Genomic DNA, 56,416 nt, shown 5'->3' with positions numbered 1-56,416 from the left:
GCCGGTCTCCTCTTCGAGCCACTTGCGGGCGCGTTCGACGCCCTTGCGGGCGATTCGGTCGGGGTGGCCGGCGGCGACGAGGAGGGCGGTGTCCGCCTGCACGGCGTTGGGGAGCGACGTCCCGGTCAGGAGGGCTTTCCGGGCCGTCGAGGTGATGACGTTGATGTTCTCGCCGGCGTCCTCGTCGGCCTTCGCGGAGGCGTAGCCGAGCGAGGCGATGCCGCCGGTTTTGAGCGTGTTGATAATTTCCGAGGAGTCGACGACGCTCTCGCCGACGCCTTCGACGGCCTCACCGGCGGCCAGCAACAGGCCGACGCGCTCGGCGATGCGGTTGTTGATGGTGTCGAACCCTTCTTCGACGGATTCACCGGAACTGTGCCACGCGTCGTTGTCGATGAGGAGGAGGGAATCGGCTTCGCGGGTGAAGGTTTTGAGCGAGCGACCGGCGTTTGCTTGGTAGATCGCTCCCTCGTCGCGCCCGGGGAGGACACCGAGCCCGTAGATGGGGATGTCGTGGATTCGCTGGAGTTTCCGGGTGAGCATCGGCGCGCCACCGGAGCCGGTGCCACCGCCGAGGCCGGCGACGACGATGATAGCCTCGGCCTTGCTGGTGATTCGACCGTCGAGTTCGTCCATCACCTCGGTTGCCTCTTGCTGCATGATTTCGGCACCGAGTTCGTTGTCGCCACCGACACCGTGCCCTTTCACTCGGTCCTGACCGATGAGCATCGTGTCGATGTCGAGGTTTTGGAGGTCGGCGCGCGCGGTGTTGACCGCGAACGCGCCCATCACGGCACCGAATTCGCGGTTGTAATCGAACTCTGCGAGGGCCTGGGCTATCTTTCCGCCTGCTTGACCCACGCCAATCAGGGCGACCTTCATGTCGCCACCATCGTGACACCCACTATTCAAGCCTGCGGCGTAGGGTTCCCGAGCGTTCAAATGGGAACGGGCGGCCAGCACCGCCATGGTCGACATCGACGAGGTGGACGAGCGACTTCGTGCGGTGGAACGGGCACTGACCGACGACGGGCGGGACGGCACGGCACCCGAAGACGTGGCGTCACTCGCGGCGCGGCTCGATGCCGTCGAGGAACAGGTCGACGCACTCACCGACCGGGTGGACGAGTTGGCGGCCAGCACACAGGCCGTCCGTGGCTACGTCGGGAACGTCCGCTCCGTCAACCGTGACATCGAGCAACGGGCCGACGCCGCGCTCGCGGCGGTCGAGTCGCTCGAAACACGAGTCGAGGAGTCCAATGGGGAGAGTCAGGGAGCCGAGAGCCGTCACGAACCACGGCAACGAACCGGCCGACCACACGGAGCAGGGGGCACCGATGGTGCTGATTCCGGTGGCACGGACCAGAACAAGGACGTTGCGGGGCGGACCGCACGGCGCGTGATGGCGGAAGCGGCAGACCGGAACCAAACCGACGGGCCGGGGGACGAACCACCACGGCGACAGCGGCGGCGGGGCGGGCGTCCACCCGAGGAAGACGGGGAGACGGACCGAACCGACGACGGCGGACTGCTCGCCGGTCTGCGCGGGACGCTCTGATGCTCCGGGTCGTCCTCGCGGCCGTCCTCGCGTCGGCACTCGTCGGGACGGGGTTCGCCGCCCTCGACACCGCCTCCCGTGACCGGGGGAACGCGCGCGTCGCCGCGAGTGCCGAGCGCGTCACCGCCGCAGTGGCGGACCTGCGGGAACGGGCGGCTCCCGTCCCGCCGGACAGTCCCGGCGCGCGGCGAGTGGTGACCGTCCGACTCCCGGCACGGGACTACGCCACGGTTCCGGTGGAGTATTTCACAATCGGAGGGCGACCGGGCGAGGCACCGAACGGGGACGCCCCGGCAATAGCGTGGCAGGTCGAGGGTAGTCACGAGCGGACGCGTCAAGTGTCCGGTGCCCGCGTTGTCGGGGTGGATTCCCGGTCACCGCCGGGGCGGTTGGTTCTCGAAGCGGCCGGTCGGCACCGGCTGGCACTCACGCTAGTGGAGCGTGACGGACGGGAGACGGTTCTCGTCCGGCGACTCGAACGCGGCCCGAACGATTATACGTGAGAGCGAGGCCAGCGGCGGCCATGTCTCGACTGTTCGGTCGGTTCGCCGGTTCGGACGACGAACGCGACTGCGGCTGTGACCCGGCGTTCGAGGACGAGCGACTCGTCGTCGACGCGGACGGCTGTCCGGGAGCGGGACGGCTGGCGACCGAACCCGACTGCCGACGCACCGTCGTCGAGTACCTCCGTGAGCGCGACGCCGAGTCCATCACCACCGTCTCGGCTGGCATGGAGTGTGCCTACGAAGGTCCCGCCGCCGCGTTCCTCGTGGCCGCCGGTCGGTTCGCGGAGGCAGTCGCGGTCCACGACGCGGACCTCGCGATGCGGGCCTGCGTCGACCCGCTCGGGGCCGCACGCGCGGCGACCGGCCGCGCCGGCCCGGTGGCGACGCTCGCCGCCGAGACTGGGTTGACCGCGGGCGCGGCCCGTGCTGACGGCTACCGGGAGTTGCTCCGGCCGTACGTCGGCCCGACGGTCAGCCGGGCACGCATCGCCGCTCGGCCACCCGCCGACGCGAGCCTCGTCTCCGTCCGCGACATCGACACCGGCGCGACGGTCCGGGTGTACGACCGGTCCGACAGCGGGACCCGGCGGTACCACCTCGAACCAGTCGAACACGGGTTGGACCCGGACGCGACGGCGACGCTCGCGGCGGCGTACGACCGTCTCGCGTCGGGGGCGGTCGATGGCGGCGAGCGCGCACCCGGACGTGCGGTCAGGCGCGTCGCGGACGGAGACAGTGACGTGGCGACGCTGGAGGCGATACTCGGGAAACATACGACCGGATACGGGGTGTTGACCGACCTGTTCGCCGACGAGCGCGTCTCCGACGTGTTCGCCACCGCGCCGACGGCCGACAACCACCTGCGCGTCCGGTACGACGGGGACCTGCTGACGACGAACGTCCGCCTGACCGAGCAGGGCGTCTCGGCACTGGCGTCCCGGTTCCGTCGGGAGAGCGGCCGCGCGTTCTCGCGGGCGAGTCCTACGCTCGACGCGACGGCCGAGGTCGGTGGCCGCCGCCTCCGCGTCGCCGGGGTGAGCGACCCGGTCAGTGACGGCGTGGGGTTCGCCTTCCGTGCCCACGAGCGCGAGGCGTGGACGCTCCCCGCGCTGGTCGAAAACGGGACACTCCCGGCGGACGCGGCGGCACTGCTCTCGCTCGCCGTCGAACGCGATGCCGCGACGTTGCTGGCGGGGACCCGCGGCGCGGGGAAGACGACGCTTCTCGGCGCGCTCCTCTGGGAACTCCCTGCCACGACGCGGACCGTCGTCATCGAGGACACGCCGGAACTCCCGGTCGAGGCACTCCAGCGTGCCGACCGGGACGTACAGGCCCTCCGGACGGACGACGGCGGCGGCGGCGTCTCGCCGACGGCCGCGCTCAGAACCGCGCTCAGACTCGGGGAAGGCGCGCTCGTCCTCGGCGAAGTCCGCGGGGAGGAAGCGAGCGTCCTCTACGAGGCGATGCGCGTCGGCGCCAGCGGGAGTGCGGTACTCGGAACCATCCACGGCGACGGCGGCGCGGCCGTCCGCGAGCGGGTCGTCGCGGACCTCGGCGTCCCGGCCTCCTCGTTCGCCGCGACGGACCTCGTCGTGACCTGCGAACCGTACGAGACACCGGACGGCCGGGCGCGGCGGGTCAAATCCATCGAGGAAGTCGTCGCTGGACCCGACGGCCCCGCGTTCGTCCCGCTCTACGAACTCGCCGACGGTGCCCTCGTAGCGACCGGCGAGATAGCGCGGGGGAACAGTCGACTCGCCGAGACCCTGACACGTTCGGCGGAGGCCTACAACGACGTTCGTAAGCGACTCGATGCCCGGGCGTCGTGGCTCGCGTCGCTCGCCGACGACGGACGGACGGACACGGAGGGGGTCTGCACCGCACACGCGCGGCGTCGTGCGGGGACAGCATGACCGGGGGCTGGACCGCGCTGACGTGGCTGGCACGGCTCTACCCGGCCGATGTCGAGTCGAGCGACACGCTCGACCGGTCGCTCGGGTTCCTCGACGCCCCAATTCCACCAGAGACAGTCGTCAGGGCTGGTTACGGTGCGGCAGTGGCGACCGTCCCCGTCGTCGCCCTCGGACTGCTCGTCGTCCCGCCGCCACTCCTGCCGCTCGGCCTGTTGGTCGCGCTGGCCTGTCTCCTCGGCGTCGTCCACGCCGTCCACACCGCACCGCAGTTGCTTGCGACCGCACGCCGGACGCGGGCACTGGGGGACGCGCCCGCGCTCGTCGGGCGTGTCGTCCTCCGGATGCGCATCACACCGACGACGGAGACGGCGGCGGCGTTCGCGGCGGCGGAGGGACACGGACCGCTCGCCGACAGCCTCGCGGACCACGTTCGCCGCGCCGCCGGGCGGGCGGGGTCGGGCCTGCCGACGTTCTCCGCGGAGTGGGCGGAGTGGTTCCCGGCACTCCGGCGGGCACTCCTGCTCGTCGAGTCGGCGGACACCGCGCCAGCGAGCGAGCGCGAGCGGACGCTGGACCGGGGTCTCGAAGTCGTCCTCGACGGTGCGCGCGAGGAGATGGCCGAGTTCGCCGCCGGCTTGGAGGGGCCGACGACGGGGCTGTACGCGTTCGGCGTGTTGCTTCCGCTGGCACTCGTCGCGCTGTTGCCAGCCACGCGGATGGCCGGCGTCGCCGTGCCGCTCCCGCTCGTCGTGTTGCTCTACGACGTCCTGCTCCCGTGTGTCGTCCTCGCCGCGAGCGCGTGGCTCCTGTCGCGGCGGCCGGTGACCTTCCCGCCGCCTCGCATCGAGCGGCCGCACCCGGACCTGCCAGAGCGACGGTGGCCAGCAGTCGGCGTCGGCGTCGCCGGTAGCGTCGTCGGCTGGGTCGGTAGCACGGTGCTCGTCGGCGGGTGGACCGGCCCCCTCGCCGCGCTCGGGGTGGGTCTCGGGTCGGGACTGGTGGTCCACTACCGGGCGGTGAAGGCGGTCCGGGACAGGGTTCGAGCGGTCGAGGCGGGACTGACCGACGCGCTGTACTACATCGGGCGACGCGTCGAGGAGGGCCACGCCGTCGAGACGGCCATCGCCGCCGCGGCCGAGGAGGTGCCGGACGCGACGGGCGACGTGTTGGCCGACGCCGCGCGCCGTCAGCGACAACTCAAAGTCGGCGTCCGGGAGGCGTTTCTCGGCGACCACGGCGCGCTCGCACACGTCCCGAGTCCCCGGGCGCGAAGTACCGCGACGCTACTCGCACTCGCCGCCCGCGAGGGGCGACCGGCCGGGGGTGCCGTCGTGGCGATGGCGGACAACCTCTCGGAGATGGCCGCCGTCGAACGCGACGCACGTCACGAGACGGCGACGGTGACGAGCACGCTCGCGAACACGGCGGCCGTCTTCGGCCCGCTGGTAGCCGGCGCGACAGTTGCGATGTCCGACGGGATGGCCTTCGGCGGCGAACTGGCCGCGAGCGGCGGGCCGACGACAGCCGGGTTGGGACTCGCAGTCGGCCTCTACGTCCTCGCGCTCGCTGTCGTCCTGACAGTGCTCTCGACCGGACTGTCGCGGGGCCTCGACAGGGCACTCGTCGGCTACCGGGTCGGGGTGGCACTGCTTGCCGCGACGGTGACGTACCTCGTGACGGTGGCCGCCGTCGGTACCCTCCTGTAGGTTTAAATCGGAGGACGGAACCAGCCCCGACCATGTTCGACGCACCGGCCGACGCGTGGTACCTCTGGCTCGGCGTCACGGCGGCGAGCGTCGCCGCCTTCGGCGTCGCCACCGGCCTCCCGGCGACAGCACCCCCGGACGCACAGCGCGTCGCAGACACTATCGACTCGGTGGCGGCGAGCCCACACGAGGCGACCGGCCAGTATCCGCTAGACGCGACGGCGGTCCGCCTCGGGACGGCACGGGTCAGTCTTCGAACCGAGAGCGGAACCACCCACGCGGCGTTCGAGTACGGGCCGGTCACGCCGGTCACTGCCGAGTCACCGCTGTGGGCCGTTCTCCACGGCGCGCCACCCAGCAGAACGTTCGAGACGCCGGCCGATTTCCGTGCGGCGGCGACGGCCGCCCGCACCCGAGACCACCGGTGGGAGTCGGCCGAAACAGTGCTCGTCCGCCACGCCAAGTGGGAGGGGGTCGATGTCGTCCTCGTCGGCGCGTAGGGGGCAGGTCGAACCGCTCGCGGCTATCGTCGCCGTGTTCGCGGTCTGTGCGGGTCTCGGACTGTACGCGGGCGCGCTCGACGGCGCGCTCCCGGAACGGGACGAGGCGAGCGCGCAACCGACACTCCACCGCGTCGAGCGGGCAGTGACCGACGGCGGTGTGGTCGCCCCGCAACGTCTCTCCGCCGCCTCGGACGCCGTCGGAAGTGGCAATCGTCTCAACGCGACGCTCGTGACGGCAGAACAGCGGTGGACGGTCGGACCGACAGCACCGGGTACGGCGCGGAACGCGACAGCACGGGTGAGTGTCCGAACGGTACCGGGGTCGGTTCGTCCCGGGCGGCTGACAGTGAGGGTCTGGCCGTGAGGGCCGTCAGTACCGTCCTCGACACGGGGGTGTTCCTCTTGCTGGTCGGGGCCGCGATGCTGACGCTCGCAGTGCCGGCCGGGCCGCTCCCGTTCGCCGATGCGGACGCCGCCGACCCGACTGCCGACGTGTTGGCGACGAGTACCGCGGACGTACAGTACTCGCTCGCGCCGGGCGCGCGACAGGCCGACGAGGAACTGGTATCGTTCCCGCGGACGGGCGGGCCAGCGTTCGACCGCACGGCACACGGGACGCTCGCGGACCACCTCGGGACGGCGACAGTCGAGACGCTCACCGTCGACGGACGGCGTGTGACCCACACCGGCGACGGGTTCCGGACAGCAGTCGCGAACGCGACACGGACTGCACTCCGGGGCCGTGGCCACCTCGCACAGGTCCGTGCAGTCTGGGAGCCGTACCCCGACGCACCGATGCGCGGCGAGGTTACGGTCGGTCCGTCGCCGCCACCGGCCACCACGGTTCACGCCGCGACGCTCACTGTCGACAGTGGCCTGCCAGCCGCCCGCCAGCAGGCGCGAACGGTCGCAGTCTCCGGGAGTTACGCGTCCGTCGCCGAGGCTGTCGCAGTGCGCGTCGTCGACGGACTCTTTCCCCCCGAGGCAGCCGAGGACGCACTCCTCGGCGATTACCCCGTCGACCGGCTCGTGGCGTATCGGTACCGCCAGATGGGGCGGCTACTCGGGGCGAACGTGACGGCGGCGGTACGGGCAAACGACGTAGAACGTGCGAACGCCGCGCTCACCGACTCGCTGGCGGACCGACTCGCGGCGGACATGCGAACGCAGTTCGAGTCACCCGCGGCCGCGGCCGAGCGAGTCCGGGTTGGAACGGTCAGGGTAACCGTCAGGACGTGGTCGCCGTGATGGGCGACGAGCGTGCCCGTGTCCCGTTCTCGCTCGTCGGGGTCGTCCTCCTGCTCGGGAGCGCGACGTTCGCAGTTTCGGTACAGCCAGCGCGGCCGCCTGCGGAACCGGCCGTCGACGTGGCGATGGAGCGGGGGACCGCCGAGACGACGACGGCACTCCGGGCGAGCGTCCGGCGCGCGAGCGACGCCGCCGCCCGACAACCCGTCCTCGCCCGCGCGAACACGAGTGTCGGTCGCGTCCTGAACGACTCACGACCGTTCCGCGACGCACTCCGGGTTCGAATCTACCTTCGGGCGCGGGACCGACTCCATGACCTTGACGTCGTGGTCGGTGACGTGACCGTGAGTGCATCGCTCCCACCGACACCGAACGCCAGCGCGCTTCGGGCGGCGAAGCGTCGCGTCCATATCGATACCGTCGAGGGAAACCGAACTGCAGTCCACGTCCGGGTCGAGAACGTAACCGTGACTGCACGCCGCGGGAACCGAACGGTCGGGCACCGCGAACGGACGGCGTCGTTCGTCGTCAGGACGCCCGTTGTAGCCCTCCACGAGCGGGTCGAGCGGTTCGAGGCGCGGTTGAACGCCGGGCTTGAGAGGCCCGGGTTCGGGCGGCGGTTCACCGGGTACACGTACGCATTGACGTGGGCACGTGGGTACGCTCAGTACGGCGGCGTCCCAGTCGAGAACGTCGTCGGGAGCGGGCACCTCGGCGTCCTGACCAACGGTGCAGTACTGGGCGAGCAGCGGGCGGTGTTCGGGCGGAGCGACGCTGCTGCCCGCCACGCGTTCGGACGGGCGGCGGTCGGCCTCGCCGTCTCGGAACTGTCGTCGCTGGCGGTTCAGGGGTCGTCGCTCCCTGCGGGCTTTCCGGTGTCGGGTCCCGAGGTGCCGGACCCGAACGCAGACCTGTCCGCACCGACCGGGAACACGTCGCGGCCGTCGGCCGACGACGAGATGGGCGTCACCGTGAGTACGACCGCCGACCGAGCACTCACGAGCGTCGCCGGACCGTCGAACCTGTCGGCAGTTCTCCGGGAGGCGTACACGGCGGAGGCGCGGGCGACGGCACGCATCCGGGCACGGGAAGGGGACGACCCGGACCGCCCCGACCCGCCGACGGGCGACGACTGGACACTCGAACAGTGTGAGACCGAGACGGACGTGACAGACACCGACGACGCCGAGCGGTCGCCGCGCCTGTTCACCCCCGAGAACTGGCACGTCCTGACGGCCGAGACGCTCACCGTCGACGAGGAACGGACCCGAACCTGTGAGTGGACGGACGGCAGTGACACGGAGACGGAGGAGAACACCGAGACGGTCGAGTACGGGGTTGACGTGGGAGTTCTCGGTCGGCACACGCACACCGAGGTTGCACCGGACCGACCGCTCGGTATCGCCCACAACCGGACGGACCGGGGGCCGTACCCGGGGACCGACCCGAACTTCGCGGGCGTCCGAGAGCGTGCCATCGAGACCGTGGTCGCCGACCGCGGCGGTCCCGGCGCGCTGGCGGCCCGCCACGTCGAGGACCGACTCGACACGGGGCCGGTGTCGATTGTCGGGGAGCGACCGAGCGGCCTCGACAGGTGGGTCCGCCGTGACCTCGTCAGCCTCACTGGGACGGTCAGGAACGTCTCGACCAGTGTCGGTCGCGGCCGTGTCGGCACGTTCGAGGCGAACCCAGCGGGGCAACTGGCGACGGCACTCGACAGCCGACAGGCACGCCTCGTGGACGCCCCGGCCCGGTACGCGACCGTCGCACAGCGGGCACGCGTCGCGGCACGGCGTGCCTACGTCGAGGAAGCCATCGACCGTCTCGAATCGCGACGGGACGCCCACCGGGACAGGCGGGCGGCACTCGACGGCGTCCTCGGTAGTCTGGACGCGGGGTCTGTCGACCTCCTCTCGCAGGCACTCGCCCACCGGACGACAGGCGTCCCACAACGACGGCCGACGACGGCCGACGGTGTCACTGTCACCGGCGTCGACGGGTCGCCCGCGTACCTGACCACGAGTGCCGTGCGCGGCGAACGCGTGGAGTCACTCCCGTCTACGACGGAGGTGCACCCGCTCGCGGCCCGAAACGTCAACGTGTTCACGAACCCCTACGGCGACATCACGGACGCGTTGCTGGGCGAGGCCGGCGGCAGCGGGCAGGTGTCGTTCCGGACGGCGGCCCGGGCACTCGCTGCGACCGAGACAGCGGCGGCGTTACCGGCGACGAACGAGACACGGGTGCGGCGACTCGCGGAGGGACGGACGGCGTTACGCGAAGCCGTCACGGCCGAAACCGAACGCGTCGAGGGAGACCTCGCGGCGGTACTGACGGCGAACGGCGTCGGCAGTACCGACGCGGACCGGGCCGAACTGGTCGACACCGCGCTGTTGCGGTGGGAGACGGCGGGCGCGCGAGCAGTGGCACTGACGAACGGGTCGGCCGCGGACGCACTCGCCAGCACCGCAGTCCCCGGCAACGCGACCCGGCAGGCACTCCTCGAAGCGCGACTCCGCACCGCGCTCGAAGACGCTATCGCGGACTCGAAGGCGGCTATCCCACGTGACGCCGTCGACCGGACGACGACACTCGTGCGAGAACGCGTTCGAGAGCGGTTGCGGGCGCGGACAGAGCGAGCCGTCGGACGCGGTGTGAACCGGACGGTGACGCGAATCGGCGACCGACTCTCACGGTCGGTCAACCGCGTGCCCGCCGGACTCCCGGTAGTCCCCCTCGGAACGCCGTGGTGGACGACCGTCAACGTCTGGTACGTCGAGGTCCGGGGCGGCTACGACCGCTTCGCGGTCAGTGCCCGGCGCGGGTCGGCGGGGCAACCGAGTCGGTCGTTGACGTACGTCCGTGACGGCGCGAGCGTCCGTGTCGACTACGACGACGACGGCAGTACCGAGCGTCTCGGCCGTGCGGAGCGTGTCGCCTTCTCGTCCCGGACGGCCGTCGGTATCGCCGTCCCGACGGGACCACAAGGTGTCGGCGACAAGGACGGAAAGTTAGACGAGCGGTCCGCGGGATGGGACGCGTGGGCCGGACTCCCGAACGAGAGTCGGCAGGTGCCGTGGGCCGACGGAGAGTAACAGAGATTTGTACCGTGGTCCCCTACGTGGGTGCATGCTCAGAGACGAGTTCGAGACGCCAGGGGACCGCGACCCCGAGGACTTGCAGGCCAGTTACCAGCAGGAACTGGCCGCGACAGTCGACGCCCAGGGCGTCGAGTCCGTCGCCGACGAGACGGGTGTTGCCGAGGAGACGCTCCAGGCACTGGTCGCGGGCGAATCGCCCGAGATGACGCTCGAAGAGGCCGCGGCCGTCCTCGCCACCGACCCGGACCGGCCGGACGCGGACTTCCTCGTCGCGGACGCCCGCGACATCCTGCTGATGGGGATGAGTCAGGCCGTCCTCGACGTGGAGGCCGTCGCGTCCGGTATCGACGGGGCGATGGAAGCGAAGGAGATACAGCAGAAAGTGGAGGGGCGGTATCCGATGACGCTCCGGGAGTACGCGCTGCTCCACCAGTACATCGAGAGCAAGAAGTGACCATGCGCGTCTGCATCCTCGGTTGTGGGTACGTCGGCCTCGAACTCGGCCGCCAACTCGCCGCCGACCACACCGTCGTGGGCGTCCGTCGCTCCGACGCCGGCCTCGCCGCCGTCGAGGCCGCCGGGTTGGAGGCCGTACAGGCCGACGTGACCGACGCCGACAGTCTCGGCGCCGTCCCGGACGCCGACGCGCTCGTCTTCGCGGCCAGTTCCGGTGGCCGCGGGGCCGAGGCCGCCCGCGAGGTGTACGTCGAGGGCCTCGAAACGGTCGTCGAGACGTTCGGCGACCGGGCAAACTCCCCGGAGCGACTCGTCTACACGTCGAGTACGGGCGTCTACGGTGACCACGGTGGCGACTGGGTGGACGAGGAGACGCCGCTCGATCCGACGACGGACAAGACCGAAGTGCTGGCAGCGGCCGAACGCGTCGCCCGCGAGACGGCCGCGGACTACGGCATCGACGGGACGGTGGCGCGGTTCGCCGGCCTGTACGGCCCGGACCGCTACCGGTTACAGCGGTATCTCGAGGGGCCGGTGACGGAGGGGTACCTGAACATGGTCCACCGGGACGACGCCGCCGGGGCGGTGCGGTTCCTGCTAGAAGAGGACGTGGCCCGCGACGACGTGGTGCTCGTCGTCGACGACGAACCCGTCTCGAAGTGGGCGTTCGCGGACTGGTTGGCGAGCGAGTGTGGCGTCCCGGACCCACCGAAGCAGACGAAAACGGAGCGACTCGACGACCCCGACCTCTCCGAAACCGCACGGCGGCGGATACAGACCAGCAAGCGGTGCTCGAACGACTTCCTTCGGGAACTCGGCTACGAGTTCTCGTTTCCGACGTATCGCGAGGGGTACGCGGCGGCTATCGACGAGTACCGGACCGACGGCTCGACAGCCTGAACCGGACGGGATTCGACAGACTGCGGCGGTGTCGAGCGGATTGAAGGTGTGCTGAGGGGAACATTCTTGTCTGTTGAGGGCGACACAGTGCGAGTATGCCACTTGTAGCCGCAAGTGGCGTCGGTCCCGTGGGTACGGTTGGTGTGGAAACCGCGGTCGACGCAACTGCGGCATTCGCCCTCGAGAACCCTCTGGTCGCGGTGTCGGTCGCCGCCGTGGTGCTGGTCGTGGTAGTCGTCATCGGACTGCTCGTCCGCTGGCTCCGGCGGTCGGCGGGCGAGCGGTTCCATCGGGCACTGGCCGCTCGCGACGAAGTCGCGGTCCTGATGCACCCTAACCCCGACCCCGACGCGATGGCGTGTGCCCTCGCCGTCCAGACGCTCGCCACCGCCGTCGACACGGAGGCGACGATGCAGTACGCCGGACAGATACGCCATCAGGAGAACCGCGCGTTCGAGACTGTGCTCGACCTGAACTTCGACCGCATCACCGACGCGAACGACATCGCGGCCGAGGAAGTCGTCGCCGTCGACCACAACACGCCGCGCGGGTTCCCCGGAGCCGAGACGGTGGAGCCGTTCGCCGTCGTCGACCACCACCCCGGCAACGGGTCCGGCGACGTGTTCACCGACGTTCGTACCGATACTGGCGCGTGTGCCACCATCTTCGCGGAGTACTACGACGCCCTCGGCTGGGAACCGGCCGGCTCCGACGCCGACGACGAGACGACCCTCCCCTCGGACGTAGCGACCGCACTCGTCTACGGCATCCAGTCGGACACCAACAACCTGACCGCTGGCTGTTCGGCGGCGGAGTTCGACGCCGCGGCCTACCTCTACGACGGAGTCGACGAGGACACGCTCGACAGAATCGCCAACCCGGAAGTCGACGCGGAGGTACTGGACGTGAAGGCTCGGGCAATCGTGGACCGGGAAGTCCGCAACGCCTTCGCGTTCAGCAACGTCGGCGAGGTGAACAACGCCGACGCCATCCCACAGGCCGCCGACGAACTCCTCCGGTTGGAGGGCGTCACCGCCGTCGTCGTCGCCGGGGAGAAAGACGGCACGGTCCACCTCTCGGGCCGCTCCCGCGACGACCGGGTCCACATGGGCAAGACCCTCCAGGCCGCCGTCGACGACATCCCCATGGCCGACGCCGGCGGCCACGCCCGCATGGGTGGGGGCCAGATTTCACTCGACCACATGGAAGGGCTCGGCCCATCCACGGGCGTCACGATGCCGGAACTCACCGACCGTCTCTTTTCGGCGATGTCTGGCGATATCTAGCCACTTTTTACAGCCGGGTGTGTCCTCGGCGGCTTCGCCGCCTGCGGGCACCCCCGACTGCAAAAACGTCCCCAGAAATCGGAGATTTCTGGTGGGTGGTTCGAGAGACGCCGGACGGCGTCTCTCGTCATCCCGAAAGGCCTCGCCTTTCGGACGACTGCACGAGAGCTCCGCTCTCGTGAACGTGGGGAAAAACGACCTCCGAGTGCGGCCGGAGGCCGCGACTCGGAGTAAACCGCCTCGCGTCTCCGACACTCGGCGGATGCTGGCGGGACCGCCCCGCAACCGTGCCGCGTGACCGAGAGAGTCTTGTTTATAATTGGCAATCGTATACATTATCTTTCTGTGCCCGCGTAGCGTGCTCATGGTGGTTCCCCTCCAACTGTTCGGTAGCAATCCGCTCGGTGAGCTAGCACTGCTCGTCATCGTCCCCACCCTCGTCGTAGCGTTCGGGGCGTACGTCGGCGTTCTCATGGCACTCCAGACGTTCTTCGGGGCGTCGTCGTGGGCGGAGGTTCAGTCGGAGACCGACGACGAGTGACCACGCGGCGAGACCGGCCCGGTTTTGACGGCGGCGGCCCAAACGGGCCACATGGCCACACGAGAGGCGACGTGGGCGTACCGCGACGACCACCACGAGCGGTTCGCCCGCACGTACTTCCGGGCGTTCGGCAACTGCGTCGTCTCCTCGGTGGGTATCGGGACGTACCTCGGAGACCCCACCGACGAGGCCGACGAGGGGTACCGCGACGCCGTCGGGCGAGCGGTGGCGTCGGGCGTCAACGTCGTCGACACGGCAATCAACTACCGCAACCAGCGGAGCGAGCGCGTCGTCGGGGACGCCCTCGCCGCGGCGGACGTGGACCGGGAGGCCATCCTCGTTGCCACGAAAGGCGGGTTCGTCCCCTTCGACGGCGAGCGACCGGCAGACCCGGGACGGTACGTCCGCGAGGAGTACGTCGAGACGGGGCTGGTGGACCGGGACGAGTTGGTTCACGGCCAGCACTGCATCGCCCCCGACTACATCGACGACCAGTTGGACCGCTCGCTCGACAACCTCGGCCTCGACACGGTGGACCTCTACTACGTCCACAACCCCGAGACACAACTCGAATCGAAATCGCGGGGCGAAGTGTACGACCAGCTAGAGGCGACGTTCACGCGGTTGGAGAAGCGGGCGGCCGCCGGGGACATTCGACACTACGGCGTGGCGACGTGGGAAGCGTTCAGGGTACCCTCCGACCACGACGCTTACCTGTCGCTCCCGGAAATCGTCGCGCGGGCACGAGCGGCGTCCGACGCGGCGGGGACGGCGGCCACGCACCTGCGGGCGATTCAACTCCCGTTCAACGTGTTCATGGCCGACGCGTTCACTGTGACGGCACACGACGGGGCAGAGGGACCACAGAGCGCGCTGTGGTTCGCCAACGACGCGGGGCTGGACGTGTTCACGAGCGCGTCACTCATGCAGGGGCAGTTGACCGAGGAGATGCCCGGCGACGTCGAGGCGCGACTCGACGGGGACACGCGGGCACAGCGGGCTCTCAACTTCGCCCGGAGCGCGCCGGGCGTGACGAGTTCGCTCGTCGGCATGGGGTCGCCGGAGCACGTGGCCGAGAACGTGGACGCCGGGACGTTCGAACCGCTCGGTGCCGGAGCGTTCGACGCCGTCTTCGAGTAGTCAGCCGACTTTCTTCCACTCGCTGCCACAGCCGGGGCAGAACCTGACGGTGCCGAGTTCGTCCGGGTCGTTCTTGGTTCCGAGTTCCTCACCGCAGTCCGCACAGGTGAGGCGCTCGTAGGTGTCCTTCTCGATATCCCCGGCGCGGAGCCCCTTCCGTACGGAATCCATGTACGACGGTACACGACAGGAGCTTAAAAAGCCCGCGCCACGGTATGACACACGCACGACGGCTTCGGAAGGTTTGACGGCGGCGGCGGCGAAGGGCGAGCGTGGCCCGACGCGCCGTGTTCGTGTCGCTGTGTTCGATGGTCTTCCTGATGAACCTCGGGCGGGTCGTGTTCGCGCCCCTGCTGGAACCGCTCCGGGACGCCCTCACCGTCAGCACCGCGACGCTGGGTCTGTTGGCGACGCTCGCGTGGCTCGGGAGTGCCCTCTCCAGAGTGCCGACCGGCTACCTCCTGACGCGCGTCTCGCGCCAGCGGGCCGTCTTCGGTACCGGGACGCTCCTGACCGGTGCGGCCGTCCTCACCGCCGTCGCACCGTCCGTGCCGGTGTTGCTGGTCGGTGCGTTCGCCCTCGGACTGGCGAGTGGCGCGTACTTCGTCGCGGCCAACCCGCTCATCAGCGAACTGTTTCCGGAGGGGGTCGGGCAGGCACTCGGCATCCACGGGATGGCCTCGCAGGTGGCCGCCGCGGGCGCGCCGCTCGTCGTCAGTGCCGTCCTCGTCGTCGGCGACTGGCGGACGGCGTTTCAGGCCATCGCCGTCGTCGCCGCCCTCGCTACAGTCGCGTTCACGCTCGTCGCGCGCCGGATGGAGTTCCCCAGCGCGGGGACCGCCGACAACGACTTCCTCGGAGCCGCACGCGAGCAGTACCGCATCGTCCTCGCCGGCGTCGCCATCCTCGGGTTCGCCGGGTTCGTCTGGAACGGCCTGTTCAACTTCTACGTGACCTACCTCACAGCCACCAAGTCTATCGGTGAGCCGATGGCCCGGAACCTCCTGACGGTGGTGTTCGCGGCGGGCGTGCCCGCGTTCGGCGTCTCCGGTCGTCTCGCCGACCGTCTCCCACTCGTCCCGTACTTGCTCGTCGTCCTCGTCGGCTTCGCTGGGGCTGTCCTGCTGTTGACGGCGACGACGGGCCTGCTCGCGCTCGTGGCGGTGAGCGTCGCCCTCGGGTACGTGGTCCACAGCCTCTTCCCGGCCGTCGACACGCTCCTGCTCGGGTCGCTCCCGGACCGCCACCGCGCGAGTGCCTACGCCGTCTACAGCGGGAGCATGATGGCCGTGCAGGCGATGGGGAGCGTCGTCGTCGGGACGCTCACCGACGCCGGGTTCGGCTTCGACCCGGTGTTGCGGACGCTCGTCGCCGCACTGCTCGTCGTCGTGACTGCCATCGCAGTGACGTACGCGCTCGGACGGTTCCCGACGGGGGCACGCGGCTGAGACTCCGGGCGGCTTATTTCGGTCGGCGCGTCAGGGACGATTGTGACGACGGTGCTCCTCACGCGCCACGGCGAGACGCGCTGGAACGAGCAGGGACGCGTGCAGGGCTGGGCACCCGTCGAACTGACTGCCACCGGACGGGCACAGGCCCGTGCCGCCGCCAACACGCTCGCGGACCGTGACGTGACGGAACTGGTCACGTCCGACCTCAGGCGGGCGCGGGAGACGGCCGACGTGCTTGCCGACACGCTCGACGTACCCGTCCGCGAGTCCGACGCGTGGCGCGAGCGGCACTGGGGCGCGCTCCAAGGGCTTCCCTCCGAGAGCCTGCTGGACCGGTTCCCGTGGCTCGACCTCTGCGTGAGCGACGACGCGGCCACCGTCCGCCCTGACGGCGGCGAGAGTTGGCGTGACGTGCAGGAACGCGTCCTCGACGCCTTCGAGTCGCTCGCCGGAACCGGCGGCACCGTCGCCGTCGTGACGCACTTCGCGCCGATTCTGCTGGTCCTCGGCGCGGTCAGGGACGAGGACATCGAGACGGCACTCGTCGGGAACGACGTCGCCACGGGGTCGGTGACGGAACTCCGGTGGGCCGACGGGACGTGGCGGGTCGTCGAGGAGGACCGGCGACCGGGCCGCGGGGAACGGTAGGTTTAGACCGGTTCTGCCCGTAGCCGTTCCCGATTCGATGGCCACGGACGCCGACCGCCCCGAACCACGCGAGTACGCGGCCGACTACCTCGAAGAGTGTACCATCAGCCGGACCGAGGACGAGGGGACGCTCGTCGGCCTCCCGGAACCGTACGTCACGCCCAACCGGGAGTTCTTCGAGGAGATGTACTACTGGGACTCCTACTTCTCGATGCTCGGCCTCCGCGAACTGGGCCGAATCGGCGTGGCCGAGGGCATCGTCGAGAACTGCATCTCCCTCCTCGACCGCTTCGGGTTCGTGCCCAACGGCAACCGGACGTACCTGACGAGTCGGTCACAACCCCCCTTCCTCGCGCCCATGGTCACGCTGGTTCACGCCGAAACCGGCGACGACGCGTGGCTCGCCCGCGCCGTCGCGGCCGTCGAGCGCGAGTACACCGACTACTGGACGACGCCACCACACGCCGTCGACGGGACGGGACTGAGCCGCTACTACGACCAGTCGGGCGACCACGAACACGCCGAAGACGAGTCTGGCTGGGACCTCACGCCGCGGTTCCAGCGGCGGGGCAACGACTACCTCCCGGTCGACCTGAACAGCTACCTCTACGGGTACGAGCGACACCTCGCGGCCGCACACGACGCCCTCGGTGACCCAGATGCCGCCGCGACGTGGCGCGAGGCCGCCGAGACCCGCCGCGAGCGGGTCGTCGAGACCCACTGGGACGACGACGCCGGACTCTTCTTCGACTACGACTTCGAGCGCGGTCAGCACTCGCCGGTCGAGAGCCTCGCGGCGTACGTCCCGCTGTGGACCGGACTGGCGAGCGACGACCAGGCGGCGCGGTTGGTCGAGAACCTGCCCCGGTTCGAGCAGCCCGGCGGCCTCGTCACCTGTCGGACCGACTACGGAATGCCGGACCGACAGTGGAACTACCCGAACGGGTGGGCACCGCTCCAGTGGCAAGTCGTCACCGGCCTCCGCCGATACGGCTACGACGACGCCGCCGACCGGGTTCGGCAGGCGTGGCTCGCCCTCTGTGAGGACGTGTTCGCCGAGACGGGCGTGTTCTGGGAGAACTACGACGTGGTCGATGCGGGCGTCGGGACGAGCGACCGCCGGTACGAGACACAGCAGGGGTTCGGGTGGACCTGCGCGGTGTATCTTGCCTTCCGCGCGGGGGCCGACGAACGGGACGTGTCCCCCTACCGGCCGAACACGGGGGTCGAGACGTGACACTCGAACAGTTCGCGGACGACCCGACCGCACGCGAGTGGACGGCGACGACCGACGGAGTCCTCCGCGTCGCCGTCGTCGGGTTGGGGTGGTGGAGCCGCGAGTTCGCCCTGCCCGCGCTCGCGGCCGCCGAGGGCTGTGACCCGACCGTCGCCGTCTCCGGGACCGCCGAGAAGCGTGCGACGGCCGCCGAAGCGTGGGACCTCGACGCGACGCTCACCTACCGCGAGTACGCCGACGGCACCGCAGTCGATTCCTACGACGCGGTGTACGTCTGCACGCCGAACACGACCCACCGCGACCACGTCGAGACGGCCGCCGCCCACGGGAAGGCAGTCTGCTGTGAGAAGCCGATGGCAACCGACCCCGAGGACGCCGCCGCGATGGTCGCCGCCTGCGCGGACGCCGGCGTCCCCCTGTTCGTCGCCTACCGCCTGCAGACCGACCCAGCGATGCGACGCCTCCGTGACTGTCTGCGGGATGGCGTCGTCGGACGACCACTGCAGGTCCACGGCCACATGAGCCAGCCACTGCTGGAGATGGGTGACGGGGGCGGCGGGTGGCGACTCGACCCGAGTCTCGTCGGCCCCGGCGTCTCGGTGACGGACCTCGGCATCTACCCGCTGAACACCGCCCGGTTCCTCCTGGGTGAGGACCCCCGCCGAGCGAGCGCGACGATGCGAGCGTCGAGCGAGGGCTTCGAGGCCGTGCCCGACGAACACGCGACGTTCACCCTCACGTTCCCGTCCGGGGCCACCGCGCAGTGTTCGGTCTCGCAGAACGCCCACCTGTCCGGTCACTTGCAGGTGGTCGGCACCGACGGGAGCCTGACGCTCGACGGTGCGTTCTTCGGGAACGAGACCCACCGGCTCCGAATCCGGGCGGATGGCGAGACGGCCACGGCGACGTGGACGCCGCCCGACCAGATGCGCGAGGTGTTCGCCGTCTTCGCCCAGCGCGTGCTCGCCGACGAGCCTATCGGCCCGGACGGGGACCACGCACTGGTCGACGTGGCGGCGACGGCGGCGATATACGAGGCCGCAGAGCAGGGGCGAACGGTCACGGTCCGGCCGCCGTGAGCCACCGACAGAACCCGAATCGGTAAGCCCGCGTAGCCCAATCGACGCGTAGATGACTCGCTCGAACGTCCTGCTGGTGGTCGCCGACAGTCTCAGGGCGCGGAGTACCTCGCTGCTGGGCTACCGCAGGGAGACCACGCCCTTCCTCGAGGAGTTCGCCGAGGAGGCGACCGTCTACACGCAGGCCCGTGCACCGAGCAACTGGACCGTCCCGAGTCACGTCAGTATGTTCACGGGCCAGGAGGTGCCCGCACACCGGTTCGGGATGTCCGACGAACTCGACCCCGGCCACACCGTCTTCGAGGAACTGGCCGACGCGGGCTACGACACCGGCCTGTTCACGGACAACCCCTTCCTCGTGGGCCACGAGTGTAATCTGGAAGTCGGGTTCGAGACAACCGAGAGCACGCCCGACGCCTTCGCCGAGGAGTACGAGACGAACGGCTCGCTGGGCGAGTGGCCAAACGGCTTCTACTACGCCGACCGACTGCTCGACTGGACCGACGGCCGCGAGGAGTGGGCCGCCTGCATCAACCTGATGGACACCCACCGGCCCTACGAACCGCTCGCCGAGTACGACGAGTGGAGCGACGACGCGGTGCGGGCGATACAGGAAGAGATGGGGTTCAAGTGGCACTGGGAGTTCTACAACGGCGACCTCTCGCTGGGCTTTGCGGACCTGCTCGCCAGCATCTACGACGGCGGAGTCCGACAGGTCGACGCCATCGCCGAGCAGGTAATCGAGGGGTTGGCCGCGCAGGGCCAGTTAGACGACACGCTGGTCGTCGTCACCGGCGACCACGGCGAGGCCTTCGGCGAACCGTCCGCACTCGATTCGGAACCGCCGGGCGTCGCCCACCGCATCGGGACCCACGAGTCGATGTACCACGTCCCCCTACTCGTCCGCGCACCGGGCCAGCGACGGGGCCGACGGGTCGACGGCCTCGCCCACCTCACGGCGTTCCCGGACGCGGTTCGGACGCACGCCCTCGGTGAGGGTGCAGTGGACGGGGCGGCGTTCGTCGCGGACGACGGGCAGGTGGTCGCCGCCCAGTACCCCATCGACGAGGGGATGCAGGAAGCCGCGGAGCGGTTCTGCGGTGACGCCGCACCGTTCGCGAAGACCGCCGAACTCGTCTACGAGGACCGGCCCGGCGACGAGGTGCGCAAGCGGGCACGCTGGGGCGAAGACGCGTACGAGACGCTGGTGCGGGGCCGGGCAGAGTTGACCGACCGCGGCCGCATCGACGCCGCCGAAATCGCGGCTGTCGTGGACGAGTTCGAGCGCGTCGAAGTCGGCACGGAACTGGACGACTACACGCGCTTTTCCGACCAGTACGAGACGGACGTGGCCGAGGGCGTCGGCGACCGGCTCGACGCGCTCGGCTACCGCTGACCGGACCGAAAAGTCAGCGTTTTGCACCGTCGGCACGTTCAACGTACGATGGAGTTGCGACTCATCGCCGCCATGTCGGAGAACCGCATCATCGGGGAAGGGCGGTCGGTCCCGTGGCACCACCCCGAGGACGTGCGCCACTACAAATCGACGGTGGCGGGCCACCCAGTCGTCGTGGGCCGCCGCACCTTCGAGAGCATGGACAAACTGGACGTGCCGCTGCACGTCGTCTTGACGACCGACGGGAGCCGAACGACTGCGGACCCCGAGGTGACCTACGTCACCTCGCCCGGGGTCGCCATCGACGCCGCGGCGGCGACGGGCAACGGAACGGCGTACGTCATCGGCGGCGGCGAAGTGTACCGCCTCTTTCTCCCCCACGCGCACGGTGCCGTCCTCACGCACATCCACGAGACACACGAGGGGAGCGTCACGTTCCCCGAACTCGGCCCGGCGTGGGTAGAGCGCGAGCGTGACCCACGGGGTGCCTTCGACATCGTGACCTACGAGAACACGGCCCGCGAACCGGTCGCCGCCGACTGAATCCGGGCCGACACCGGAGGGCAACAGGTTCAACTGGCGGACTCCCGTGATGGCGGTATGGTCGCGTCCACGGACGGCGACGGGACGGACGGCCTCGTCGTCGTCTCGAACCGGGAGCCGTACGCCCACCGCTACGCCGCCGACGGCATCGAGTGTGACCGGCCGACCGGCGGCCTCGTCTCGGCACTCGACGCCGTCGTCGGTGACCTCGGCGGGACGTGGGTCGCGTGGGGGAGCGGCGACGCCGACTTCGACCCGAGCGTCGTCGACGGCGACGACACCGTCGCGCTCCCGCCCGGCGACCCACGGTACACGCTCCGCCGCGTCAGACTCACCCGGCGGCAGGTGGACGAGTACTACTACGGGTACAGCAATCAAGTCCTCTGGCCGCTCTGTCACCTCGACACGAACTACGTCGCCGTCGAACCGGGGTTCTGGTCGGCCTACGAGGACGCGAACGCCGCCTTCGCCGACGCCGTCGCCGACACGACGGGGCCGGTCTGGCTCCAGGACTACCACCTGACGCTGGTCCCGCGCGCGCTCCGCGAGCGTGGCGTCGACCGCACGCTGGTCCACTTCTGGCACATCCCGTGGCCGCCCGCCGAGGTGTTCGCCATCTGCCCGCACGCCGAGCAGGTCCTCGACGGCCTGCTCGCCGCCGACGCCGTGGGCTTTCACACCGACGGCTACCGCGAGAACTTCCTCGATTCGGTCGAACGGTCGGTCCCCGGAGCGACCGTCGACAGGGCCGCCGGCACCGTGGCGTACGGGGAGCGAGAGACCCGGACTTACGTCGCGCCGGTCGGCGTCGACACGGACGAACTGTCGAGCGTGGCCGGCGAGGAGGGGAGCGGGGACTACTGGCGACGGTTGGCCCGCACTCACGGCATCGACGACGACACCGCCGTCGCCGTCGGCGTGGACCGCCTCGACTACACGAAGGGCATCCTCGAACGCCTCGACGCGCTCGAACGGCTCTGGGAGACGACGCCACGGCTCCGTGACTCCCTCGTGTACGTCCAGAAGGCCTCCCGGAGCAGGGAGGGCATCGACTCCTACCGGACGTACCACGGGCGGGTTCGTGACCGCGTGTACGAACTCAACCAGCGGTTCGGCACCGACGACTGGACGCCCGTCGTCTACCTCGACGGCGACCTGTCGCGCCGTGACCTCCTCGGCCTCTACCGGAACGCCGACCTCTGCGTCGTCAGCCCCCGTCGCGACGGCATGAACCTCGTCGCCAAGGAGTACGTCGCGGCCTCCGCGGGCGTCGGCGGGACGCTCGTGTTGAGCGAGTTCGCAGGCGCGGCCGAATCGCTCGGGGCGGCGGTGACGGTCAACCCCTTCGACACCGCGGCGTTCGCCGACCGGTTGACCGCGGCCGTCGAGATGGCCGACGACGAACGGAGCGAGCGGTTCGAGCGACTGCTCGCGGCGGTGCGCGAGACGGGCATCGAGGCGTGGCTGACGGCGAACCTGCGACAGTTGCAGGACGAGGGACGGTAGCGAGAGGGCGTCCGCCGACCGACCGACAGTTCGCAGGTCAGTCCAGTTGCCGGGCGACAGCCTGCCGGACGTTCCCCGCGACTTCGGCGGCGTCGCCCGGGCCGTCCGAGAGCGCGTCGAGACCGTCGTGGAACGCCGCGACGGTCCCCGCGAGCAGGTGGCCGTCCGCGCCCTGTGTGAACAGCACGTCCCGGCCCTCGGCCCAATCCGCGAGGTACCCCTCCGCGTCGCCGTCGAGGCGTTCGACTTGGAAGAACAACGGCGAGACGCTGGCGGCCGCGTCGCCATCGTCGCCCCGGAGGTGGAGGTGCCGTTCGATTTCGCGGCGGGACACGTCGGTCAGTTCGGCGACGCGGGGGGAGTCTGCGACCGTCCGTTCGTCCCCGAGGAAGTGAGCGATCTTCACGACATCGTGCGTCTCGGGCACGTCGTGGGTACGGACGATGTGGGCACCGCGTTCGACTTCCATCGTCGCGGCGGCGAGGCTGACGTGCAACTGGTCGTCGGTGTCGGGTCGGTCGGCGATGTCCCCGAGGAAGTCCTCGCGGTTGGTGGCCGTGACCATCGGGCGACCGAACGCACGGAACTCCCGCATCCGGCGGAACCGCTCCCAGTTGTCCTCGTAGGTGATTTTCGGGTGCCACTGCCCGAACGCGGGGTCGATAATCGTCTCGCCGGTAAACCCGTCGCGCTGGAGGGCCTCGAACACCTCGTCGACGGTCCGCAGGTGGCCTGGTTTCTTGATGTCGGGCGGACTCGCCATCTTCACGACGGGCGCCTCGTGGTCGGCACAGACCTCCTTCATCTTCGGGTCCGCGAAGCCACAGACGTCGTTTATCAGGTCGAATCCGCCCTCGATGCCCGCCTCCGCGACCTCCGCGTAGCGCGTCTCCAGCGAGAACGCGGCGTCGGTGTCGGCGGCGTCGACGACGGCGAGTGCCTTGGCCAGTCGGTCCTTCTCGACCTCCGGCGGGAGCCACTCGTTTTTCGGGTTCGCCGACTGGAGACCGATGTCGATGATGTCCGCGCCCGCCTCGGCCATCTCCTCGGCGAACGTCGCGGCCTCCGGGGTGTCGCCGCGAACGCTCGGCGTGTAGTTCGACTCCACGCTCATGTTCAACACGCCCATCACCCGCGGCGGGTGTCCATCGCCGACCGTGAAGTCCCCGACTTCGACCGTGTGCATGCCTTTTGGTAGGGCGGATTCGACTAAAGGCCTTGGAAACCGGCCACGCCGGGCGGGACGTGCCGGGCAGCGGAACGCTGAAATCCCGGCCGTCCGAGCGGCCGGTATGGAGCTATCGCGGAGCGACCTCGCAGGGGTGGTGGACCTGTTCGACGCACTCACGCGCGCCGAACTCGGGGACGCGCTCGTCGAACTCGCGTTCAAGGACGGCGCGGAGCGCGACCCGGCCGACTTCGACGCCGCCATCGAGGACGCACTCGACGCCTACCACCTCGTCGAGTACGAGGACGGGCACGCCGACGACCCGCTGTTGGTCCCCGGGCCAGTCGCGTTCCCGACACTCCCGGACGGTGCGACGGACCTCCCCCACATTCTGGACGTGCCCGAACGGACGGTCGACCGTGACGCCGCGGGGCGGGCCGCCGCCGAGCGGTTCCGGGCCGACGCCGCACGGGCCGTCAACGAGGGGAACACCGACCGGGCAGCGGAACTGCTGGACGTGAGTTACGAGTTAGAGGCGTGGGCACCCGTAGCCCTCGCGGACGCCCGCGAGCGACTCGACGACGAGTTGGCGTAGGCCGAGTCGAACCCCGGGCAAATTAAGAGCGCGGGGAACGACGTGAGCGTATGGACTTGGAGCGGGTCGCCGAGTTTCGGGCGACGGCCGTCACCGACGAGGAGCGTGAGGCGGCCGTCCTCGCGCCGGTCGTCACCCGCGACGGGAACCCCCACCTCCTGTTCACCAAGCGCGCGGACCACCTCGGCGAACACCCCGGGCAGATGAGTTTCCCCGGCGGCGGCCGCGAGCCGAGTGACACCGACCTCGAAGCCACGGCACTCCGGGAGGCCAGAGAGGAAATCGGGCTGGACCCCGCCGAGGCGGACATCGTCGGCCGCACCGACGACATCCGCACCATCACCCGCTACTCCGTCAGGCCGTTCGTCGGGACGATTCCCGACCACGAGTACACCCCGGACGAGCGCGAAGTCGCCGAAATCGCCGTCCTCGCGGTGGCGGACCTCACCGACCTCGACAACTACGAGTCGGAGCGGCGCGACCACCCACACTACGGCGAGACGCGCCTGCACTTCTTCCACGTCGACGGCTACACCGTCTGGGGCGCGACCGCTCGCATCCTCGTGCAACTGCTCGAACTCACGACGGACTGGGAGATGCCGCCGGAGGTCGACCGGGAAGTCGACCCCGACGCCGACCTCCCGAGGTAGGGGCGGCGCGCGCTCGCGGCGGGGCCACACACGGACCGTGCCAAGCGAGGTGACCCGGCTGTTCGACCGGAAGCGACACCGTTTTGCCCGGAATCGCCCATCTAGGCACGAATGCAGACACAGGGCGTACTCGCGGCGACGGGCATCGACGCGGTGGCACTGAAGCCACGCGAGGTCGACCTCTCGCGAGCGACGGCCCTCGACACCGACGCGTTCGTCGTGGACTAGGAGGGTCGGGAGTCGCTCCCCGACGCGGAGACGCTCGCCACGCTCGCCGCCGACCGGCCGACCCGTGTGAACGTCCCGGTTCGCGCCGACGGATTCGACCCGCTGGGCGACGACTCCCTGTGGGGGGACGTTCCCGACGAGGCGGGGGTCGTGCTGGTCGCGGGCAACCCGGCGTATCTCTCCGAAACCGAACGCGAGCGCGCCGTCGCGCCACGACTCGGCGCGGCCCGGGAGCGGGCCCCGGACGCGTGGGTCGGGACGGAAAGCGTCGAACGCGTCGCCATCGCCGCCGGCGGGCCGCAGTTCGAGTTGCTCTCCCGGACGACAGAGCGCGACTTCCGCGCCCTCAGAGCCGCGGGGTTCGCGGAAACGCTCGCCGTCTACGCCCCGACAGTGCTGACCGACGACGAGGACACGGTTCTCGACGACGTGGGCGACTACGCGGCACGGCGCGGTCCCGTCCGGTCCGCACTCCCAGAGGGTGCGGCGACCGACGCGACCGCGACGGGACGGGCACGCGAGGTGCTCTCGGCGGCCGTGCGAGACTACGCACTCGTCGAAAACGTCGAAGCAGTCCGGGAGCGCGTCGACTCTCTCCGTGCGGCGGGGGCCGACCGCATCGTCGGGTACCCGGCCCGGGGACTGGACGCGGTTCTCGACTGAGGGGGGAGAACGCGGCGGGTCAGTTCTCGTCGGCCGTGTCGGCCGTCTCGTCGTCGTCCGTCGTCTCCGCCTCGGAGTCGCCGGCGTCGGTCGTCTCGATTCGGTTCCCGTCCTCTTCGGTGACGGTCATCTCCGTGGGACCGCCGTTTTTCGGGACGCGGACTTCCAGCGACCCGTTCTCGCGGAGCGTCGCAGTCGCCGCGTTGGGGTCGACGTCGGCGTCGTCGGGGAGGGTGATTTCGCCGTCGAGCGAGAGGCCGCGGCCGGGGAGGCGGACCTCGTAGCCCTCGCGGAACTCGCGGAAGCGGTCGATACGCACCGCGACGGTGTCGTCGTCGAATCGGACCTGCACGTCGCTGCTGGTGGCACCGGGCGCGTCGAAGACGGCGAGGTAGGCGTCGTCGGATTCGAGCAGGTCGACCGGGAGCGGACGACGCTCCTGCACCCGACTGGACGCGCGCCCGACGGCTTCCAGAACCGTGTTTCCGAGAGAGCGGCCCAGTTCGCGTATCATAGCTCGATTTCTTCGAGGGAGTCCGACTCGCCACAGTACGGACAACTGAAGTCGGCTACCGTCACGCTGTCGGGCATATCGTACGTGTAGTGCATCTCGAACATGTCGAGTTCGCAGTCCCCGCTGGTACACGTGACTTCCACGGTCTTTGGCATATCCGACCGTACGGTCGGCGCGCCTATCAATGCCCCGGCTTTTTGCACGTCTCGCCCAACCGATACCCATGCGCTCGCTCACCGGTATCGACTTCTCCGGCGCGCGACAGGCCGGGCACGGCATCTGGCTCGCGGACGCAACTGTCGCGGACGGGCAGATAACCGTCGAGGACTGTCGCTCGGCCGCCGACCGCTTCGGCGTCGCCGAGCGGGCACCCTGTCTGGGCCGCCTGACCGAGTTCCTCCGCGAGGCCGAAACCGTCGGGTTGGACTTCCCTTTCGGCGTCCCCGCGACGGTCCACGACCGGGAGACGTGGGCGGCGAGTCTGGAGTGGGTCGCCACGGCTGCCGCCGACGCCGACAGTTTCCAGCAGGTGTGTCGAGAGCGGGCCAAATCGGCCACCGACGGGGCACGGGCGGACCTCAAGCGCGAGACCGACGGTCCCGTGGGCGCGCTCTCCCCGTACGGGAGCCACGTCTGGAAACAGACGTTCTACGGCATCCGCGACGTACTCGCCCCCCTCGCGGGAACGGACGGCGTCGCAGTCCGGCCGATGCAGGACGGCGCGTCGGATGCGACCGACCTCTGTGAGGTGTACCCCGCCGCCACGCTCGCCGCCCTCGACCTGCCCGCCGCGGAGTACAAGGACGACAGCGCGACCGCGCGGGACCGCCGCCGGACCATCGTGGACGGACTGACCGCCGAGACGCCGCTTTCGTTCACCGACGAAGTGCGCGGGATTCTCCTCGACGACGCCGGCGGCGACGCCCTCGACGCCGTCGTGGCCGCGCTCGGCACGTATCGGGCGCGGCAAGCCGACTTCGAACCGGACCGGCCGTGGGACGAGCGCGAGGGCCACATCTACGTGTAGCACCGTCACCCCTCGACGGCGGCGGACGAAGTGGTACCACGAGACACGGGCGGGCGTCAGCGGCCGTCCGACGGCGGGCGTCAAAGGGCTGGCGTCGGTCGCGCCACCGTCCGATTCTCAGGGTCTGGGTCCGCGGGAAGTGGTTTTTGTCGTCGCGGCCGACGGGTCGAGTATGAGCGAGGACACGCTGTACGACCGTCTCGGCGGTCGTGAGGGAATCCGCGCAGTCGTGGACGACTTCTACGACCGGTTGGTGGCCGACGACGACCTCGGCCCCTTCTTCGCGGACGCCGACGTGGACAGCCTCCGCCGGACACAGACCGACTTCCTCTGTGAGGCCGCCGGTGGGCCGGAGACGTACGACGCCGCGCCGGTTCGGGCGGCACACCTCGACGTGCCTTTCGAACCCGCGGACATCCAGCGGGCGGTCGAACACCTCTACGAGAGTCTCGACGCCTTCGACGTACCCGAAGACGACGCCGACGCCGTGGTCGGAGCCATCGCCGCCTACGAGGACGACTTGCTGGCCGACCCGGACGAGTAGGTCCGTGTAGTCACCGTTTTACTCCTCGGGCGACAACCCGGTTCTATGCAAGACCCGGGTACGCTCTCCGTGACCATCGTTGACGGCTACGTCGACGAACCGGCCCACTTCGGCGTCCCGCCCTACATCTCGACGTACCCGCGGTACACCGCCGGTGCCCTCGTCGACGCGGGCGTCCCTCGCGAGCAGATTACGTATCACACCATCGACGCGCTCCGAGAGGACGGGGCACGCTGGCGCGACGTCGAGGACGCCGACCTCGTGGTGTACGTCGGCGGGATGACCGTCCCCGGGAAGTACGTCGGCGGGACGCCCGCCGAACCGGACGAGGTGCGCCGCATCGCGTGGACTGCCGAGGGCGTCTCGGTCATCGGCGGTCCCGTCCGCTTCGGCGTGGGCGAGGCGAACGAGGGCGCGAGCGAGACGGCGCGCGACGACTTGGACTTCGACTTCCTCGCCATGGCCGACGTGGAGGCGGCGGCCTACGACCTCGCACACGGCGGCCTCGAAGGGTTCGAGGACCGCTACCGCGACGTCGAGGAGATTACCCGGTGGGCACGGAAGGGTGCGTTCGTCGTCGAACAGCATCCGAATCATCCCGACTACCTCATCGCCGAACTGGAGACGGGCCGCGGGTGCCCCTACCGGTGTTCGTTCTGTACGGAGCCGATGTACGGCGACGCGACCTTCCGCCCGCCCGAGACAGTCGTCTCGGAAGTCGACGCGCTCTCGGCGGCGGGCGTCGAGAACTTCCGACTCGGGCGGCAGGCCGACATCCTCGCCTACGGGGGCGACGGCGAGAAGCCCAACCCAGACGCCCTCCGGGAGCTATACGGCGGCATCCGCGAGGTGGCACCCGAGTTGGGCACGCTCCACCTCGACAACATGAACCCGATTACCGTGGTGAAGTGGCCGGAGTTGGCCCGCGAGGGCATCCGCGTCATCGCGGAACACAACACGCCCGGCGACACCGCGGCGTTCGGATTGGAGTCGGCAGACCCGCTCGTCCAAGAGGAGAACAATCTCAACGTCTCCGCCGAGGAGTGCTTCCGGGCGGTGAAAATCGTCAACGAGGAAGCGGGCTTCAGACCGGGCGGCGACCCCGAGACGGCCCCGAACTTCGGCGACGGTGCGGCCCGTCGACTCCCGAAACTCCTGCCGGGCATCAACCTCGTCCACGGCCTGAAGGGCGAACGCGCCGAGACGTTCGAGCACAACAGGGCATTCCTCCAGCGGGTGTACGACGAGGGGCTGTTGCTCCGCCGCGTGAACATCAGACAGGTTATGGCCTTCGAGGGCACCGACATGGCCGACGTGGGTGCGGACATCGCCGAGGACCACAAACGCCAGTTCAAGCAGTACAAGCAGGAAGTCCGCGAGGAGATAGACAACCCGATGCTCGAGCGGGTCGCCCCACCCGGAACGGTTCTCCCGGACGTCCACCTCGAATACCACGACGGCGCGTACACGTTCGGGCGGCAACTCGGCACGTACCCCCTGCTGGTCGGGATTCCGGGCGAACACGAACTCGGCCGGACGCTGGACGTGGCCATCACCGACCACGGCCAGCGGTCGGTGTCGGGCGTCCCCTACCCCCTCGACGTGAACGCGGCGTCGATGGACGAACTCACCGAGATTCCCGGCGTCGGGAGACAGACCGCCGGCAACATCGTCGTGGACCGCCCCTACGAGTCTGTCGGTGAAGTCACGGACGTGGACCTCACGGCGTTCGCGACGGTCCGCCACTCGGGGGACGCGGACTGACCTCAGTCGGTCAGTTCGCGGAGGACTTCGAGGTCGCGGTCGGTTCGCATGAACTCCGACAGCCGCCGGTCCTCGCCGCAGTCGGGACAGCTAAAGGACGCGTCGGGGCTGGGCAGGCCCGTCGGGTCGGCTTCCCAGTCTTTCAGACACTCGGGACAGACCAACTGAACGAACGCCTCGTTCATGGACGAGAGTGGGGTGCCGGGGTCGGAAAAGCCTCCGGGCGTTCCCAGTTCGGGAGAACGCCGGGTCGTCGTGACGGCCCCCTGTCGGGTCGGGCAGTTGTGACCTAACAGAAGGTACTTCTGTCGCGTGACGAAATGACCGAGCAATGAGACGCGGCGTCGAGGTGAGCGTCGTCCTCCCGGCTTACAACGAGGCCGACACCATCGAGGACACCGTCCGAATTACCCTCGAGACGCTCGCCGAGTTCCTCCCCGCGGACGCCTTCGAGGTCATCGTCGCGGAGGACGGCTGTGACGACGCGACACCCGAGATAGCCGCGCGGTTGGCGGCCGAGGACGAACGCGTCCGGCACGTCCACAGCGAATCGCGGCGCGGGCGGGGCGGGGCACTCGAGTACGCGTTCCGCGAGGCCCACGGCGGGACGCTGGTCTACTTCGACACCGACCTCGCCACGGACATGCGCCACCTCGAAGAGTTGGTCGAGAGTGTCCGGTCCGGGGAGTACGACTTCGCCACCGGGTCGCGGTGGGTTCCCGGACAGGAGGCCGACCGCCCGGCCAAGCGCGGGATTCCGAGCAGGGGGTTCAACCGTCTCGTCCGCCTGTTCCTGCGCTCTGACTTGCTCGACCACCAGTGTGGATTCAAGGCGTTCGACCGGACGGCACTGTTGGATGTCCTCGAAGACGTCGAGGACGACCACTGGTTCTGGGACACGGAGGTGTTGGTCCGGGCACAGCGGGCGGGCTACCGCGTCCGGGAGTTCCCCGTCGAGTGGGAACCGAAGGGCGACTCGAAGGTCGACCTCGTGCGGGACGTACTCGGGATGGGGAGCCAGATACTCCGGACGTGGTGGCAGGTCGCCGTGTCGCCACGGCTGACCCGCCGGGTGAACCTCGCGGCCGGGACCGGCCTCGTGCTACTCGCGCTCGTGTTGATGACGGTGTATCTCGACCCGACGGCCGTCCTCGCGGAGATGCGCGGGGCGTGGAACGCCCACCCCGAGTTGGTCGTCGCGTCGGCAGTCGTCTACCTACTCTCGTGGCCGCTCCGTGGCGCGCGGTACCGCGACATCCTCGCGGAACTGGGCTACACCGAGCGAATCGGCTTCCTGACGGGCGCGGTGTTCATCAGTCAGACCGGGAACCTCGTGTTCCCGGCGCGGGCGGGTGACGCCGTGCGCGCCTACGTCGTGAAGGCACGCCGGTCGATTCCGTACCCCTCGGGATTCGCCTCGTTGGCCGTCGAGCGCGTCTTCGACCTGCTGACGATTACGGCACTCGCCGGGACGGTCCTCGTCGGCTACGCCGTCCTCGACCCCGGCAGTCTCGCCTCGCTCGCGGCCGGGTTCACCGGGGCACGGGCCAGCGGCCGCGTCGCGGTCGCCGTCGCGGCGTTCGTCGGCGCGATGGCCATCGCCGTCACCGTCCTCATCGTCGCCAGCGCGCGCTCCGACCGAAACTACGTCCGGGCGGGGGTCGGCCGCCTGTCGACCGACTCCTACGCCGACTACGTGGCGGGCGTCATCGAGCAGTTCACCGGCGACGTGCAGCGCGTCACCGGGACGCCCGCCGCGTTCGCCCGCGTGGGCGCGACGAGTCTCGTCATCTGGACGCTCGACGTGGTGACCGCTGTCCTCGTGTTCGCCGCCTTCGAGGTCGACCTCGCGCCGGGCACGCTGTTGGCCGTCGGTTTCTTCGCCGTCAGCGTCGGCAACCTCGCCAAGGTCCTCCCGCTGTCGCCCGGCGGCATCGGCCTGTACGAGGGTGCGTTCTCGCTGCTGGTCGTCGCCCTCGTCCCGACTGTCGCGTGGGAGACGGCACTGGGGGCGGCCATCGTGGACCACGCGGTCAAGAACGTCGTCACCATCGCGGGCGGCCTCGTCGCGATGGCGTGGCTGAACGTCTCGCTGACGACCGCTGTCGAGGAGAGCCGCGAGGCAGAGGCGGAAGCGGCGGCGGAGACGGACTGATTCCCACGAAGGTTTTTATTCGTAGTGGTCGGTGACGAACGGGCCGAGAGCCGCGGCGACGGCCTGCACCAAGGCGTCTTCGCGGTCCACGATGCCGTCGGTGAGGAGGCCGATGGCTCCCTGTGTCGTCGCCACGTCCTCGGCACCGAGTACGTCGGCGAGGACGGGACTGAGTTCGTCGCCATCGCGGACGCGGGTGGCGACGGTTTCGGGGAGGCGGATGCTCGGCCCGGCACCGCGAGTCGTGCGGGTACCGTCGGCGACGGCGGCCCACATCACGAGGTACAGGTCCGAAGACCCGGCGATGACGGCCACGTCGTCGGCCCATCCCCTGTCGCCCGCCGAGGCACGGCGGAGTTCCGCGACGCCGCCCTCGATGCCGACGCCGAAGTCGACGCCCGACCCGAACGCCAGTGCTGCTTCCGCGCGGTTCTGCGCGCCGGCGATTGTCTGGGCGTGCCCGCGTGGCTGTTCGGGGACACTGGGGTCGACATCGACCGCTTCGACCTGTCCCTCGATTCGTCCCGCGAGTGCCCGCTCCGTCGCCGACACCTTCACCGGGTTCTCCGTACCGACTGCGACGCGCATACCCGCCCAATTGTGTCTCCGTGACTTGATAATTTCGCCCAGCGACCGGGCGGAAGGCACGAGACATGCGAGGGATGCGATTTATGAGGTAGCCGGCCATCAAGCGTTGATATGTGGGATACGGTTGGGGGTGACGTGTGGTGACGACGAGTGTTCCGTTTACCGTACTCGACGAGGCAGTCCACCACATAGAGGAATCGTTCGCGCCGTGGAACATCCAGATAGAGGTCGGGACGGCCGAGACCATCGACGTCGACCGACTCGAAGAGGCGGCGGTCGCTGCCTGTACCGCCCACCCGCTCGCGCGGGCCAGACGGCGGCCGTGCAACCTCGGTGACACGCAGTACGAGTGGGAGATTCCCGACGACGCGGGAGAGGTCCCGGTCGAAGTCGTCGACGCCGACGACGACCTCGATGCGGCCCGAACCGAGTTCTACGGCCGGTCGTTCGACCTGACTGCGGAGTCGCCGGTCCGACTCTCGGTGGTCCGCGGTGCTGGCCGCGAGGGTGGCGACCTGCTGATGGTGGCCGTCAGCCACGCCGCCGCAGACGGGGTCGGCGCGGTCCGCATCGCTCGCTCGGTCTGTCAGGCCTACCGCGGCGAGACGCCCGACGGCGACACCCTCCCGCTCGAAGAGTCGCGTGCGGCTCTCGACGACATCCGCCCGTCGTCGCTCGTCGAGCGCGCTGACCTGTTCGGGACCCTCGCAGGAAAACTCGGGGACACCGTCGACAGGCCGACGCGCATCGCCGAGGACGGTGGCACCAGCGGGGACGATTGGGGCTTCGTCCACCGGACGCTGGACGAGGACCTCACCGAAATGCTCGTCTCCGGCCGGCCCGACGGCGTCTCGGTCAACGACGTGTTGCTCGCCGCACTCCACCTCACCATCGCGGAGTGGAACGAGAGCCACGGGAAATCGGCTCGGAAGATAACGACGATGGTCCCGGTCAACACCCGCCCCGAGGAGTGGTTCTACGAGGTGGTCGGGATGTACGCGCTGTTCGGGAGCGTCGGGACGCGCTCCCGTGACCGCCGGGACCCGGAGACGGCCCTCGAACGTATCGCCGAGCAGACGACCGAACTCAAGGAGCGCGACCAAGCCGCCGCGTACTACGAGGTGTTGCAGATGATTCCGCCGGGCACGCCCGTCAGCCTGAAGCGGCAACTCCCACACCTGCTCCGGGGCATCGGCAGCGGACTGATGGATACGGCCGCGCTGTCGAACCTCGGCCGAGTGCCGGACGGGCCGTCGCTCTCCGCGGACGGGAACGACTCGCTGTGGTTCTCCCCGCCGTGTATGTCCGCGCTACCGCTCGGCATCGGCGTGGCGACGACCAACGGGGCGGTTCGGCTCTCGTTCCGCTACACGGCGCGGCAGTTCGACGCGGACGCCGCGTCGCGGTTCGCCGACTACTACGTCGGAACGGTGCGGACACTCGTCGGCTAGAACCGACGCGACCAGTTCGTTTTATTTGCCACCGGTGGCTGACAGTAAGATATGGGGGCAGTTACTGGGGGCGTCGTGCGATGACCACGACAGTCCCGTTCTCGCTGATAGAGGAGTCAGTGTATCACATCGAGCAGGCGTACACGCCGTGGAACATGCAGGGCGAGTTCGAGACGTCCGAGACGGTGGACATGGACCGCCTCCGCGAGGCAGCGGTCGCCGTCGCCGAGGCGTTCCCGATGGCGCGAGCACACCGCCAGCCGAGCAGTCTCGCGGACTACGAGTACGTCTGGGAGATAGCGGACAGTGTCGACACGGAGGACGTGGTCGTCCGTGAAGTCGACGGCGAAGAGACGGACCTCGAAACCGCCCAGAACTGGATGTACAACCGCCTGTTCGACCTCACCGAGGAGTTCCCGTTCCGCGTGATGGTGGTCCGGGGTGAGGGACTGAACGGCGGTGACCGACTGCTGTTGAGCGTCAACCACGTCGCCGCCGACGGCGTCGGTCTCCTCCGCATCGCGCAAGCACTCTGTACGGCGTACCGCGGGAACGAGCCGCACGGGAGCATGATTTCGTTCGAGGACTCGCGGGACCTGCTCGAAGACATCCGCCCGTCGACGCTCCCCGACCGACTCGACCAGTTCGGGTCCGTGGCCGGGCGGCTGAAAGACTTCATCAACTCACCGACCCGAATCGCGCCGGACGGCGGGAGTAACCGCGACGGGTGGGGATTCGCCCGTCGCCGCCTCAGCGAAGACCTGACCGACCGCCTCGTGTCCGACCGGCCCGAGGGCGTCTCGGTCAACGACATGCTCCTCGCCGGTCTCCACCTCGCAATCGAGGAGTGGAACGACGACCACGACAAGTACTCCGGGAAGCTGAGTACCATGATGCCGGTGAACCTCCGCCCCGAGGAGTGGTTCTACGACGTCGTCGGGATGTACTCCATGTTCGAGAGCGTGGAGACACACAGTCGTGACAGGCGGTCACCGGGGCGAACGGTCGAAACCATCGCCGAGCAGACGACCGAGCTCAAACAGCGCGACCGGGCCGCCGCGCTCTACGAGGTATTGAAGATGCTGCCACCCGGCGTCCCGCTCGGCCTGAAACAGTTGCTTCCGGAACTCCTGCGCGGCCCCGGGCAGCGGTTCCTCGACACGGCACTGCTGACCAACCTCGGCCGCCTCCCGATGGTCCCCTCCCTCGCCGAGGACGCGGAGGAGGAGATTTGGTTCTCTCCACCGACGTGGCGCGGGACGCCCATCGGCGTCGGCGTGGCGACGTTCGACGGGCAGGTCAACTTCTCGTTCCGCTATCGCCGGGACCTGTTCGACAGCCCCGGTGCCGCGGAGTTCGCCGACTACTTCGTCGAGAACGTCGAGCGAACCATCGAGTGAGCGGCGGGTGTCGTGTCACCCCGTACCACCATATTAATACGACCTTCGGAGTGCCGGAAACAGGTGTATCGTCGGCGTTACGCCGCGAACTCGTTCCGAAGACGGAATATTTAAATATCTTTCGTCGCAATTCGTGTGCTACCGACGATTGTCCGGGGTTTCTCAGGTCGAACCTGCCCGGATAGCATCCGCCTTCGACCAATGAGCGAGAACACGAGAGCGCGAACGCGCACGACGGAAGAGACGAACGAGGAGAGTTCCGAGCAGACCGCCTGTCCCGAGTGCGGTGGGACACTCCTCATGGACGACGAACACGGCGAGACGGTGTGTGACGACTGCGGCCTCGTCGTCGAGGAAGGTGAAATCGACCGCGGGCCGGAGTGGCGTGCGTTCGACGCCAGCGAGAAAGACGAGAAGTCCCGCGTCGGTGCCCCCACCACCAACATGATGCACGACAAGGGGCTCTCGACCAACATCGACTGGCGCGACAAGGACGCCTACGGCAACTCCCTAGGCAGTCGCCAACGCCAGAAGATGCAGCGACTGCGCAAGTGGAACGAGCGGTTCCGGACCCGCGACTCGAAAGAGCGCAACCTCAAGCAGGCACTCGGCGAAATCGACCGCATGGCCTCCGCCCTCGGCCTCCCCGAGAACGTCCGCGAGACTGCCAGCGTCATCTACCGCCGCGCGCTGGACGAGGACCTCCTCCCCGGCCGCTCCATCGAAGGTGTCTCCACGGCGTCGGTGTACGCCGCCGCCCGACAGGCCGGCGTCCCCCGGAGTCTCGACGAGATTACCGACGTGTCCCGCGTCGAGAAGAGCGAAATCGCCCGGACGTACCGCTACGTGGTCCGAGAACTCGGGTTGGAGGTCCAGCCCGCCGACCCCGAGAGTTACGTGCCGCGCTTTGCCTCGTCGCTCGAACTCTCCGACGAGGCCGAACACCGTGCCCGTCAACTCCTCCAGAACGCCAAAGAGCAGGGCGTCCACTCCGGGAAATCGCCCGTGGGACTGGCCGCCGCCGCCGTCTACGCCGCCGCCCTCCTGACCAACGAGAAGACGACCCAAGCCGCCGTCAGCGAGGTGGCCGACATCAGCGAGGTCACCATCCGCAACCGCTACCACGAACTCTTAGAGGCAGAGCAAGACCTGCCGATGGCCTGACAGCGCGTCGTCACCGATTCTGCGGCAGTCGTAACCCTCTAGAGGCGGCCGTCCGTGGACCGTCGCATGCAGACAGAGCACCGGGTCGTCGTCGGCGACGCCCGGGAGATGGCCGCCCTCGACGACGACAGCGTCGACCTCGTCGTCACGTCACCGCCATACCCGCTCATCGAGCAGTGGGACGACACCTTCACCGGTCTCGACCCGGCCATCGGCGAGGCCCTCGACGCGGACGACGGCGAGCGTGCCTTCGAGGCGATGCACGACGTGCTGGACACCGTGTGGGCAGAGGTCGTCCGGGTTCTCCGGCAGGGCGGCATCGCCTGTGTCAACGTCGGGGACGCCACCCGGTCCGTCGACGGTGAGTTCCGCCTGTGGCCCAACCACGCAGAGGTCGTACGCCGCCTCCGCGAGCGTGGCCTCTCCTCGCTGCCGGGTCTCCTCTGGCGCAAGCCGACCAACAGTCCCACGAAGTTCATGGGGTCGGGGACGCTCCCGCCCAACGCCTACCCGACGCTGGAACACGAGCACGTGCTGCTCTTCCGGAACGGGTCGACCCGGCGGTACCCACCCGGCGACGACCAGCGATACGAGAGCGCGTACTTCTGGGAGGAACGCAACGAGTGGTTCTCGGACCTCTGGGAAATCCCCGGCGAGGACCAACGGCTCGGCGGCGATGGCAGTGTCGCCCGCGAACGGTCGGGTGCCTTCCCGCTCGAAGTCCCACTCCGCCTGATACGGATGTTCTCGACGTACGGTGACACCGTACTCGACCCGTTCTGGGGGACTGGGACGACCACGGCGGCGGCGATGGTCGCCGCCCGCGACTCCGTGGGCTACGAACTCGACGAGGGATTCCGGGCGGCCTTCGGGGGAACCGTCGACGAGGTACCGGCACTGGCCGACGAGCGGACTGCGACCCGACTGGCGGCCCACCGCGAGTTCGTCGCACAGCGCCGGGCGGCCGGCGACGAACCGGCCTACGAAGCCGAGTACTACGACTTCCCTGTCGTCACGAAACGCGAGCGGCAGGTCCGCTTCTACACCGTCGCCGACGTGTGCGAGCGCGACGACCCCACAGACGACAGGTACGTCGTGACCCACGAGCCATTCGAGGGGTAGGTCACCGGGCACGAACCTGCCGTGACGGTGGGGAACTTTTCACACTGTCCGTGGATGCGGTGCCATGGCCAGTGTCGTCTGGCAACTCGTGCTGTACGTCGGGTTCGTGACGAACCTAGTCGCCGCGGTCCAGTAAGACAGGTTTTTGTCGGGACTCGTCGGAATTGCGGTATGGACTTCGAGTCGTTCGTGCTCGCGGCGAGCACGGCCGATCTCGGCGAGGAACCGGCGGCCCGCGAACACGCCGACGCTATCGAGTTCAGGATGGACCTCGCCGAGGAGCCACTCGCCGCACTGGCGGACTACGACGGGGAACTGCCGATACTCGCCACCAACCGCGCCGCGTGGGAGGGCGGCGAGGCCGAAGACGACGAGCGACGCCTCGACACGCTCTGTACCGCCTGCGAGTACGAGGCGGTCGAAGCAGTCGACGTGGAACTCGCCGCCGTCGCGGACGAGGACGCGCGGTTCGTGCTGGACCGTGCCAGCGACCACGGCGTCGCGACGGTCGTCTCGGCACACGACTTCGACGGGACACCACCCGCACCCGAACTGCGCCAACTCCTCGACCAGGCCTGTCGGCACGGTGACGTGGGGAAACTCGCCGTCACCGCGGCCGACGAGGACGACGTACTGGAGTTGCTCGCGGCGACCCGCGCCTCGACGAAGGGGGGCGACGCCGTCGCCACGATGTCGATGGGGGAGGTGGGTCGCCACTCCCGTGCCGTCGCGCCGGTGTACGGCTCGAAAATCGGCTACGCGCCGGTGGACCCTGCCGACGCCACGGCACCCGGTCAGTACGACCTCGCGACTCTCAGACGGCTGGTAACGACCCTCTCGTCGGATGAGACGGGCGAAACACAAGGTTGAAACCGGTTGTCATACATCTCACGGGCGTGCAACGGACGGCGCGCAAGCGGCCGTGGCTCGCGGCACTGCTGGCTCTGGCTTATCCGGGGCTCGGACACGTCTACCTCCGGGAGTGGGCACGCTCACTGCTGTGGTTCGGGCTGGCTCTGCTGACGGCGTCGCTCCTGATACCGCCGTCGGCCGTGCCCGAGACGGTGACACTCGATTCCCTCTCACAGATGGCGAGTACCCTGCCGCTGACGACGACGCTGGCACTCGGCGTAGTCACGGGTGCGAGTACTGTCGACGCTTACTGGCAAGCCAGCCGAGCGAACGAGCGACACCGGCAGGAAGCCGCGGGGACGACGTGTCCCGACTGCGGCCGGGACGTGGACGAGGACCTCGATTTCTGTCACTGGTGTACTGCTCCCCTCCGGCCAACGAACGACCGCGACGCCTAGAACGGGAACGTCCGCTGTTCCCGCTGGACCGATATCCACTTCTCCTCGGTCAGTTCACGCATGATGGCGTCGCCGTGGAACCGGCCGATACCCGAGGCCTTCATCCCACCGAAGGGGACGTTCGGCTCCTCGTGAATCGGCTGGTCGTTGATGTGGACCATCCCCGCGTCGATAGCGTCGGCCACGTCCTCCGCGCGATTGCGGTCACCCGACCAAACCGACGCCGCCAGTCCGTACTCCGTGTCGTTGGCCAGTTCGATGGCCTCCTCGTCCGAGGAGACGGGGATAACCGGCGCGACAGGGCCGAAGTGTTCGTTACAGGCCGCGGCCATGTCGTTGTCCACGCCCGAGAGGACCGTCGGCGCGACGACCAGCGAGTCCTCGACACCGTCGAGTTCGACCGTCTCGCCGCCGGTCTCCAGCGTCGCTCCGGCTTCGACGGTCCGCTCGACGTAGTCGAGTATCTCCTCGCGCTGGGACTCGTTGACGATGGGACCGACGATGGTGGCTTGGCTGTGGGCACTCCCGGTCGGCACCATCTCGGCTTTCTCCACCAACCCTTCGACGTACTCGTCGTAGACGTCCTCGTGGACGAGGTGGCGGTTGATGGAGATACACACCTGCCCCTGATGGGAGAACGACCCGAACGCGCTCCCCGAAATCGCGTTGTCGAGGTCCGCGTCGTCCAGCACGACGTTGGGTGCGTTCCCGCCGAGTTCCATCGCCGGGAACGCCAGCGAGTCGACGGCCTGCTTTGCGACCCGTTTGCCCACCGGCGTCGAACCGGTAAAAGCCACCACGTCCACGTCGGGGTGGCCGGCCACGCGGTCCCCGATGTCCGAGCCGCGACCGGTGACGACGTTGACCAGCCCCGACGGCGCGCCCGCCATCTCGAACAGGCGGGCGATGACGAGGCCGCTGGTCACGGGCGTCTCGGAGGCGGGCTTGATGACCACGCCGTTGCCGAGGGCGACTGCCGGTGCGACTGCGCGAATCGAGAGGTGTAGCGGGAAGTTCCACGGCGGGATGACGGCGACGACGCCGGCCGGTTCGCGCTTGACGAGGTTCTCCTTGCCCGCGATGTCGGACTCGCGTACGTCGCCACCGGCGCGGAACGGGAACGTCGCGGCCTCGGACACGTCGTCACGGGCCGTCGAGAGTTCGACGTTGCTCTTCAGCGGCGCGCTCCCCGATTCGGTGACGAGTAGGTCCGTCAGTTCGTCCTCGTACTCTTCGAGCAGTGCGAGTACGTCCCGAAGGAGCGTCGCCCGTCGTTCGGGTGGCTTCTCGGCCCACCGCTCCTGTGCCCGACTCGCCGCGGCGTAGGCGTCGTCGACGTCTGCGACGGTCCCGGCGGGGACCCGCGTCCACTCCTCACGCGTGGAGGGGTCGGTTACGGCGATTGTCTCGCCGTCGCCGGGGCCGCGCCACTCCCCGTCGACGTACGTGCGGTTCCAGTCCGCGTCTGCGGACACGTCCGGTGCTGATCGTTCGGCTCCTGTCGGCTGTGACATCAACCGAACGTCGTTTCGGAGCGGCAAAAGCCTGCGGCCCGCGAACCCTTTAGTGATTACACCTCCCGAGCCCCAAAGTGTCGTTACTTCTCGATGATGCTCTCGTCGACTGCCTCGCCGAAGTGCCGGGCAGTGTCTTCGTAGTAGACCTTGATTCGGTCACCGACTTCGAGGTCCGTGACCGCCTTGCGGCCGCCCTCGCTGGCGACTTTGATCGTCTCGGCGTTCTGCAGCAGCGTCTCGATGCGGTCCCCGGATTCGGTTTCGGCCTGCACCCGGAACATCGGCCGCTTCTCTATCTTCACGCGGCCGACGATGGCCTCGCGGGTGTTGCCGTCCAAGTCGACGACCTGTACCTCGTCGCCGCTCGACAGTTCCGAGAGGTACTTCGTCTCGCCGCCGGGCGTGCGGACGTAGGCGTGGACCGCGCCGGCGTTGACCCGGAACGGCCGGGAGGCGACGTAGGGCGACTCCGCGGTTTCGGCGTGGACGAAGAAGAGCCCGCGGCTCATCGACCCGACGAGCATCCCCTCGTCGTGGTCCATGAGGTTGCCCGTGTCGACGCAGACGCGGTCGGCGGACCCGGTCTGTTCGATGGCCGTAATCTCTGCCTCTTGGAGGTCGATTGACTCGCGTTGGGTCTCGTCGCGGACCGCCACCGTCTCGCGTATCTCGTCCGGGTCGTCCGTGTCGAGCAGGACGCCGTCGGCACCCAGTTCCAGCGTCTCGAAGGCGGTCCGTGCCTCCGCTGCGGTCTGGACGCCCGCGATGAGGTCCGTCTCCTCGCCGATACGCGCGATGAGGTTCTCCAAGGGGATTATCTGCCAGTCCTCGCCGATGACGATGGTGTACTCGGCTTCGTCGGCGACCGCTTCCGCGAAGGCCTCGTAACTCTCGTTCAGGATGCGGACGTACCCGCCCTGCGTCCCGTCGCCGTCCGCCCGGAGCGTCGAGAGGTCAGCCGACCCCGAGAAGTCCGCCGGGAGGTCGACGGTGCCGTCGCCCTCGCCATCCTTGCCGACGACGGCGGCGTCGGCGTCGCTCTCGTCGGCTTCCGCCTCCATGACGTGTACGTCGCCGTTGCGGAACGCCGCGATGTTGACCTGTCCGAGTTCGCGCACTCGCTCGACGTCTCGGTCGTCGACCAGCACCCAGTCGACACCCGCTTCCAGCCCCGCTGTGATGCGACGCTTGCGCGCCTCCCAGTCGCCGACTTCGTCGTCGGCTTTCAGCCATACGGAACGTGTCATGTGAACCCGGTCGGTGCCACCGGGCTTGAATATGGCGGACGCTCCCCGGTCGGCAAAGACGAAACATTACTCTCGGACCACGGTCGTTCGGACGGGTCCGCTCGCCCGCGTCGGGTCGTTCGAACCCGTCGAACAGTCCGCGCCGTCGCGTCGGCCGCGCTCAGGCCTCAACCGGCAGTCCGGCCTCGCGGGCGGCCTCTTCGGCGGTGGCGTCGTCGTGGATGACCGCGGCGACGCCCGCCGTGATGGCCTCGGGGTCGTCGTGCTGGAAGATAGAGCGGCCCATCGAGACACCGGCCGCCCCGGCGTCCATCGCCCCGCGGACCATCTCCAGTGTCTCCTCGTCGGTCCCTTTCGACCCGCCGGCGATGACGACGGGCAGCGACGTTGCCTCCACGACCCGCTCGAACGTGTCCGGGTCACCGCTGTAGGACGTTTTCACCACGTCCGCGCCGAGTTCCTCGCCCAGTCGGACGGCGTGGGCGAGCGCGTCCGCGAACGCCTCGGAGTCCTCGGTGTCGATGTCCGGGCCGCGCGCGTAGGTCATGGCGAGAACCGGCATCCCGTACTTCTCGGCCTCGCTCGTGACCTCGGCGAGGTCGGCTATCTGTTCGCGTTCGTACTGGCTCCCGACGTTGATGTGGAAGGAGACGGCGTCGGCACCGACGCGGATGGCGTCCTCGACGGTGCCGGTGCGTCGCTTGTCGTTCTCGTCCGGGCCGATGGCCGTCGACCCGTTGAGGTGGACGATGTAGCCCGCGCCGTTCTTGTTGTCGTGGACTCGCGATGCGATGCCTTTCTGGGTCAACACCGCGTCGGCCCCGCCGCGCGTGATGGCGTCGATGGTCGACTCGATGTCCTGCAGGCCGGTGACCGCGCCCAGTGTGATGCCGTGGTCCATCGGGACGACGAGGTACTGCCCTCCTGTCCCGATTCGCTCCAAACGCGCCGATGTCCCCGTGCTCATAGTATGGAAGTCTGTAGCAAGAGACGGTTATTTGTGTTCCGGTTGTGGCCAGTCCCAGCGACGGGGGATGACCGACGGGACGGCCTCAAATACGCCACAGGTACCGCTGCCAGACCCGCCGGGCCGCGCGTGTCAGCGGGAACGGCCTCTCCCCGCGCATCGCCGCGACGAAGCCGACGACCGACCCCAGCGCGAGCGCGACCCCGGCGGCGGCGAGGACGGGCCACAGACCCGACAGTGCCCCGACGAACAGGCCGATCTCGTGTACCACCGAGGCGAACACCAACGCCGGGACTATGGCGTCCACCAAACCCAAGAGCGCGTACCCGAGCAGACGGCCGACGGTCATGTACTGGCCCGCGCCCGCCCGGCGAAAATAGCTTACCCCTCGTCGGTGGCGACGGCGTGGTCCTCGCGTCGCCGCTCCCAGCCGTCGAGCGCGCCCGCTTTCAGTTCCCGCGCCTTCGCCGCCAGTCGGTCCGCCACCGCCTCGACCGCATCGCCGTTCTCGTGGCCCTCTGCGACGATGTCGACCAGTGCCGACCCGACGATGACGCCATCCGCACCGGCCGCGACGATGCGCTCGGCGTGGTCGCCAGTCTTGATGCCGAACCCGACGGCCTTGGGAACGTCCCAGTCGTCGAGTCGTCCGAGGCTCCCCGCCGTCTGGTCGCTCACGTCGTCACGCGCCCCAGTGACGCCGAGGCGGGCCTGCACGTAGACGTACCCGGAGGTCAGGTCCATCAGCCGTGCCAATCGCTCTTCTTCCGTCGTCGGCGCGACGATGAACACCAAATCGAGGCCGAACTCGTCGCAGGCCGCCCGGAGCGGGTCGGCCTCCTCGGCCGGCAGGTCCGGAACGACGAAGCCCGTCAGTCCGGCCTCGGCAGCCCGCCGGACGAACGGCCCCGGCCCCCGCTCGCTCGCGGTTTCACCGCTCGCATTCGAGGCTGAAGCCTCGCTCTGCCCGTACTGGTAAATCAGGTTGTAGTAGGTCATGCACACGAGGGGCACGTCCACGTCCAGTTCCTCGACGAACTGGAAGTAGCGGTCGGGGGTCATGCCACCCTCCAGTGCGCGGACGATGGCCCCCTGAATCGTCGGCCCCTCGGCGATAGGTTCCGAGAACGGGAGGCCGAGTTCGATGACATCGGCACCGCCGCGTGCGAGTGCCTCGACGTAGGCCTTCGAGGCGTCGTAGTCGGGGTCACCGGCCGCGAGGTACGGGACGAAGGCAGGTTCGTCCCGCTCGAACACCGCGCCGAGTCGGTCGTTGTTCGCCACTCACATCCCCCCGTGCATGCCGTCGAAGACGCTCATGTCGACTGCCGTCTCGAGGTCACGCTGTGCCGTCTCCTCGATGACCGTTTCGAGGTCCTTGTCGCCCCGGCCGGAGACGTTGACGATGGTCACGTCGCCCACGTCCTCGTGGTCCTCTTCGAGGTAGCCGAACGCGTGGGCCGTCTCCAGCGCGGGGATGATACCCTCGTCCTGCGAGAGGCGGTGGAACGCTTCGAGCGCGGTGTCGTCGTCGACGTTGACGGGCGTGACCCGCCCCTCGTCGACGAGGTGTGCGAGTTCCGGGCCGACGCCCGCGTAGTCCAGTCCCGCCGAGACGCTGTGGGACTCCATGATTTGGCCGTCCGAGTCCTGCAGGAGTTTGGTCCGCGCACCGTGGAGGACACCCTCGTCGCCGGTCGAGAGCGACGCGGAGTTGGGCGCGACGCCCTCCGTTTCGTCGACCGAGAGCGACGAGCCACCGGCCTCGACGGCGAACAGGTCCACGTCGTCGTCGCCGACGAAGTTGTGGAAGGCACCCATCGTGTTCGACCCCCCACCGGCACAGGCGATGACGGAGTCGGGCAGACGGCCGGTCTGTTCCTGTACCTGCTCGCGGGCCTCCTCGGAGATGACAGAGTGGAAGTCACGGACCATCACCGGGAACGGGTGCGGGCCGACGATGGACCCGATGACGTAGTGGGTGTTCTCGACGGTGGTCGCCCAGTCCCGCATCGTCTCGCTGATGGCCTCCTTCAGCGTTCCACGGCCGACCGTCACGGGGTTGACTTCCGCACCGTTGATGCGCATCCGGAAGACGTTGGGCCGCTGGCGGTTGATGTCCGTCTCGCCCATGTAGATTTCACAGGGCATGTCCAGATGGGCGGCGGCCATCGCCGTCGCGGTGCCGTGTTGGCCCGCACCCGTCTCGGCGATGATTCGCTCCTTGCCCATGTACTTCGCCAGCAGGACTTGCCCGAGCGCGTTGTTCAACTTGTGTGCCCCGCCGTGGAGCAGGTCCTCGCGCTTGAGGTACACGTCCGTATCGTAACGCGCCGAGAGTTGGTCGGCGTACTGGAGCGGGAGGGGGCGGCCCCCGAAGTCCCGCAGTCGCTCGCGGAACTCGTCCACGAAGCCGTCCTCGTTGTTCAGCACGTACCGCTCGTACGCGTCCGTCAGTTCCTCGATGGCGGGCATCAGTGCCTCCGGCACGTACTGCCCGCCGTACTCTCCGAACTTCCCCGATTGTGTGTCGCTCATGAGTTGCCCTCCGCGTTCGTCAACCGCGCCGTGTTCGCCCGTACGTCCCCGTCCATGATGGCACTGCCGACCAGCAGACCGTCGGCTCCGGCGTCCCGCATCCGCCGCACGTCCCCGACAGTCGAGATGCCACTCTCTGCGAGGAGCGTCACGTCCGCTGGCGCGCCGGGTGCCACCGACTCGAAGGTCCCGAGGTCCACGTCCAGTTGCGCGAGGTCGCGGTTGTTCACACCCACGATTGCGGCTCCGGCGTCAAGTGCCTGCTGGAGTTCCGCGCCGTCGTGGACCTCCACGAGGACCTGAAACCCGCGTTCACGCGCCGCCGCGAGCATCGTCGAGAGGTCGTCGGCGTCCTCGTCCTGCAGGAACCGCGCGATGAGCAGGACCACGTCCGCCTCGACGGTGTCCAGTTGCGCCTCGCGCAGGAGGAAATCCTTCCGTAGAACCGGCACGTCGACGGCCGCCCGAATCCGTGCCAGTGCCTCGGGTGAGCCGCCGAAGTGTTCGGGTTCGGTCAGCACCGACAGTGCCGCCGCGCCACCGGCGACCATCTCCTCGGCGAGTGCGACGGGGTCGTCGTCGCGTTCGCCCTCGGTGGTCGGACTCGTCGGCTTGACCTCCACTATCATCGGCACGCGCCCGTCGGCTTCGGCGGCCGCGAAGGCGTCGGGGAGCGACCGCGCGTCGACCGAGACGCGCTCGTCGCCGCCGCCACGCTCGCGGGCCGCCGCGAGTATCGACGCGACCGCCGGGGCGATATCCTCACTAGCGTCCATTACTGTACATTAACGAACTCATTTGCACATAAGACTTGCGTCACGTGGGCAACTAACGTTCAAGAGCTAGACGGCCGTTGCTCTGTACATGACCAGTGACAGCGGCGTGGCCGGAATCTTCGCCCGCGAGATGCCGGCACTCGACCGGTACGTCCAGCTCGGCGTCGCACAGGGCCGCGTCATCTCCGTGTCCTTCCCCGAGGTGCCCGAGGACGACGCCGAAGACGCCCACGAACTGCTCGACCGCATCGAGGCGTACGTCGAGGGCGTCGAGGACGGCTTCGACGACGTGACCGTCGCTCTCACCCTCCCGACCGACCGGCGGGGTGTGTTGGAGACGGTCCGGGAGATTCCCTACGGCACGAGTGTCGGCGTCGAGGAACTGACGCGGATGACGCCCGGACTGGACGCCGACGACGCGGACGACCGACGACTCGTCCGAGAGGCACTCGCCGAGAACCCCGCACCACTGTTGGTACCGGACCACCGCGTTCGGAACGGTCCCAGTGGGGCACCCCCCGACGTGGAACAGACGCTCCGGCGGGTCGAGGGACTCTAGTCGCCCCATTCGATGCCGAGCAGTTCGTGAACGACGAACTCCAACGCGTTCACGAGGTAGTGGGCGACGAACACGACCAGAAAACTGCCGGTGAGGATAAACGCACCGGCGAGGACGAACCCGAGCGACCCGGTGACGACGATACCGACCCGGCCCTGCGCGCCGTGCCCCAGCGCGAACGCGAGCGACGAGACGACGGCCATCGCCCACGGCGAGACGGCGAACCCGGCCGTCGTCGCCCCGACGACGGCCGCCCGGAAGATGAACTCCTCGACGCCGGCGACGATGGGGAGGACGACCAACAGGAGCGTCAGCCAGCCACGGGTGGTGTCGGGCGAGAGCATCGACCGCAGGCGCTCGTCGTACTCGACGCCTATCGCGTCGGCACTCGCCGCGCCGATTTCGTTCGCGGCGTACAACGTGATGCCCAGTGCCACCCCGACGCCCAGTGCCGGGAGGCCGGTACTCAGCGGGGCGGCCGTGACGCCGAACGCGCGTAGCGGCATCTCCGTGTACCACGCGGCCGCCAGCAGGAGGCCGCCGAACAGCCCCTGCGTCAGCGCGACGTTCGCCAGCAACGCGCCCGGCGAGAGCGTGCCGTGGTCACCGGCGACCGTCTCGTGTGCCGGCGGCGGGGCCTGTAGGTCCTCGGCACCGACCGCCGCCGTCGGGTCTGGGTGTTCGAGTCGGTGGGTGTCGTCGGCCGTCCCGCTGGCGGGGCGGGGGGTCGGGTCCGCGTCCGCCCGGCCGTCGGAACGGACGACCGTCTGTGAGGCACGAGCGAGCAGCAGTAAGAGCGTGAGGACGACGCCGGTCAGGCCGACGAACAGTCCCCACTGCGGCACGGCTTACTGGGGGCTCGGACTGCCGCCCGAGCGGCCGACTTCGCGCTGTTCCAGCGCCTTGCCGGTGATGTTCTTCAGGCGGTCCACCAGCGAGTCCTTCTCGGGTTCGCCCGCGAGGGCGACTTCCAGCACTTCGCTGATGTGGGAGACGGGGATGATTTCGATCATCTCCTCGTACTCCTCCTCTATCATCACGTCCTGCTCGTTGGCGGCCGGGATGATGACCGTGTCGAGCCCGGACTTCGCGGCGGCTTCGATTTTGTGGGTCACGCCGCCGACGGGCAGCACGTCGCCACGGACCGACAGCGACCCGGTCATGGCGAGGTTCTGCTCGACGGGGACGTTCTCCAGCGCGGAGATGACGGCGGTGGCGACCGTAATCGAGGCCGAGTCGCCGTCGACACCGCCCTCACCGGCCTGCACGAACTGGATGTGGACGTCCCGTTCCGTAATGTCCTCGTCGCTGAACTTCTTGATGATGGCCGAGACGTTCTGGACTGCCTCCTGTGCCATCTCTTTCAGTTGGCCGGTGGCGATGACCTCGCCCGGGCCTTGCGAGGGCGTCACCTCGGCCATCACGGGGAGGACGATACCGGAGTCCTCGCCCATCACGGCCAGCCCGTTGACGCGGCCCACCACGTCGCCCGAGGCGACGGTGAGTTCGTAGTCCTTGCGCCGGTCGATGTAGTTGTCCGCGAGCTGTTGCTCGATGGACCGGGACCGACGCTTGGCTTCGAGCACGTCCTCGCGCTCGGTGAACTCCTTGTCCTCTGCGCGTGCGATGTCGCCCGCGACGCGGACCAGCCCACCGAGGTCACGGAGCTTCAGGGTGAGGTGTTCCTTCCGCCCGGCGCGGCGCTGGGCTTCGAGGATGAGCTCCTGAACTGCGTCGGCAGAGAAGTGCGGCAGCCGGCCGTCTTTCTCGACCTCTTGGGCGATGAAGCGGGCGTACTTCCGGCGCATCTCCGGCGTGTCGTCGATGGTGTCGTCCATGTACACCTCGTATCCGTAGCCCTTGATACGGCTCCGGAGCGCGGGGTGCATGTTCTCCATCGCGTCGAGGTTCCCCGCGGCTATCATGATGAAGTCACAGGGGACCGGTTCTGTCTGGACCATCGCGCCCGAGGAGCGCTCGGACTGGCCCGTGATGGAGAACTTACCCTCCTGAATGGCCGTCATCAGCTTCTGCTGGCTGCGGATGTCGAGCGTGTTGATTTCGTCGACGAACAGCACGCCCTTGTTGGCCTTGTGGATGGCACCCGGCTCCACCCGGTCGTGGCTGGGCGTCTCCATGCCGCCGGACTGGAACGGGTCGTGGCGAACGTCGCCCAGCAGCGCGCCGGCGTGGGCACCGGTCGCGTCCTCGAACGGGGCGGTCTTCTGGTCGGCGTGGTTGACCAGCAGGTTCGGAATCATCGCGTCGTTGCCCCGCGAGCCGTAGCGGAAGGCGAGGTAGATGACACCCGCCGCGAGGATGCCCAGCAGCGGTTGCTGGACGATGAGCAGCGAGTAGCCGATGACGATGGCGATGATAATCCACATCAGGAAGCTCCGCATCTGGTTGCGCTTGCGGGCCTCCTCCTTGTGGGCCTCGACTATCTGGTCGCCCTTCCCGGCCGGGACCGTCCGGACCTTCGGCTCGTTGCCGTCGTCGGGGTTGTGGTAGACGAGAACGTCCTGTAGCTCCTCTTTCGGGAGGAGTTGGCTCATCGCCTTCGCCAGCATCGACTTCCCGGTCCCGGGAGAGCCGATCATCATGACGTGGCGGCGTTGCTTGGCCGCTTTCTTTACCACGTCTCTCGCGTGGTCCTGCCCGATGACTTGGTCGACGAGTCGGTCGGGGACTTCGATGTCCTCTGTGGACTGGATTTCGAGGCCGCCCAACAGGTCGTCCTCCGCGTCCTCGTTTACGTCTGCCTGTATTTCGACTTCGCTCCCGAGGTCGTCGATGGAGCCGTCGCTCCCCTCGGGGACCGTCGGGTCGTCGCCCGTGTCCGGGTCGTCGGGGACGCCGTCGCCCGACTCACCAGGGGCCTCGACCTCGTCGGCCGTGGCGTCGTCGATCGGGTCTCGCACCCCCTCGTTGGGGTCGTCGTCTGTGTCCGTATCGTTGCTCATAGAACCGTTGCTACTGTCAGAACCGAAGGGCTGTCGACTGATATACTTTCTCCCCCCTCGCCCCCCTGAAACGTCGGGAAACCGCACGACAGCGTCCCGTCAGACGGAATCTGGAGACGCCGGGGAGACTCGTCGGCTTTATCAAACTGGTGACGTAGGTTGATGTATGACACGGGGGTTCTACATCGGTCGCTTCCAACCGTTCCACGACGGCCACGACGAGATGGTCGCGCGGATTGCCGAGGCCGTCGACGAACTCGTCGTCGGCATCGGGAGTGCCGACGCCTCCCACACCGTTCGCAATCCGTTCACTGCCGGGGAGCGAATCATGATGCTCTCCAGAGTTCTCGAACACGTCGACACCCGCACCTACGTCGTCCCCATCGAGGACATCGAGCGCAACTCCGTCTGGGTCAGCCACGTGAAGTCGATGTCACCCGACTTCGACGTGGCCTTCTCGAACAACCCACTGGTCGTCCGCCTCCTCGAAGAGGCCGGCATCGAGGTCCGCCAGTCGGAGATGTACAAACGCGACGACCTCAAGGGGTCGAAGATACGTCGGCGCATGATAGCCGGGGAGGACTGGACGCATCTGGTCCCCGCGGAAGTCGTCTCCGTCGTCGAAGAAGTCGACGGGGTCGAGCGTCTCCGGGCGGTCGCGAGCGACGACGTCGGCGGCGAGGACTGACATGTTGACGCTGAGTTCTGACTTCGGGTCGCCGTACCCCGCGGCGATGAAGGGTGCCATCCTCCAGCGGACGGACACTCGACTCGTGGACGTTGCGCACGATTTCCCCCGGCAGGACGTGCGGGCGGCCGCGTTCTGGCTCCGGGAAGTCCTGCCGTACTTCCCGCCCGCCGTCCACCTCGTCGTCGTCGACCCCGGCGTCGGTACCGACCGCGCCGCCCTCGCCGTGCGGGCGGGCGACCACGCCCTCGTCGGCCCGGACAACGGCGTCCTCCGACCGGTAGCCCGCGAACTCGCCGGCGAGGCCGAGGTGGAGGCGTTCGAGATTACGGTCGAGGACCCGGACAGTGCGACGTTCCACGGCCGGGACGTGTTCGCGCCCGCCGCCGCGCGGGTCCACGAGGCCGGCGTCGGCGCGTTCCACGAACGCGCCGAGTTCACCCCGACGGACGACGTGGTTGACCGCACGTTCCCCGAGGCGACTGTCGCGGACGACGCGGCGACGGGGGAGGTGTTGGTCGTCGACGGGTTCGGCAACGCCGTCACGAACGTCCCGGGCGACGTACTCGTGGACGCGTTCGGCGGGACGGTCACAGTCGACGGCGAGAGCGCGCCCACACGCAGGTACTACGCCGCCGTCGACGCCGGGGAGCAACTCGTCACCGTCGGGAGCCACGGTAACGTCGAACTCGCCGTCAACCGGGGCCGCGGGGACGAGGCGTTCGGCGTCGACGTGGGCGATACGGTCACAATCGGTACCGACTAGTCCCGCCCCTCAACCCGGTCAAGCAGCATCGAAAGTGCTTGGCGGGCGATGTGTTCTTTGACCTCGACCCGCGAACCCTGGAACCGATAGTGCTCGACGGCCGTCACATCGGTACCGTTCTCTCGGCCGGCGTGCGCGACGCCGATGAAGACGGTTCCGACTGGGTGGTCAGCACTGTCACGCTCGGGGCCGGCAACGCCAGTCGTCGAGAGTCCCCACGTCGTATCGGCGATGTCGCGGGCCGCCTGTGCCATCTGCCGGCCGACCGGTTCGGACACCGCACCGTTGGCGTCGAGTGCCTCACTGGTGACACCCAGAACCTGTCGTTTCGCCTCGGCGGTGTAGGTCACGTACGAACGGTCGAAGTAGTCGCTCGACCCAGGTACGTCCGTCACGAGCGACGCGACCAATCCACCGGTACAGGATTCGGCGACGGCTAGCGTCTCGTCGCGTCGTTCCAGTACGTTCCCCACCTTCGTCTCGGGCAACGACTCGGCTCTAAACTGGCTCATGTATGAGGCCACGATACCGACGGAATTGAATCCCGGGGACGGTGGCTGTTTAGCCGATGCTTACTCGACGACGACAGTACCGACCATGCCGGCCGCCTCGTGTGGCGTACAGAAGTACCCGTGCGTACCGGTCGTCTCGAACGTCTTCACGTAGGCCTCACCGGACTGAACGGCACCCTCGCCGTTCTCCCAGCCCTCACGGGCGGCTTCCTCTGAGCCGAACCCGCCGGAGGCCCAGTAGTCGGCGTCGGCAGGAATCTCGTCTTCGTACGCCACCACATTGTGCGCTTCGCCGCCGACGTGTTTCCACGCGACAGTATCTCCCTGCGAAATGGTGATTTCCTCGGGTTCGAACGCTACTGCGGTCATGTCGACCACGTGGTCGGCATCGTCGGGAACGCCCTCGACGACGTTTGGCCCACCTTCGAGCTCCGTCTCGGTCGTACCCTGGCCACTTTCAGCGTTCGCCTCGACCGGTGCCTCATCGGGCGCGCCGGCGACGGCGAACTGCGCTTGCAGGGTCGCGTCGGCGTACTGGCCAGCAGCCGTCTGTACGTCGCCGCCGGAGTCAAGCGTCTCGACGTACGAGTCAAGTGCCGCCTCGTAGGACTCGTAGGCGTCGGTATCAGCCGCTTCGAGCATGTCGTGGACGGCCGCGTTCTCGAAGTGCGCGAAGACGTTCTGGACGAACTGTGTTCCGCCGGACCCCCCGCTTCCCGCCGCGACCACGGCGTACCCGGCGTCGGTCGCACGCGCAGTAGCGGTCTCCAGTGCGTCCGTCGCGCCGTCGGTCCCGAGGCTGTTCTGGAGGCTCTCTACTGCCCCCTCGAAGGCTTCGTAGGTCTCGTGGTCTGCCTCCTCGATTGCCTCGTGGAAGCCACCCGCACCGGCCTCGAAGTGACCGAATGCCTCCGTCGCGACCGTCTGGGCACGCTCCGTCGCTCCGAGTTGGTCCAGCACGACGGCGTCCCGAAGGCGTGCAGTGATGTACCCGCTCTCGACGCCGCTGACGACCGGCCGTGACCCTAGTGCCGTCTCGAAGCTTAGGAGTGTGTCGCGGATGCCTTCGACGTGAGTCGTGGCCGCCTCATCGTTCTCGTTCTGGAAGGCTTCGATGAGGGCCGTCAGGTGTTCGTCCTCGAACGTCTCGTAAAGTTCCCCGTCGGTCTCTTCGAGTGTCTCGTGAAAGCCACTGGCGTCGGCCTCGAAGTCCGCGAACACGTTCTGAGCGATTTCCGCCGCCCGCCCGGGCGCGCCGCGTTGATACCGCTCGTATGCATCTTCGATTCTCGTCTTGGTGTACCCTGCTTCGAGCAAGGCAGACTGGTCATCCGACGCGAGAGCTGTGATACCGCTTCTGACGCCGTCTTCGACTGTCCCGACGGCCTCGGTCACGCCGGCGTCTTCGCCGTTCTCGATGGCACCACTGAGCGTTTCAAGTCCGCCCTCGAATGATTCGTACGCATCGTGGTTGGCTTCTTCAAGCGGGTCGTGGGCACTAGCTGTCTCGAACCGTCCGAGTGCCCGCTGGACGAGTGCCCCAGCAGCCGCCTCGTTTCCAGCCTCGTAGAGCCACTGTGCGTCCCGTGCGGTCGCCCTGTAGTCGTTCAGTGCCGCCGCATGAGCGTAAGACTGTGAGGGGCCGCCGAGGCGGCCGAGTGCCGCACCGTCCCAGCCACGGGCCTGCAGCGCGGCCATGTGTCCGGCACCTGCGACCGAATCGCCCGCGAGCGCGTGCAATCCTTGCGTTGCCGCACCGAATGCCTCGTGTGCCGCGCTGATGGACGCCTCGGAGTCTGCTCCGACGTTCTCGGCGGCACGGTCCATCGCGTCGACGAACTGGTCCGCTGCCGCTTCGTCTACCTCGGCGACCATCTCGTAGTGTTTCTCCTCGAACTTGTCTCCAATTTTAGACATTTCGTGCTCGGCGTCGTCGTCGACCCCGAGTGCGACCAGCAGTGCTGCGTCCTCGGCGTGTGTCCCCATGACGAGCATCGACAGTTGCTTGACCGTCTGCTCGTTCGTCTTCGCAGTCTGTGCCTCCTTGAGGTGTCCGTCGGCCGTCTTCATCGCGTCGTGGGCACCGTCGAGGTTCTCGGCTTCGAGTTCTGTCCGAAGGGTTCCGAGTGCGTCCTCGAACCCCTCGTAGCTCTCCTCGCTGGTCTCTTCGAGGGCCTCGTGAGCGTTGTGTTGCCCGGAGGCAGTCTCGAACCGCTCGAAAATATCGCCGACGACAGTCGCTCCGGCGGCGAACTCTCCGGCGTGGCCCAAAATAACCGGGTCCCGCAGTCGCGTCCGAATGGCGTTCCACTCGGAGACCACACCGATATCCGTCGCGCTTGCGTCCACCTGTGTCGATGCTCCCCCATTTTCGCCGCCGTTCAGTGCTGCACAGCCGGAGAGCGCGACGCCCGCGACTGCGGCCGATGCCGTTCGTAGCCAGTTTCGTCTCGTCTGCTCCATATTTTTAGGTCTACCTAAAGCATGTAAATCTCTTACGAATCTTAGGCGGGCCTAAAAATACGGAGGTTCAGCGTCGTCTACGGGCTGTACGCAGGTATTGGACGCTACGACGGGTGAAACAGAAGGAGTGCGTGTCCCGGTTGACCACGTGCGACTCACCAGCGCGCACGCTGCGTCGGGGTTCGGTGCGGACACACCACAACATCACCGCCGTCAACAGGGTCGTTGAGTGAAACCGTCCGTCCAGTCGTCGTTTGCCCGGCGGCACCCAAAGCGATGTAGCTGTCTTCGTTTCTACAGTGGCCGCCCGAAGCAGAGTCAGTGGGGACCACAGTGAGGGGCCGCAGTCACTCGCACCACATCGCACGGTCGCCTTGCGACACCCCGACGCACGGATTCGATTACTCCGCAGCAAGTCGCCGCTGACCGCAGGTCCATCCGGCGACGTACCCGATTACTCGGCTGCTGCTCGCTGCGGAACACAGCCTCGGCCGGTTATTCCGCAGCGATGACGTCGTCGATGCGGACGATCATCGTCGCGGCCTCGGTCGCGGACTCGACGGCCTCGCGCTTGACTGCCGCGGGGTCGAGGACGCCGTAGTCCAGCGGCTCGCCGATGATGCCGGTCTGGCCCTCGGAGATGACGCCGGCGCGGTCCTCGCTCTCGTACTCGGAGCGGAGGTCGACCAGCGCGTCGATGGGGTCCATGCCCGTGTTCTCCGCGAGGGTGCGCGGGAGAACGTCGACGGCGTCGGCGAACGCTTCGACGGCCAACTGCTTGCGGCCCTCGATGCTCGCCGCCTCGTCGCGGATGTGTGCGGCGACGGCGATTTCGGTCGCGCCGGCACCGGGGACGACGCCACCCTCGTCGAGTGCGGCGGTCACGACGTCAAGGGCGTCGTTCAGCGCGCGTTCGAGTTCGTCGGTGACGTGTTCGGTCCCGCCGCGGGCGAAGACGGTGACGGCGTCGGCCGCCGCGCCGCCCTCGACGAAGGCGAGTTCGTCGTCGCCGAACTTCTCGACGCTGACGGTGTCGGCCGACCCGAGGTCGGCTTCTTCGAGGTCCTCGACGGACCCGGCGCGGGACGCGCCGGTCGCGGAGGCGACGGATTTAGCGTCGTCGTCGCCGACACTCTCGAAGGCGAGGATGCCGCGCTTGGCGAGGAAGGCCGCGGCGCGGTCGGCGATGTCGCCGGTGACGAACAGGACCGTCGCGCCGACGTTCTCGATGGCGTCGACGTAGCCCCGCAGTTCCTCTTCCTCGGCCGCGATGGCCTGGTCGAGTTGGTCGACATCGGTGATGTTGTACTCGGCGTCGATGCTCGACTCCTTGAGGTCGACGTCGTTGTCGACGACGGCGATGGTGGCGTCGTCGACGGTCCGGGGCATGTTCTCGTGGGCGGGTTCCTCGTCCACGATGACGCCCTGGACCAGTTCCGTCGCGGAGGAGGAGCCGCCGGTCTGGGAGCGGACGGTGATGTTGTCTCGGACGACGCCCGCGTCGGTGTCGACGTGCTGGACGGCACCGACGACGGTTTCGGCGAGGTCGGCGGCGGCGACATCGCCGGTCCCCTTGCCGGTCATGGAGGACTCGGCGACCTTCCGGAGCGTGTCCTCGTCGACATCCGCATCGAGCGTCTCGGCGACGATGGCCTCCTGTGCGAGTTCCGCGGCCCCGTGATACCCCTCGACGATGGTCGTCGGGTGTACGTCGTCGTCGAGCAGGTCCTCGGCCTGCTTGAGGAGTTCGCCCGCGAGTACGGAGGCCGTCGTCGTCCCGTCGCCCACTTCGTCCTCTTGGGTCTGGGCGACTTCGACGATCATCTGGGCCGCCGGGTGCTCGATGTCCATCTCGTCGAGGATGGTCGCGCCGTCGTTCGTGATGACAACATCGCCGGAGTCCGAAACGAGCATCTTGTCCATCCCGCGCGGGCCGAGCGTCGTCCGGACGGACTCGGAGATGGCCTTCCCGGCGGCGATGTTGGATGTCTGTGCGTCTTTCCCTTCTGTCCGCTGGGAATCCTCGCTGAGAATGAACATGGGCTGGCCGCCCATCCGTCGCTGTTGAGACATAGTCAGTAAAAGATGGTCAGCGGTTCTATATAAAGCTTGCTAACGGAAACTAAGAGAGGGCACCGGGTTCGGCTGTGCTGACACGCGACGGCGTGCTTGTCGGCTCGCGACCCTGCAACAACGGTTATAACCGAACCGTTCGATGGAATGGACAGATGTTGGAGTTGGAACACGGGTTCCGCGTGGCCGACATCCACACGCGGCTCGAACCGGACGCGGCCCGTCGGCGGAGAGGCGGTGCCGGCGACCCGGAGGCCATCGAGCGCGAGATGCACCAAGCCGGTGT

The 56,416-nt window shown here is 68.5% G+C and carries 55 protein-coding genes and 1 pseudogene (2 of these 56 only partly in view); 37 read left to right on the top strand and 19 right to left on the bottom strand.

The annotated features are described in order from the left end of the window. Window positions 1-882: the 5' portion of a tubulin/FtsZ family protein gene (locus tag MUG95_RS11800; RefSeq protein ID WP_247007792.1), read on the bottom strand. The gene continues 198 nt to the left of window position 1, outside the view; the window shows 882 of its 1,080 coding nt (coding positions 1-882); it begins with the start codon at window positions 880-882; the stop codon falls past the left edge of the window. An 85-nt stretch (window positions 883-967) separates the two neighbouring features. Here MUG95_RS11800 and MUG95_RS11795 point away from each other — a divergent pair, with 85 nt between their 5' ends. The 13 genes from MUG95_RS11795 (at window position 968) to MUG95_RS11735 (ending at window position 14,858) form a co-directional block, all read left to right on the top strand. After that, window positions 968-1,558, top strand: a complete 591-nt coding sequence (locus MUG95_RS11795; protein WP_247007789.1) for a DUF7310 family coiled-coil domain-containing protein — start codon at window positions 968-970, stop codon at window positions 1,556-1,558. Further along, complete coding sequence (locus MUG95_RS11790) at window positions 1,558-2,061, top strand: DUF7311 family protein (RefSeq protein WP_247007787.1); 504 nt, start codon at window positions 1,558-1,560, stop codon at window positions 2,059-2,061. Before MUG95_RS11795 ends, MUG95_RS11790 begins: the two co-directional genes overlap by 1 nt. 20 nt (window positions 2,062-2,081) lie before the next feature. After that, window positions 2,082-3,977, top strand: a complete 1,896-nt coding sequence (locus MUG95_RS11785; protein WP_247007785.1) for an ATPase, T2SS/T4P/T4SS family — start codon at window positions 2,082-2,084, stop codon at window positions 3,975-3,977. Continuing rightward, a complete protein-coding gene (locus MUG95_RS11780) occupies window positions 3,974-5,683 on the top strand; it encodes a type II secretion system protein (RefSeq protein ID WP_247007775.1) in 1,710 nt (569 codons plus the stop codon). The genes MUG95_RS11785 and MUG95_RS11780 overlap by 4 nt, the downstream gene beginning before the upstream one ends. A gap of 32 nt (window positions 5,684-5,715) precedes the next feature. Then, entirely contained in the window at window positions 5,716-6,183 is a 468-nt protein-coding gene (locus tag MUG95_RS11775; RefSeq protein WP_247007773.1) for a DUF7283 family protein, read from the top strand. Next, window positions 6,161-6,550 (top strand): DUF7285 family protein, encoded by a 390-nt coding sequence (locus MUG95_RS11770; protein ID WP_247007771.1) that lies wholly within the window; start codon window positions 6,161-6,163, stop codon window positions 6,548-6,550. Before MUG95_RS11775 ends, MUG95_RS11770 begins: the two co-directional genes overlap by 23 nt. Beyond that, window positions 6,547-7,434, top strand: coding sequence for a DUF7284 family protein (locus MUG95_RS11765; protein ID WP_247007769.1), 888 nt, complete (start codon window positions 6,547-6,549; stop codon window positions 7,432-7,434). Before MUG95_RS11770 ends, MUG95_RS11765 begins: the two co-directional genes overlap by 4 nt. Beyond that, entirely contained in the window at window positions 7,434-10,529 is a 3,096-nt protein-coding gene (locus MUG95_RS11760; protein WP_247007766.1) for a DUF7286 family protein, read from the top strand. Before MUG95_RS11765 ends, MUG95_RS11760 begins: the two co-directional genes overlap by 1 nt. Before the next feature lie 34 nt (window positions 10,530-10,563). Then, window positions 10,564-10,989 (top strand): DUF5791 family protein, encoded by a 426-nt coding sequence (locus MUG95_RS11755; RefSeq protein WP_247007763.1) that lies wholly within the window; start codon window positions 10,564-10,566, stop codon window positions 10,987-10,989. Between the two features lie 2 nt (window positions 10,990-10,991). After that, window positions 10,992-11,891, top strand: coding sequence for an NAD-dependent epimerase/dehydratase family protein (locus MUG95_RS11750; RefSeq protein WP_247007761.1), 900 nt, complete (start codon window positions 10,992-10,994; stop codon window positions 11,889-11,891). 95 nt (window positions 11,892-11,986) lie between these two features. Then, on the top strand, window positions 11,987-13,177 hold the full coding sequence (locus tag MUG95_RS11745; RefSeq protein WP_247007753.1) for a DHH family phosphoesterase: 1,191 nt from the start codon (window positions 11,987-11,989) through the stop codon (window positions 13,175-13,177). Window positions 13,178-13,541: 364 nt separating this feature from the next. Further along, window positions 13,542-13,718, top strand: a complete 177-nt coding sequence (locus tag MUG95_RS11740; protein ID WP_247007742.1) for a hypothetical protein — start codon at window positions 13,542-13,544, stop codon at window positions 13,716-13,718. Between the two features lie 51 nt (window positions 13,719-13,769). Further along, window positions 13,770-14,858, top strand: coding sequence for an aldo/keto reductase (locus MUG95_RS11735; protein WP_247007739.1), 1,089 nt, complete (start codon window positions 13,770-13,772; stop codon window positions 14,856-14,858). Here MUG95_RS11735 and MUG95_RS11730 read toward each other — a convergent pair whose 3' ends face one another. After that, window positions 14,859-15,029: an HVO_0758 family zinc finger protein gene (locus tag MUG95_RS11730; RefSeq protein ID WP_247007736.1), complete on the bottom strand. Its 171-nt coding sequence runs from the start codon at window positions 15,027-15,029 to the stop codon at window positions 14,859-14,861. It lies immediately after the preceding gene. Between the two features lie 137 nt (window positions 15,030-15,166). On the opposite strand from MUG95_RS11730, the gene MUG95_RS11725 reads away from it, so the two are divergent. Genes MUG95_RS11725 through MUG95_RS11695 form a run of 7 tightly spaced genes read left to right on the top strand, consistent with a single transcriptional unit; the run spans window position 15,167 to window position 22,718 of the window. Continuing rightward, window positions 15,167-16,306, top strand: a complete 1,140-nt coding sequence (locus MUG95_RS11725) for an MFS transporter (RefSeq protein WP_247010486.1) — start codon at window positions 15,167-15,169, stop codon at window positions 16,304-16,306. Window positions 16,307-16,348: 42 nt separating this feature from the next. After that, a complete protein-coding gene (locus MUG95_RS11720) occupies window positions 16,349-16,957 on the top strand; it encodes a histidine phosphatase family protein (protein WP_247007734.1) in 609 nt (202 codons plus the stop codon). 37 nt (window positions 16,958-16,994) lie between these two features. Next, window positions 16,995-18,194, top strand: a complete 1,200-nt coding sequence (locus MUG95_RS11715; RefSeq protein ID WP_247007732.1) for a trehalase family glycosidase — start codon at window positions 16,995-16,997, stop codon at window positions 18,192-18,194. Next, window positions 18,191-19,273 (top strand): D-xylose 1-dehydrogenase Gfo6, encoded by a 1,083-nt coding sequence (gfo6, locus tag MUG95_RS11710; RefSeq protein WP_247007730.1) that lies wholly within the window; start codon window positions 18,191-18,193, stop codon window positions 19,271-19,273. Before MUG95_RS11715 ends, gfo6 begins: the two co-directional genes overlap by 4 nt. Window positions 19,274-19,325: 52 nt before the next feature. Further along, entirely contained in the window at window positions 19,326-20,669 is a 1,344-nt protein-coding gene (locus MUG95_RS11705) for a sulfatase (RefSeq protein WP_247007728.1), read from the top strand. 48 nt (window positions 20,670-20,717) lie between these two features. Then, window positions 20,718-21,212 carry a dihydrofolate reductase gene (locus MUG95_RS11700; RefSeq protein WP_247007725.1) on the top strand — a complete coding sequence of 165 codons (495 nt, stop codon included), beginning with the start codon at window positions 20,718-20,720 and terminating at the stop codon, window positions 21,210-21,212. A 57-nt stretch (window positions 21,213-21,269) separates the two neighbouring features. Next, window positions 21,270-22,718 carry an alpha,alpha-trehalose-phosphate synthase (UDP-forming) gene (locus tag MUG95_RS11695; RefSeq protein ID WP_247007723.1) on the top strand — a complete coding sequence of 483 codons (1,449 nt, stop codon included), beginning with the start codon at window positions 21,270-21,272 and terminating at the stop codon, window positions 22,716-22,718. Window positions 22,719-22,755: 37 nt separating this feature from the next. Here the strand turns inward: MUG95_RS11695 and MUG95_RS11690 are convergent, their stop codons facing one another. After that, the gene (locus MUG95_RS11690) at window positions 22,756-23,904 is read right to left on the bottom strand and encodes a dihydropteroate synthase (protein ID WP_247007721.1); all 1,149 of its coding nucleotides are present in this window, start codon (window positions 23,902-23,904) and stop codon (window positions 22,756-22,758) included. A 106-nt stretch (window positions 23,905-24,010) separates the two neighbouring features. Between MUG95_RS11690 and MUG95_RS11685 the strand changes: the two genes are divergently transcribed. The 3 genes and pseudogenes from MUG95_RS11685 to MUG95_RS11675 all read left to right on the top strand — a co-directional run bounded on the left by MUG95_RS11685 (window position 24,011) and on the right by MUG95_RS11675 (window position 26,022). Then, complete coding sequence (locus MUG95_RS11685) at window positions 24,011-24,481, top strand: DUF7109 family protein (protein ID WP_247007719.1); 471 nt, start codon at window positions 24,011-24,013, stop codon at window positions 24,479-24,481. Window positions 24,482-24,531: 50 nt separating this feature from the next. After that, a complete protein-coding gene (locus tag MUG95_RS11680) occupies window positions 24,532-25,131 on the top strand; it encodes an NUDIX hydrolase (protein ID WP_247007717.1) in 600 nt (199 codons plus the stop codon). A gap of 111 nt (window positions 25,132-25,242) precedes the next feature. Further along, a pseudogene (locus MUG95_RS11675) lies at window positions 25,243-26,022 on the top strand (DUF7388 family protein). 19 nt (window positions 26,023-26,041) lie between these two features. On the opposite strand, the gene MUG95_RS11670 reads toward MUG95_RS11675, so the two are convergent. Both MUG95_RS11670 and MUG95_RS11665 read right to left on the bottom strand, forming a co-directional pair. Beyond that, window positions 26,042-26,536 carry an Hsp20/alpha crystallin family protein gene (locus MUG95_RS11670; RefSeq protein ID WP_247007715.1) on the bottom strand — a complete coding sequence of 165 codons (495 nt, stop codon included), beginning with the start codon at window positions 26,534-26,536 and terminating at the stop codon, window positions 26,042-26,044. Then, window positions 26,533-26,691 (bottom strand): DUF7559 family protein, encoded by a 159-nt coding sequence (locus MUG95_RS11665; RefSeq protein WP_247007714.1) that lies wholly within the window; start codon window positions 26,689-26,691, stop codon window positions 26,533-26,535. Before MUG95_RS11665 ends, MUG95_RS11670 begins: the two co-directional genes overlap by 4 nt. A 68-nt stretch (window positions 26,692-26,759) precedes the next feature. On the opposite strand from MUG95_RS11665, the gene MUG95_RS11660 reads away from it, so the two are divergent. The 3 genes from MUG95_RS11660 (at window position 26,760) to MUG95_RS11650 (ending at window position 29,871) form a co-directional block, all read left to right on the top strand. Further along, complete coding sequence (locus MUG95_RS11660; protein ID WP_247007712.1) at window positions 26,760-27,563, top strand: DUF429 domain-containing protein; 804 nt, start codon at window positions 26,760-26,762, stop codon at window positions 27,561-27,563. 172 nt (window positions 27,564-27,735) lie between these two features. After that, window positions 27,736-28,107, top strand: coding sequence for a truncated hemoglobin (locus MUG95_RS11655; protein ID WP_247007710.1), 372 nt, complete (start codon window positions 27,736-27,738; stop codon window positions 28,105-28,107). Between the two features lie 45 nt (window positions 28,108-28,152). Continuing rightward, the gene (locus tag MUG95_RS11650; protein ID WP_247007708.1) at window positions 28,153-29,871 is read left to right on the top strand and encodes a radical SAM protein; all 1,719 of its coding nucleotides are present in this window, start codon (window positions 28,153-28,155) and stop codon (window positions 29,869-29,871) included. Window positions 29,872-29,873: 2 nt separating this feature from the next. Here MUG95_RS11650 and MUG95_RS11645 read toward each other — a convergent pair whose 3' ends face one another. Next, complete coding sequence (locus tag MUG95_RS11645) at window positions 29,874-30,056, bottom strand: DUF7836 family putative zinc-binding protein (protein WP_247007700.1); 183 nt, start codon at window positions 30,054-30,056, stop codon at window positions 29,874-29,876. 146 nt (window positions 30,057-30,202) lie between these two features. Here MUG95_RS11645 and MUG95_RS11640 point away from each other — a divergent pair, with 146 nt between their 5' ends. Next, window positions 30,203-32,026, top strand: coding sequence for a flippase-like domain-containing protein (locus MUG95_RS11640; protein ID WP_247007698.1), 1,824 nt, complete (start codon window positions 30,203-30,205; stop codon window positions 32,024-32,026). 15 nt (window positions 32,027-32,041) lie between these two features. Here MUG95_RS11640 and MUG95_RS11635 read toward each other — a convergent pair whose 3' ends face one another. Then, window positions 32,042-32,614 (bottom strand): DUF84 family protein, encoded by a 573-nt coding sequence (locus tag MUG95_RS11635; RefSeq protein ID WP_247007689.1) that lies wholly within the window; start codon window positions 32,612-32,614, stop codon window positions 32,042-32,044. A 137-nt stretch (window positions 32,615-32,751) separates the two neighbouring features. On the opposite strand from MUG95_RS11635, the gene MUG95_RS11630 reads away from it, so the two are divergent. The 6 genes from MUG95_RS11630 to MUG95_RS11605 all read left to right on the top strand — a co-directional run bounded on the left by MUG95_RS11630 (window position 32,752) and on the right by MUG95_RS11605 (window position 39,061). Then, entirely contained in the window at window positions 32,752-34,065 is a 1,314-nt protein-coding gene (locus tag MUG95_RS11630; RefSeq protein WP_247007679.1) for a condensation domain-containing protein, read from the top strand. An 80-nt stretch (window positions 34,066-34,145) separates the two neighbouring features. Continuing rightward, entirely contained in the window at window positions 34,146-35,465 is a 1,320-nt protein-coding gene (locus tag MUG95_RS11625) for a condensation domain-containing protein (RefSeq protein WP_247007665.1), read from the top strand. Between the two features lie 201 nt (window positions 35,466-35,666). Next, complete coding sequence (locus tag MUG95_RS11620; protein ID WP_247007653.1) at window positions 35,667-36,629, top strand: transcription initiation factor IIB; 963 nt, start codon at window positions 35,667-35,669, stop codon at window positions 36,627-36,629. A 66-nt stretch (window positions 36,630-36,695) separates the two neighbouring features. Beyond that, window positions 36,696-37,751 (top strand): DNA-methyltransferase, encoded by a 1,056-nt coding sequence (locus MUG95_RS11615; RefSeq protein WP_247007643.1) that lies wholly within the window; start codon window positions 36,696-36,698, stop codon window positions 37,749-37,751. 171 nt (window positions 37,752-37,922) lie between these two features. Next, window positions 37,923-38,621, top strand: a complete 699-nt coding sequence (locus tag MUG95_RS11610; RefSeq protein WP_247007642.1) for a type I 3-dehydroquinate dehydratase — start codon at window positions 37,923-37,925, stop codon at window positions 38,619-38,621. Between the two features lie 26 nt (window positions 38,622-38,647). Further along, window positions 38,648-39,061: a zinc ribbon domain-containing protein gene (locus MUG95_RS11605; RefSeq protein ID WP_247007639.1), complete on the top strand. Its 414-nt coding sequence runs from the start codon at window positions 38,648-38,650 to the stop codon at window positions 39,059-39,061. Here MUG95_RS11605 and MUG95_RS11600 read toward each other — a convergent pair. From MUG95_RS11600 to trpC, 7 genes are all read right to left on the bottom strand, one after another. Then, entirely contained in the window at window positions 39,058-40,575 is a 1,518-nt protein-coding gene (locus MUG95_RS11600) for an aldehyde dehydrogenase family protein (protein WP_247007631.1), read from the bottom strand. The genes MUG95_RS11605 and MUG95_RS11600 overlap by 4 nt on opposite strands. Before the next feature lie 83 nt (window positions 40,576-40,658). Next, the gene (locus tag MUG95_RS11595; protein ID WP_247007624.1) at window positions 40,659-41,825 is read right to left on the bottom strand and encodes a 3-dehydroquinate synthase II; all 1,167 of its coding nucleotides are present in this window, start codon (window positions 41,823-41,825) and stop codon (window positions 40,659-40,661) included. 160 nt (window positions 41,826-41,985) lie between these two features. Beyond that, window positions 41,986-42,792, bottom strand: coding sequence for a 2-amino-3,7-dideoxy-D-threo-hept-6-ulosonate synthase (locus tag MUG95_RS11590; protein WP_247007622.1), 807 nt, complete (start codon window positions 42,790-42,792; stop codon window positions 41,986-41,988). Window positions 42,793-42,877: 85 nt separating this feature from the next. Further along, window positions 42,878-43,141 carry a hypothetical protein gene (locus MUG95_RS11585; RefSeq protein WP_247007614.1) on the bottom strand — a complete coding sequence of 88 codons (264 nt, stop codon included), beginning with the start codon at window positions 43,139-43,141 and terminating at the stop codon, window positions 42,878-42,880. Between the two features lie 32 nt (window positions 43,142-43,173). Beyond that, window positions 43,174-44,049, bottom strand: coding sequence for a tryptophan synthase subunit alpha (gene trpA, locus MUG95_RS11580; protein ID WP_247010485.1), 876 nt, complete (start codon window positions 44,047-44,049; stop codon window positions 43,174-43,176). A 27-nt stretch (window positions 44,050-44,076) separates the two neighbouring features. After that, on the bottom strand, window positions 44,077-45,330 hold the full coding sequence (trpB, locus tag MUG95_RS11575) for a tryptophan synthase subunit beta (RefSeq protein WP_247007611.1): 1,254 nt from the start codon (window positions 45,328-45,330) through the stop codon (window positions 44,077-44,079). Further along, the gene (trpC, locus tag MUG95_RS11570) at window positions 45,327-46,106 is read right to left on the bottom strand and encodes an indole-3-glycerol phosphate synthase (RefSeq protein WP_247007603.1); all 780 of its coding nucleotides are present in this window, start codon (window positions 46,104-46,106) and stop codon (window positions 45,327-45,329) included. The genes trpB and trpC overlap by 4 nt, the downstream gene beginning before the upstream one ends. A gap of 88 nt (window positions 46,107-46,194) precedes the next feature. Between trpC and MUG95_RS11565 the strand changes: the two genes are divergently transcribed. Next, window positions 46,195-46,665 (top strand): MGMT family protein, encoded by a 471-nt coding sequence (locus MUG95_RS11565; protein ID WP_247007601.1) that lies wholly within the window; start codon window positions 46,195-46,197, stop codon window positions 46,663-46,665. On the opposite strand, the gene MUG95_RS11560 is transcribed toward MUG95_RS11565, so the two are convergent. Continuing rightward, a complete protein-coding gene (locus MUG95_RS11560; RefSeq protein ID WP_247007592.1) occupies window positions 46,662-47,510 on the bottom strand; it encodes a CPBP family intramembrane glutamic endopeptidase in 849 nt (282 codons plus the stop codon). The genes MUG95_RS11565 and MUG95_RS11560 overlap by 4 nt on opposite strands. Before the next feature lie 3 nt (window positions 47,511-47,513). Further along, window positions 47,514-49,628, bottom strand: a complete 2,115-nt coding sequence (lonB, locus tag MUG95_RS11555; protein WP_247007590.1) for an ATP-dependent protease LonB — start codon at window positions 49,626-49,628, stop codon at window positions 47,514-47,516. 166 nt (window positions 49,629-49,794) lie between these two features. Here lonB and MUG95_RS11550 point away from each other — a divergent pair, with 166 nt between their 5' ends. Together MUG95_RS11550 and MUG95_RS11545 are read left to right on the top strand one after the other, a co-directional pair. Further along, window positions 49,795-50,316, top strand: coding sequence for a nicotinamide-nucleotide adenylyltransferase (locus tag MUG95_RS11550; RefSeq protein ID WP_247007579.1), 522 nt, complete (start codon window positions 49,795-49,797; stop codon window positions 50,314-50,316). Window position 50,317: 1 nt separating this feature from the next. Then, window positions 50,318-51,082 carry an SAM hydrolase/SAM-dependent halogenase family protein gene (locus tag MUG95_RS11545; protein WP_247007572.1) on the top strand — a complete coding sequence of 255 codons (765 nt, stop codon included), beginning with the start codon at window positions 50,318-50,320 and terminating at the stop codon, window positions 51,080-51,082. On the opposite strand, the gene MUG95_RS11540 is transcribed toward MUG95_RS11545, so the two are convergent. The 3 genes from MUG95_RS11540 to thsA form a co-directional block, all read right to left on the bottom strand. Continuing rightward, on the bottom strand, window positions 51,079-51,594 hold the full coding sequence (locus MUG95_RS11540) for a CinA family protein (protein WP_247007563.1): 516 nt from the start codon (window positions 51,592-51,594) through the stop codon (window positions 51,079-51,081). The genes MUG95_RS11545 and MUG95_RS11540 overlap by 4 nt on opposite strands. A 60-nt stretch (window positions 51,595-51,654) precedes the next feature. Next, on the bottom strand, window positions 51,655-54,057 hold the full coding sequence (locus tag MUG95_RS11535; protein ID WP_247007561.1) for a DUF5059 domain-containing protein: 2,403 nt from the start codon (window positions 54,055-54,057) through the stop codon (window positions 51,655-51,657). A 495-nt stretch (window positions 54,058-54,552) separates the two neighbouring features. After that, complete coding sequence (thsA, locus tag MUG95_RS11530; protein ID WP_247010484.1) at window positions 54,553-56,112, bottom strand: thermosome subunit alpha; 1,560 nt, start codon at window positions 56,110-56,112, stop codon at window positions 54,553-54,555. A gap of 173 nt (window positions 56,113-56,285) precedes the next feature. Between thsA and MUG95_RS11525 the strand changes: the two genes are divergently transcribed. Then, window positions 56,286-56,416, top strand: the 5' end (the start) of a protein-coding gene (locus tag MUG95_RS11525) for an amidohydrolase family protein (protein ID WP_247007554.1). The gene runs 691 nt beyond the window's last position; 131 of the gene's 822 nt are visible here — the first part of the coding sequence; it begins with the start codon at window positions 56,286-56,288; its stop codon lies beyond the right edge, outside the window.

It is taken from the genome of Halorientalis litorea, assembly GCF_023028225.1.
GTDB lineage: Archaea > Halobacteriota > Halobacteria > Halobacteriales > Haloarculaceae > Halorientalis > Halorientalis litorea.
The sequence above is the reverse complement of the archived record's forward strand: the minus strand, read 5'-3'. Positions and strand labels throughout refer to the sequence as shown.

Coding starts and splice junctions, on each gene's coding strand:
- MUG95_RS11795 (WP_247007789.1), top strand. CDS start 968: ATGGTCGACATCGACGAGGTGGACGAGCGACTTCGTGCGGTGGAACGG.
- MUG95_RS11790 (WP_247007787.1), top strand. CDS start 1,558: ATGCTCCGGGTCGTCCTCGCGGCCGTCCTCGCGTCGGCACTCGTCGGG.
- MUG95_RS11785 (WP_247007785.1), top strand. CDS start 2,082: ATGTCTCGACTGTTCGGTCGGTTCGCCGGTTCGGACGACGAACGCGAC.
- MUG95_RS11780 (WP_247007775.1), top strand. CDS start 3,974: ATGACCGGGGGCTGGACCGCGCTGACGTGGCTGGCACGGCTCTACCCG.
- MUG95_RS11775 (WP_247007773.1), top strand. CDS start 5,716: ATGTTCGACGCACCGGCCGACGCGTGGTACCTCTGGCTCGGCGTCACG.
- MUG95_RS11770 (WP_247007771.1), top strand. CDS start 6,161: ATGTCGTCCTCGTCGGCGCGTAGGGGGCAGGTCGAACCGCTCGCGGCT.
- MUG95_RS11760 (WP_247007766.1), top strand. CDS start 7,434: ATGGGCGACGAGCGTGCCCGTGTCCCGTTCTCGCTCGTCGGGGTCGTC.
- MUG95_RS11755 (WP_247007763.1), top strand. CDS start 10,564: ATGCTCAGAGACGAGTTCGAGACGCCAGGGGACCGCGACCCCGAGGAC.
- MUG95_RS11750 (WP_247007761.1), top strand. CDS start 10,992: ATGCGCGTCTGCATCCTCGGTTGTGGGTACGTCGGCCTCGAACTCGGC.
- MUG95_RS11745 (WP_247007753.1), top strand. CDS start 11,987: ATGCCACTTGTAGCCGCAAGTGGCGTCGGTCCCGTGGGTACGGTTGGT.
- MUG95_RS11740 (WP_247007742.1), top strand. CDS start 13,542: ATGGTGGTTCCCCTCCAACTGTTCGGTAGCAATCCGCTCGGTGAGCTA.
- MUG95_RS11735 (WP_247007739.1), top strand. CDS start 13,770: ATGGCCACACGAGAGGCGACGTGGGCGTACCGCGACGACCACCACGAG.
- MUG95_RS11730 (WP_247007736.1), bottom strand. CDS start 15,029: ATGGATTCCGTACGGAAGGGGCTCCGCGCCGGGGATATCGAGAAGGAC.
- MUG95_RS11725 (WP_247010486.1), top strand. CDS start 15,167: ATGGTCTTCCTGATGAACCTCGGGCGGGTCGTGTTCGCGCCCCTGCTG.
- MUG95_RS11715 (WP_247007732.1), top strand. CDS start 16,995: ATGGCCACGGACGCCGACCGCCCCGAACCACGCGAGTACGCGGCCGAC.
- MUG95_RS11705 (WP_247007728.1), top strand. CDS start 19,326: ATGACTCGCTCGAACGTCCTGCTGGTGGTCGCCGACAGTCTCAGGGCG.
- MUG95_RS11700 (WP_247007725.1), top strand. CDS start 20,718: ATGGAGTTGCGACTCATCGCCGCCATGTCGGAGAACCGCATCATCGGG.
- MUG95_RS11695 (WP_247007723.1), top strand. CDS start 21,270: ATGGTCGCGTCCACGGACGGCGACGGGACGGACGGCCTCGTCGTCGTC.
- MUG95_RS11690 (WP_247007721.1), bottom strand. CDS start 23,904: ATGCACACGGTCGAAGTCGGGGACTTCACGGTCGGCGATGGACACCCG.
- MUG95_RS11685 (WP_247007719.1), top strand. CDS start 24,011: ATGGAGCTATCGCGGAGCGACCTCGCAGGGGTGGTGGACCTGTTCGAC.
- MUG95_RS11680 (WP_247007717.1), top strand. CDS start 24,532: ATGGACTTGGAGCGGGTCGCCGAGTTTCGGGCGACGGCCGTCACCGAC.
- MUG95_RS11670 (WP_247007715.1), bottom strand. CDS start 26,536: ATGATACGCGAACTGGGCCGCTCTCTCGGAAACACGGTTCTGGAAGCC.
- MUG95_RS11665 (WP_247007714.1), bottom strand. CDS start 26,691: ATGCCAAAGACCGTGGAAGTCACGTGTACCAGCGGGGACTGCGAACTC.
- MUG95_RS11660 (WP_247007712.1), top strand. CDS start 26,760: ATGCGCTCGCTCACCGGTATCGACTTCTCCGGCGCGCGACAGGCCGGG.
- MUG95_RS11655 (WP_247007710.1), top strand. CDS start 27,736: ATGAGCGAGGACACGCTGTACGACCGTCTCGGCGGTCGTGAGGGAATC.
- MUG95_RS11650 (WP_247007708.1), top strand. CDS start 28,153: ATGCAAGACCCGGGTACGCTCTCCGTGACCATCGTTGACGGCTACGTC.
- MUG95_RS11645 (WP_247007700.1), bottom strand. CDS start 30,056: ATGAACGAGGCGTTCGTTCAGTTGGTCTGTCCCGAGTGTCTGAAAGAC.
- MUG95_RS11640 (WP_247007698.1), top strand. CDS start 30,203: ATGAGACGCGGCGTCGAGGTGAGCGTCGTCCTCCCGGCTTACAACGAG.
- MUG95_RS11635 (WP_247007689.1), bottom strand. CDS start 32,614: ATGCGCGTCGCAGTCGGTACGGAGAACCCGGTGAAGGTGTCGGCGACG.
- MUG95_RS11625 (WP_247007665.1), top strand. CDS start 34,146: ATGACCACGACAGTCCCGTTCTCGCTGATAGAGGAGTCAGTGTATCAC.
- MUG95_RS11620 (WP_247007653.1), top strand. CDS start 35,667: ATGAGCGAGAACACGAGAGCGCGAACGCGCACGACGGAAGAGACGAAC.
- MUG95_RS11615 (WP_247007643.1), top strand. CDS start 36,696: ATGCAGACAGAGCACCGGGTCGTCGTCGGCGACGCCCGGGAGATGGCC.
- MUG95_RS11610 (WP_247007642.1), top strand. CDS start 37,923: ATGGACTTCGAGTCGTTCGTGCTCGCGGCGAGCACGGCCGATCTCGGC.
- MUG95_RS11600 (WP_247007631.1), bottom strand. CDS start 40,575: ATGTCACAGCCGACAGGAGCCGAACGATCAGCACCGGACGTGTCCGCA.
- MUG95_RS11595 (WP_247007624.1), bottom strand. CDS start 41,825: ATGACACGTTCCGTATGGCTGAAAGCCGACGACGAAGTCGGCGACTGG.
- MUG95_RS11590 (WP_247007622.1), bottom strand. CDS start 42,792: ATGAGCACGGGGACATCGGCGCGTTTGGAGCGAATCGGGACAGGAGGG.
- MUG95_RS11585 (WP_247007614.1), bottom strand. CDS start 43,141: ATGACCGTCGGCCGTCTGCTCGGGTACGCGCTCTTGGGTTTGGTGGAC.
- trpB (WP_247007611.1), bottom strand. CDS start 45,330: ATGAGCGACACACAATCGGGGAAGTTCGGAGAGTACGGCGGGCAGTAC.
- trpC (WP_247007603.1), bottom strand. CDS start 46,106: ATGGACGCTAGTGAGGATATCGCCCCGGCGGTCGCGTCGATACTCGCG.
- MUG95_RS11565 (WP_247007601.1), top strand. CDS start 46,195: ATGACCAGTGACAGCGGCGTGGCCGGAATCTTCGCCCGCGAGATGCCG.
- lonB (WP_247007590.1), bottom strand. CDS start 49,628: ATGAGCAACGATACGGACACAGACGACGACCCCAACGAGGGGGTGCGA.
- MUG95_RS11550 (WP_247007579.1), top strand. CDS start 49,795: ATGACACGGGGGTTCTACATCGGTCGCTTCCAACCGTTCCACGACGGC.
- MUG95_RS11545 (WP_247007572.1), top strand. CDS start 50,318: ATGTTGACGCTGAGTTCTGACTTCGGGTCGCCGTACCCCGCGGCGATG.
- MUG95_RS11540 (WP_247007563.1), bottom strand. CDS start 51,594: ATGAGCCAGTTTAGAGCCGAGTCGTTGCCCGAGACGAAGGTGGGGAAC.
- MUG95_RS11535 (WP_247007561.1), bottom strand. CDS start 54,057: ATGGAGCAGACGAGACGAAACTGGCTACGAACGGCATCGGCCGCAGTC.
- thsA (WP_247010484.1), bottom strand. CDS start 56,112: ATGGGCGGCCAGCCCATGTTCATTCTCAGCGAGGATTCCCAGCGGACA.